This is a genomic window from Aeromonas diversa CDC 2478-85 (genome assembly GCF_000819805.1).
In the GTDB taxonomy this organism is placed as follows: domain Bacteria; phylum Pseudomonadota; class Gammaproteobacteria; order Enterobacterales; family Aeromonadaceae; genus Aeromonas; species Aeromonas diversa.
Window position 1 is genome coordinate 1 of the sequence record NZ_CDCE01000010.1, and the last position, 56,030, is coordinate 56,030.

The 56,030-nt window shown below is 62.8% G+C and carries 50 protein-coding genes and 1 pseudogene (1 of these 51 running past the window's edge); 27 read left to right on the plus strand and 24 right to left on the minus strand.

The genetic code is table 11. From position 1 onward, the window contains the following. Positions 1-25: 25 nt before the first annotated feature. From BN1121_RS01810 to dusB, 4 genes and pseudogenes are all read right to left on the minus strand, one after another. Positions 26-388 (minus strand): annotated as a pseudogene (locus BN1121_RS01810) (GNAT family N-acetyltransferase); the annotation flags it as partial. A gap of 189 nt (positions 389-577) precedes the next feature. Further along, positions 578-1,453 (minus strand): DMT family transporter, encoded by an 876-nt coding sequence (locus BN1121_RS01815; protein ID WP_005352161.1) that lies wholly within the window; start codon positions 1,451-1,453, stop codon positions 578-580. Positions 1,454-1,552: 99 nt separating this feature from the next. After that, on the minus strand, positions 1,553-1,849 hold the full coding sequence (gene fis / locus BN1121_RS01820) for a DNA-binding transcriptional regulator Fis (protein WP_005352164.1): 297 nt from the start codon (positions 1,847-1,849) through the stop codon (positions 1,553-1,555). A gap of 25 nt (positions 1,850-1,874) precedes the next feature. After that, entirely contained in the window at positions 1,875-2,840 is a 966-nt protein-coding gene (dusB, locus tag BN1121_RS01825) for a tRNA dihydrouridine synthase DusB (protein WP_005352166.1), read from the minus strand. 278 nt (positions 2,841-3,118) lie between these two features. On the opposite strand from dusB, the gene BN1121_RS01830 reads away from it, so the two are divergent. From BN1121_RS01830 to BN1121_RS01845, 4 genes are read left to right on the plus strand one after another with little or no spacing between them, the layout of a single operon-like run. Next, positions 3,119-4,570, plus strand: a complete 1,452-nt coding sequence (locus BN1121_RS01830) for a TolC family protein (protein WP_043157437.1) — start codon at positions 3,119-3,121, stop codon at positions 4,568-4,570. Positions 4,571-4,587: 17 nt separating this feature from the next. Next, a complete protein-coding gene (locus BN1121_RS01835; RefSeq protein ID WP_005352172.1) occupies positions 4,588-5,565 on the plus strand; it encodes an HlyD family secretion protein in 978 nt (325 codons plus the stop codon). Then, positions 5,566-6,687, plus strand: a complete 1,122-nt coding sequence (locus tag BN1121_RS01840; RefSeq protein WP_005352175.1) for an ABC transporter permease — start codon at positions 5,566-5,568, stop codon at positions 6,685-6,687. Beyond that, positions 6,681-7,859 carry an ABC transporter permease gene (locus tag BN1121_RS01845; RefSeq protein WP_005352178.1) on the plus strand — a complete coding sequence of 393 codons (1,179 nt, stop codon included), beginning with the start codon at positions 6,681-6,683 and terminating at the stop codon, positions 7,857-7,859. Before BN1121_RS01840 ends, BN1121_RS01845 begins: the two co-directional genes overlap by 7 nt. Before the next feature lie 58 nt (positions 7,860-7,917). Here BN1121_RS01845 and BN1121_RS01850 read toward each other — a convergent pair whose 3' ends face one another. Then, positions 7,918-8,556, minus strand: a complete 639-nt coding sequence (locus tag BN1121_RS01850; RefSeq protein WP_005352180.1) for an SDR family oxidoreductase — start codon at positions 8,554-8,556, stop codon at positions 7,918-7,920. Positions 8,557-8,652: 96 nt separating this feature from the next. Here BN1121_RS01850 and BN1121_RS01855 point away from each other — a divergent pair, with 96 nt between their 5' ends. Then, the gene (locus BN1121_RS01855) at positions 8,653-9,732 is read left to right on the plus strand and encodes a calcium/sodium antiporter (protein WP_005352183.1); all 1,080 of its coding nucleotides are present in this window, start codon (positions 8,653-8,655) and stop codon (positions 9,730-9,732) included. A gap of 55 nt (positions 9,733-9,787) precedes the next feature. On the opposite strand, the gene prmA is transcribed toward BN1121_RS01855, so the two are convergent. The 4 genes from prmA to thpR form a co-directional block, all read right to left on the minus strand. Continuing rightward, on the minus strand, positions 9,788-10,666 hold the full coding sequence (gene prmA, locus BN1121_RS01860) for a 50S ribosomal protein L11 methyltransferase (protein WP_005352194.1): 879 nt from the start codon (positions 10,664-10,666) through the stop codon (positions 9,788-9,790). 120 nt (positions 10,667-10,786) lie between these two features. Beyond that, entirely contained in the window at positions 10,787-11,236 is a 450-nt protein-coding gene (dksA, locus tag BN1121_RS01865; RefSeq protein ID WP_005352197.1) for an RNA polymerase-binding protein DksA, read from the minus strand. A 136-nt stretch (positions 11,237-11,372) separates the two neighbouring features. Beyond that, positions 11,373-12,098, minus strand: a complete 726-nt coding sequence (gene sfsA / locus BN1121_RS01870) for a DNA/RNA nuclease SfsA (protein ID WP_005352199.1) — start codon at positions 12,096-12,098, stop codon at positions 11,373-11,375. Then, a complete protein-coding gene (gene thpR / locus BN1121_RS01875) occupies positions 12,095-12,616 on the minus strand; it encodes an RNA 2',3'-cyclic phosphodiesterase (protein WP_005352203.1) in 522 nt (173 codons plus the stop codon). The genes sfsA and thpR overlap by 4 nt, the downstream gene beginning before the upstream one ends. Positions 12,617-12,699: 83 nt before the next feature. Here thpR and hrpB point away from each other — a divergent pair, with 83 nt between their 5' ends. The 4 genes from hrpB to BN1121_RS01895 all read left to right on the plus strand — a co-directional run bounded on the left by hrpB (position 12,700) and on the right by BN1121_RS01895 (position 19,605). Then, entirely contained in the window at positions 12,700-15,144 is a 2,445-nt protein-coding gene (hrpB, locus tag BN1121_RS01880) for an ATP-dependent helicase HrpB (RefSeq protein WP_005352206.1), read from the plus strand. Positions 15,145-15,192: 48 nt separating this feature from the next. Next, positions 15,193-17,505: a penicillin-binding protein 1B gene (gene mrcB / locus BN1121_RS01885; RefSeq protein ID WP_043157439.1), complete on the plus strand. Its 2,313-nt coding sequence runs from the start codon at positions 15,193-15,195 to the stop codon at positions 17,503-17,505. Then, a complete protein-coding gene (gene gloA2 / locus BN1121_RS01890; RefSeq protein ID WP_005352212.1) occupies positions 17,502-17,918 on the plus strand; it encodes an SMU1112c/YaeR family gloxylase I-like metalloprotein in 417 nt (138 codons plus the stop codon). The genes mrcB and gloA2 overlap by 4 nt, the downstream gene beginning before the upstream one ends. A 91-nt stretch (positions 17,919-18,009) precedes the next feature. Then, positions 18,010-19,605 carry a response regulator gene (locus BN1121_RS01895; RefSeq protein ID WP_005352215.1) on the plus strand — a complete coding sequence of 532 codons (1,596 nt, stop codon included), beginning with the start codon at positions 18,010-18,012 and terminating at the stop codon, positions 19,603-19,605. Here the strand turns inward: BN1121_RS01895 and BN1121_RS01900 are convergent. Next, positions 19,602-20,114, minus strand: coding sequence for a DUF2937 family protein (locus BN1121_RS01900; protein WP_005352217.1), 513 nt, complete (start codon positions 20,112-20,114; stop codon positions 19,602-19,604). The genes BN1121_RS01895 and BN1121_RS01900 overlap by 4 nt on opposite strands. 166 nt (positions 20,115-20,280) lie before the next feature. Between BN1121_RS01900 and BN1121_RS01905 the strand changes: the two genes are divergently transcribed. Both BN1121_RS01905 and BN1121_RS01910 read left to right on the plus strand, forming a co-directional pair. Continuing rightward, positions 20,281-21,003, plus strand: coding sequence for a phosphatase PAP2 family protein (locus BN1121_RS01905; protein ID WP_005352220.1), 723 nt, complete (start codon positions 20,281-20,283; stop codon positions 21,001-21,003). A 245-nt stretch (positions 21,004-21,248) separates the two neighbouring features. Then, positions 21,249-22,157 (plus strand): sulfite exporter TauE/SafE family protein, encoded by a 909-nt coding sequence (locus BN1121_RS01910; RefSeq protein ID WP_005352223.1) that lies wholly within the window; start codon positions 21,249-21,251, stop codon positions 22,155-22,157. A gap of 31 nt (positions 22,158-22,188) precedes the next feature. Here BN1121_RS01910 and BN1121_RS01915 read toward each other — a convergent pair whose 3' ends face one another. From BN1121_RS01915 to BN1121_RS01925, 3 genes are read right to left on the minus strand one after another with little or no spacing between them, the layout of a single operon-like run. Then, positions 22,189-23,568, minus strand: a complete 1,380-nt coding sequence (locus BN1121_RS01915) for a TolC family protein (protein WP_152424668.1) — start codon at positions 23,566-23,568, stop codon at positions 22,189-22,191. Further along, positions 23,565-25,496 (minus strand): MacB family efflux pump subunit, encoded by a 1,932-nt coding sequence (locus BN1121_RS01920; RefSeq protein WP_005352230.1) that lies wholly within the window; start codon positions 25,494-25,496, stop codon positions 23,565-23,567. Before BN1121_RS01920 ends, BN1121_RS01915 begins: the two co-directional genes overlap by 4 nt. Next, the gene (locus BN1121_RS01925; RefSeq protein ID WP_005352233.1) at positions 25,496-26,650 is read right to left on the minus strand and encodes an efflux RND transporter periplasmic adaptor subunit; all 1,155 of its coding nucleotides are present in this window, start codon (positions 26,648-26,650) and stop codon (positions 25,496-25,498) included. Before BN1121_RS01925 ends, BN1121_RS01920 begins: the two co-directional genes overlap by 1 nt. A 179-nt stretch (positions 26,651-26,829) precedes the next feature. Here BN1121_RS01925 and BN1121_RS01930 point away from each other — a divergent pair, with 179 nt between their 5' ends. Beyond that, positions 26,830-27,192 (plus strand): hypothetical protein, encoded by a 363-nt coding sequence (locus BN1121_RS01930; RefSeq protein WP_005352241.1) that lies wholly within the window; start codon positions 26,830-26,832, stop codon positions 27,190-27,192. A 29-nt stretch (positions 27,193-27,221) separates the two neighbouring features. Here BN1121_RS01930 and BN1121_RS01935 read toward each other — a convergent pair whose 3' ends face one another. The 3 genes from BN1121_RS01935 to trhP form a co-directional block, all read right to left on the minus strand. After that, the gene (locus BN1121_RS01935; protein ID WP_005352243.1) at positions 27,222-28,190 is read right to left on the minus strand and encodes a DUF481 domain-containing protein; all 969 of its coding nucleotides are present in this window, start codon (positions 28,188-28,190) and stop codon (positions 27,222-27,224) included. A gap of 177 nt (positions 28,191-28,367) precedes the next feature. Then, positions 28,368-28,616 carry a YfhL family 4Fe-4S dicluster ferredoxin gene (locus BN1121_RS01940; RefSeq protein WP_005303946.1) on the minus strand — a complete coding sequence of 83 codons (249 nt, stop codon included), beginning with the start codon at positions 28,614-28,616 and terminating at the stop codon, positions 28,368-28,370. Position 28,617: 1 nt separating this feature from the next. Beyond that, positions 28,618-29,982, minus strand: a complete 1,365-nt coding sequence (gene trhP, locus BN1121_RS01945) for a prephenate-dependent tRNA uridine(34) hydroxylase TrhP (protein ID WP_005303943.1) — start codon at positions 29,980-29,982, stop codon at positions 28,618-28,620. A 427-nt stretch (positions 29,983-30,409) separates the two neighbouring features. On the opposite strand from trhP, the gene BN1121_RS01950 reads away from it, so the two are divergent. Further along, a complete protein-coding gene (locus BN1121_RS01950) occupies positions 30,410-30,835 on the plus strand; it encodes a GNAT family N-acetyltransferase (protein WP_005352244.1) in 426 nt (141 codons plus the stop codon). A gap of 105 nt (positions 30,836-30,940) precedes the next feature. On the opposite strand, the gene BN1121_RS01955 is transcribed toward BN1121_RS01950, so the two are convergent. After that, on the minus strand, positions 30,941-34,840 hold the full coding sequence (locus tag BN1121_RS01955; protein ID WP_052450248.1) for a zinc-dependent metalloprotease: 3,900 nt from the start codon (positions 34,838-34,840) through the stop codon (positions 30,941-30,943). Positions 34,841-34,873: 33 nt separating this feature from the next. Continuing rightward, on the minus strand, positions 34,874-35,692 hold the full coding sequence (locus BN1121_RS01960) for a hypothetical protein (protein WP_043597074.1): 819 nt from the start codon (positions 35,690-35,692) through the stop codon (positions 34,874-34,876). 521 nt (positions 35,693-36,213) lie between these two features. On the opposite strand from BN1121_RS01960, the gene BN1121_RS01965 reads away from it, so the two are divergent. Both BN1121_RS01965 and BN1121_RS01970 read left to right on the plus strand, forming a co-directional pair. Then, entirely contained in the window at positions 36,214-37,845 is a 1,632-nt protein-coding gene (locus tag BN1121_RS01965) for a methyl-accepting chemotaxis protein (RefSeq protein ID WP_005352246.1), read from the plus strand. Positions 37,846-37,978: 133 nt separating this feature from the next. Continuing rightward, positions 37,979-39,184: an MDR family MFS transporter gene (locus BN1121_RS01970; RefSeq protein WP_005352248.1), complete on the plus strand. Its 1,206-nt coding sequence runs from the start codon at positions 37,979-37,981 to the stop codon at positions 39,182-39,184. Here BN1121_RS01970 and BN1121_RS01975 read toward each other — a convergent pair. Beyond that, the gene (locus BN1121_RS01975) at positions 39,181-39,534 is read right to left on the minus strand and encodes a DsrE/DsrF/TusD sulfur relay family protein (RefSeq protein ID WP_005352250.1); all 354 of its coding nucleotides are present in this window, start codon (positions 39,532-39,534) and stop codon (positions 39,181-39,183) included. The two genes, BN1121_RS01970 and BN1121_RS01975, sit on opposite strands and share 4 nt — an antisense overlap. Positions 39,535-39,607: 73 nt before the next feature. Then, positions 39,608-41,260 (minus strand): methyl-accepting chemotaxis protein, encoded by a 1,653-nt coding sequence (locus BN1121_RS01980; protein WP_043157441.1) that lies wholly within the window; start codon positions 41,258-41,260, stop codon positions 39,608-39,610. Between the two features lie 288 nt (positions 41,261-41,548). Between BN1121_RS01980 and azu the strand changes: the two genes are divergently transcribed. After that, positions 41,549-41,989, plus strand: a complete 441-nt coding sequence (azu, locus tag BN1121_RS01985) for an azurin (RefSeq protein WP_005352253.1) — start codon at positions 41,549-41,551, stop codon at positions 41,987-41,989. Between the two features lie 44 nt (positions 41,990-42,033). On the opposite strand, the gene BN1121_RS01990 is transcribed toward azu, so the two are convergent. Next, positions 42,034-42,558, minus strand: coding sequence for a HutD family protein (locus tag BN1121_RS01990; protein ID WP_152424670.1), 525 nt, complete (start codon positions 42,556-42,558; stop codon positions 42,034-42,036). 174 nt (positions 42,559-42,732) lie between these two features. Here BN1121_RS01990 and BN1121_RS01995 point away from each other — a divergent pair, with 174 nt between their 5' ends. From BN1121_RS01995 to BN1121_RS02025, 7 genes are all read left to right on the plus strand, one after another. Next, positions 42,733-43,704, plus strand: a complete 972-nt coding sequence (locus tag BN1121_RS01995) for a nucleoside hydrolase (protein ID WP_043597077.1) — start codon at positions 42,733-42,735, stop codon at positions 43,702-43,704. Positions 43,705-44,249: 545 nt separating this feature from the next. Continuing rightward, positions 44,250-45,320, plus strand: a complete 1,071-nt coding sequence (cyoA, locus tag BN1121_RS02000; RefSeq protein WP_043157443.1) for a cytochrome o ubiquinol oxidase subunit II — start codon at positions 44,250-44,252, stop codon at positions 45,318-45,320. Then, positions 45,320-47,296, plus strand: a complete 1,977-nt coding sequence (cyoB, locus tag BN1121_RS02005) for a cytochrome o ubiquinol oxidase subunit I (RefSeq protein WP_005352259.1) — start codon at positions 45,320-45,322, stop codon at positions 47,294-47,296. The genes cyoA and cyoB overlap by 1 nt, the downstream gene beginning before the upstream one ends. A 4-nt stretch (positions 47,297-47,300) precedes the next feature. Further along, positions 47,301-47,912 (plus strand): cytochrome o ubiquinol oxidase subunit III, encoded by a 612-nt coding sequence (locus BN1121_RS02010; RefSeq protein ID WP_005352260.1) that lies wholly within the window; start codon positions 47,301-47,303, stop codon positions 47,910-47,912. Beyond that, positions 47,913-48,242: a cytochrome o ubiquinol oxidase subunit IV gene (locus tag BN1121_RS02015; protein ID WP_005352263.1), complete on the plus strand. Its 330-nt coding sequence runs from the start codon at positions 47,913-47,915 to the stop codon at positions 48,240-48,242. It begins immediately after the preceding gene. Positions 48,243-48,250: 8 nt separating this feature from the next. After that, positions 48,251-49,144, plus strand: coding sequence for a heme o synthase (gene cyoE, locus BN1121_RS02020; protein WP_005352265.1), 894 nt, complete (start codon positions 48,251-48,253; stop codon positions 49,142-49,144). A gap of 117 nt (positions 49,145-49,261) precedes the next feature. Next, positions 49,262-50,635, plus strand: coding sequence for an MFS transporter (locus BN1121_RS02025; RefSeq protein WP_005352267.1), 1,374 nt, complete (start codon positions 49,262-49,264; stop codon positions 50,633-50,635). A 68-nt stretch (positions 50,636-50,703) separates the two neighbouring features. Here BN1121_RS02025 and BN1121_RS02030 read toward each other — a convergent pair whose 3' ends face one another. Then, positions 50,704-52,626 (minus strand): NAD(P)-binding protein, encoded by a 1,923-nt coding sequence (locus BN1121_RS02030; RefSeq protein WP_005352269.1) that lies wholly within the window; start codon positions 52,624-52,626, stop codon positions 50,704-50,706. A 258-nt stretch (positions 52,627-52,884) separates the two neighbouring features. Here BN1121_RS02030 and BN1121_RS02035 point away from each other — a divergent pair, with 258 nt between their 5' ends. After that, positions 52,885-53,250, plus strand: coding sequence for a DUF805 domain-containing protein (locus BN1121_RS02035; RefSeq protein WP_043157445.1), 366 nt, complete (start codon positions 52,885-52,887; stop codon positions 53,248-53,250). 92 nt (positions 53,251-53,342) lie between these two features. On the opposite strand, the gene BN1121_RS02040 is transcribed toward BN1121_RS02035, so the two are convergent. After that, the gene (locus BN1121_RS02040) at positions 53,343-53,957 is read right to left on the minus strand and encodes an outer membrane protein (RefSeq protein WP_005352272.1); all 615 of its coding nucleotides are present in this window, start codon (positions 53,955-53,957) and stop codon (positions 53,343-53,345) included. A 417-nt stretch (positions 53,958-54,374) separates the two neighbouring features. Here BN1121_RS02040 and BN1121_RS02045 point away from each other — a divergent pair, with 417 nt between their 5' ends. Next, complete coding sequence (locus BN1121_RS02045) at positions 54,375-54,623, plus strand: DUF898 family protein (RefSeq protein ID WP_005352277.1); 249 nt, start codon at positions 54,375-54,377, stop codon at positions 54,621-54,623. Beyond that, positions 54,620-54,862, plus strand: coding sequence for a hypothetical protein (locus BN1121_RS02050; RefSeq protein WP_005352279.1), 243 nt, complete (start codon positions 54,620-54,622; stop codon positions 54,860-54,862). The genes BN1121_RS02045 and BN1121_RS02050 overlap by 4 nt, the downstream gene beginning before the upstream one ends. A 21-nt stretch (positions 54,863-54,883) precedes the next feature. Here BN1121_RS02050 and BN1121_RS02055 read toward each other — a convergent pair whose 3' ends face one another. Further along, positions 54,884-55,825 (minus strand): LysR family transcriptional regulator, encoded by a 942-nt coding sequence (locus tag BN1121_RS02055; RefSeq protein ID WP_231552984.1) that lies wholly within the window; start codon positions 55,823-55,825, stop codon positions 54,884-54,886. Positions 55,826-55,888: 63 nt separating this feature from the next. Between BN1121_RS02055 and BN1121_RS02060 the strand changes: the two genes are divergently transcribed. Beyond that, positions 55,889-56,030: the beginning of a DMT family transporter gene (locus BN1121_RS02060; RefSeq protein WP_005352282.1), read on the plus strand. It continues 335 nt past the right edge of the window; the window shows 142 of its 477 coding nt (coding positions 1-142); it begins with the start codon at positions 55,889-55,891; its stop codon lies beyond the right edge, outside the window.

The following is a 56,030-nucleotide window of genomic DNA, read 5'->3' on the forward strand; positions in this document are numbered from 1 at the left end:
CTACCGCGAGTTCGGCAGGCCTTGGTTATCCATCCGCGCCGCACGGCGTGTGCACGCCGAGCGGCAGTACCATGCTCACCAGGTTATCCTCCATCGACACCTCGACCTTGAACCCGACCTTGCGCGCCAGGGTGACCATACCCCGATTGCTCGGCATGGTAATGCCCGAGAGCTGGCCAATTCCCTTGTCGCGGGCGTAGCGCACCATCTTTTCCATCATTACCCGGCCCAGCCCCTGCCCCTTGAGATCGGAACGTACCAGCACGGCGAACTCGGCATCTTGTCTATCCGGTGTCGACACGGCGCGCACCACCGCCAGGATCTGCTCCTGATAGGGAGGTTCCTGCCCAACGGCGACGAAGGCCATCTCCCGCTTGTCATTGATCTGTGCCTAGTGGTTTAACCTTTTCATATCGATCAAGAAGACTCAGCCACTGACTGGCGTGGGGACCGCTTCCCGTTGCGCCTCCAGGAACGGAGAAGGAACAGGATCGCTCAGTAGATGGCCGTCGTACCCTCTTCGGCCTCACTTGTAATGAGGCTGAGTATTCAGAGTCATCAGCTATACAGGCTCGCATCAGCGATCCTTCGGCAAGAGCGTGATTCGGCGCAGTGGCAGCTGGTAGAGGGTGAGTGCGCTTAATACCAGAGCAACCCCTGCGAGCTTGAGCGCGCCCAGCGGTTCCTGATAGAGGAGCACGCTCAGTATCAGAGTCCAGACGGGTTCCAGAAGCATCAATAGGGCCGCATGCGCCGTGCTCATCTGGCGCAGGGCCAGGGTGAGCAGCAGATAGCGCAGTGTCGTGGCAAGCAGCACGCTGGCGGAGAACCAGCCCCAGATGCCGGTGCTGATGGTTGTTGGCCATGATTCTGTCAACAGAGAGAGCAGTATGCCGAGCAGACCGGTGATCGCCAATTGGATGCAGGTGAGCCAGGTTGGCGAAATCGACTGGGCGAAGTGGCGGTGTACCGCTAGCTGGGTCCCCAGCATGGTCGCCGCTGCCAGAAACCAGAGCAGGGAGAGGGATACCCCCCACTGAGTGCTCCTGGAGAGCAATATCAAGCCCGCGATGGCAAGCGGCAGTGTGGCCCAGTATCGTCGTCCCGGACGCGCCTGGAAGGCTGCCCAGGCCGCTAGCGGTGCCATCAGGGTGGCGATGCTCATGATGAAGGCTCCGCTGCCGAGGGCATCACTCTGACTGATTGCCGTCACCCAAAGGAGCAGGCTACACCCCATCAGCACACCACAGGTGGCTGCACGCGGCAGCGCTCCTCTGGTTATGTCGCCTTCACGATATCGGGCCACGGGTAGCAAGAGTAGAGAGGCCAACAAAAACCGGCTGCCAATAAAGCCGGCAGGGGGCAGCTCACGTATCGCTTCCTTGGAGAAGAGCCAGCCGGCCGCAGCCAGCAGGGTGGTAAGCAGCATGAGCAGAAACGCAGCGCGAGGCATGGGATATCCGTGGCGATCGGGTGAAGTGGAGAGCATAAAGAAAAGGCGTCCGCTATTGCTAGCGGACGCCTCATTTTTCAATGGATGACTGATGTCACATCAGTTCATGCCGTAGCGCTTGAGCTTCTTGCGCAGGGTACCACGGTTGATGCCCATCATGATGGCAGCACGAGTCTGGTTGCCACGGGTGTACTGCATGATCACGTCCAGCATGGGAGCCTCGACTTCGGAGAGGACCATATCGTACAGTTCCACCACTTCTTGACCATTCAACTGGGCCAGGTAGTTACGCAGGGCCTGTTGCACAGAGTCACGCAGGGGGCGCTGGGTCGGCTCGGCGGCGTGATTGTGAGTGGTCGTTACCAATGCATCAGAAGTCAGGGTTTGTTCGAACATATTCGGTCGGCTCTTATGTTATGCGTTAACCTAATCCATCGAAATACGCTTCAAGTGCCTCAAGTTGTGCCGTGGCACATTCCAGGCCATTGAAACGCCTACGGAATTCTCGGCCCGTCTCATCCCCGTCCAGATACCATCCCACGTGCTTACGAGCGATGCGTGCCCCCAGATAGTCACCGTAGAAACGGTGCAGGTTGGCAACGTGCTCCAGCATCAGGGCCCTGACCTCATCCCGCGGCGGCGGAGGCAGAAGGGTACCTGTGGCCAGGTAGTGACGGATTTCCCGGAAAATCCAGGGTCGTCCTTGTGCAGCTCGGCCGATCATCACGGCATCGGCACCGGTATAGTCGAGGACATACCGGGCCTTCTCCGGACTGTTGATGTCGCCATTGGCGACAACAGGAATCGATACGGCCTGCTTAATCGCCCTGATGGTGTCGTACTCCGCCTCCCCTTTGTAGAGGCAGGCGCGGGTGCGACCATGCACGGCAAGGGCCTTGATACCGCAATCTTCGGCGATTCGGGCGATCTCCACGCCATTGCGGTTATCCGGATCCCATCCTGTGCGGATCTTCAAGGTGACAGGCACCTCTACTGCATCGACCACGGCGCGGCAGATGGCTCTGACCTGGACCGGATCGCGCAGCAGGGCGGAGCCTGCCAGCTTCTTATTCACTTTCTTCGCCGGACAACCCATGTTGATGTCGACGATCTGCGCCCCGTGCTCTACGTTGTAGCGGGCCGCATAGGCCATCATCTCTGGATCGGCACCGGCAATCTGTACCGAACGGATACCACCTTCTGCAGCGTGGTCCATCCGCATGCGGGTCTTCTGAGAGTCCCAGACATCCGGATTGGCCAACAGCATCTCCGATACCGCCATGCCGGCACCCAGACGCAAGCAAAGCTCGCGGAATGGACGGTCAGTGACACCGGCCATGGGCGCGACGATCAGGGGGGTATCAAGCGTGTGGGGACCTATCTGCATTACTACGGTTACCATCGGCTTAGGGCGGCGTATATTACGCATTTTTTAGGCAGGAGAAAAGGTTAGTATTTGAGCGTCAGGCAACTTTTTTTCGGAAAAAAATGCCCTCCAAGGCTTGCAAAATCTGGATAGCTTGCAAATCAGCCAATTGGTGCCGACCCGCTCCAGATGAGGGGTGAGTCAATTGTCTTTTTCTGTCTGACGCACCTTTGCGCTATCATACGGCGCTTGCGCAGAGCAAAAGCTCTAGTCAATTTATTAACATCTACAGGGTGACCATGACAGCACGGATTATCGGGATGGGGGGCGCACTGCTGTGCTGCCTCCTGTCGGTCAGGGTAGGGGCCGCAGAGGTGACGTTTGCCGAGGCATGGAGCCGTCTGCAGCAGCAGGACGAGGGACTCGCCGCCGAACGGGAGGGGGTATCGAGGGCGCAGGCCATGCGCGAGGCCGCCAAGGATCTCTATCTGCCCAAGATTGACGTGGGGGCAAACTACACCCGCCTCGATCAGCCGGTGGAGATGGACCTGATGGATCTCAACCCCATCGCCAGTCATCCCGAGTTGCTCCAGATGCTGCCAGCCCTGCAGAGCATGCTAAATGGCATACTGGCCAGTCAGGGCAAGCCGCCGCTGCCCATGCCTCACCTCTCCCGCAATGATTTCATCACCCCTCTGACCGAGCAGAACGTGGTAACCAGCTCGGTCAAGGCGCTCTGGCCCCTCTTCGTCGGTGGCCGCATCGATGCGGTGCAAGATATTCGAGCGGCCCAGGTCAATGAGGCACGTGAGCTGCTCGCTATCAAGCAGCAGGCCAGCTTCGAGAGCCTCTCCCAGACCTATTTCGGCGTGGTGTTGGCCGGCCAGGTGGTGCAGACCCGCCAAGAGATAGAGCAGGGACTGACTCACCACTATGACCATGCCAAGAAGCTTGAGGCCCAGGGGCAGATCGCCCGGGTCGAGCTGCTCTCTGCCCAGTCAGCCCTGGATCGCGCCCGTATAGAGACCCAGAAGGCGCGCCGCAGCCTCGAGATCACCGAGCTGGCACTGTCGCGGCTCATCAAGCTCGACAGTGCCGAGCCGAGCAACCCCCTCTTCGTCAACCAGCAGACCCCCGAGCTCGCTCCCCTGGTGGAGCAGACGCTGGCGGTTCACCCGGGCCTTAAGATGCTGATGGCCAAGCGGGAGCAGGCCAAGGGGCTGATCCGGGTCGAGCAGGGTAAATATGCCCCCGAGGTGTTCCTCTACGGCAACTACAACCTCTACGAGCAGGATACCCTGGCGGCCAAGATGGCGCCGGACTGGCTGGTCGGGGTGGGGGTCTCCATGCCGCTGGTGAGTCGTGACGGCCGATCCGAGACGGTCGCCGCCGCCAAGAGCGCCGAGCTGCAGGTAAACCTCCTGGAGGCCAAGACCCGCCGCGATCTCGAGCTGCTGGTCGAGAAGACCTGGCGTGAGGCGGGTCAGGCGCTGGAAGAGTATCAATCCCTCTCCTCGACCCAACAGCTGGCCGAGGAGAACGTGAAGCTGCGCGACAAGGCCTTTGGCCAAGGGCTCTCCACCTCGCTGGATGTGGTGGATGCCCGTAACCAGCTGGCCGGGGTCAAGACCCAGCGCGCCGCTGCCGCCTATCAATATGTGGTCTCACTGGCGCGCCTGATGGCCCTGGGCGGTGAGACCGATCAGTTCAGACACTACCAGCAAGAGCAGGGCATAGAGGTGACCCAATGAGCGCGTTGAAACAGAACATGGATTCCAAGCGTCCCCTGATCGTGCTCGGGGTCGTGGTGCTGACCGTCATGTGGCTGGGATGGCGCTTCTGGCTTGCCTATCAACCCGAGCCGGTGCGCCTGCAAGGGCAGATAGAGGCCCAGCAGTATTCTGTCTCTTCCAAGGTGCCGGGGCGCATCGACGAGGTGCTGGTGCACAAGGGGCAGCAGCTCAAGGGCGGGGATCTGGTCTTCACCCTGGCCAGCCCCGAGATCGAAGCCAAGCTGACCCAGGCCAAGGCCGGCGAAGCGGCGGCCGATGCCCTGGCCAAGCAGGCCGAGAAGGGGGCACGGGCCCAACAGATAGCGGCCGCCAAGGATCAATGGCAGAAGGCCAAGGCGGCGGCCGAGCTGCGCGGCAAGACCTATCAGCGGGTGGCCAGCCTCCATCGGGATGGGGTAGTGCCGCTGCAGAAACGGGATGAGGCGTGGACTGCCTGGCAGGCGGCCCGCTACACCGAAGGGATGGCCTGGCAACAGTATCAGCTGGCCCTCGAAGGTGCTCAGGCCGAGACCAAGGTGGCGGCCCGCGAGAAGGCCCGCATGGCCGCCGGCTCGGTCGCCGAGGTGGAGGCCTATCTCGCCGACACCCGCATCACCAGCCCGCACCAGGGGGAGGTGAGCCAGGTGCTGCTGCGCAGTGGCGAGCTGGCACCACAGGGCTTCCCGGTGGTGACCCTGCTCGACATGGACGATGCCTGGGCCGTGCTGCACGTGCGCGAGGATCTGCTGGCGCGTTTCCCCATGGGGCAGGAATTTGACGCGCGCATCCCGGCGCTTGGCGATGAGCCGCGCCGCTTCAAGGTGACCCACGTCGCCGTGATGGGCGACTTTGCTACCTGGCGCGCCACCGATACCCGCCAGGGCTTCGACATGCGTACCTTCGAGGTAGAGGCTCGCCCGGTCAATCCCATCCCGGATCTGCGGGTGGGCATGAGCGTGCTGGTCGAGCAGTAAATGGGGCGTGAACTTCGCCTGCTCTGGCAGGATGGCTGGGGGCGCATGCTGGCGCTCTGGCTCCCCTTGGGCATGTTACTGCTGCTCTGGTGGATCTTCTCGGCGGCCCTGGTACGGGATCTTCCCGTCGGTCTGGTCGATCTCGACAAGAGCGCCATGTCGCGCCAGCTGGCCCGCCAGCTCGATGCCTCTCCGGCCCTGCGTCTGGCCGACGAGTATGCCTCGGTGGCCGAGGGCAGCCGCGCCCTGCGCGGGGGCGAGATTTACGCCCTGGTGGTGATGCCCGCTCATCTGGAGCGGGATGCTCGCCTCGGCACCGGTCCTCGCATTACCGCCTGGAACAACGGTCAGTTCGTCTTGATCGCCAAGGTGGTCGCCAGCGCCCTGGCCCAGGTGGTGGGCACCCTCAACGGACAGGTCGGCGTGCTGCAGGCGCTGGCCGACGGCAGCGCCCTGCCGGGCGCCCTTGGCCAGTCGGTGCCCTTGAACGGTCAGGTGACGGCGCTCTATAACCTCAACTCCAGCTACGCCCAGTTTCTTCTTGGCGCCATCTTCCCGGCCGCCTGGCAGATCCTGCTCACCCTCTACGGGCTCAACGCCCTGGCACGAGAGGATCGCCTGGGGCTGAACTGGGGCGCCGCCGGGCTTTGGCCCGCGCTGGGGCGCAAGTTTGCCCTCCACTGGCTCATCGGTTGGGGCTGGGGCCTGGTATGGTGTGTGGGCCTGTACGGCCTGCTCGGCTATCCATTGCAGGGCTCGCCCTGGTTGCTACTCCTCGCCCTTGGCCTCACCAGCGGCGCCTGTGTCGCCCTCGGGATGGCCTTCTACGCCGGGATCCGCGACGCGGCGCGTGCGGTCTCAATGGCCGGCGCCCTCACGGCCCCCGGTCTTGCCTTCATGGGGATCACCTTCCCGACCGTCTCCATGGAGAGCTTCGCAACCTTCTGGCGCGCCCTGCTTCCCATCTCTCACTACGCCGATATTCAGGTGGCGGTGACAAGCCACGGGGCCGGACTGGCCGAGCTGGCGCCCCAGCTCGGCGTGCTCGCCCTGTTCTGGCTGCTGTTGCCGGTGACCGGCTACAGCTATCTGAAGGCGAGCCGCAAGGAGGCCGCATGCTAGGATTTCGCGATCTGTTGCGCCTCGAGCTGCGCAGCCTGCTGGCCGACCGGGCCATACTGTTGACGCTTTTTGGCGGCATCCTGTTTTACTCCTTTCTCTATCCCCAGCCCTATCTGCAGCAGACCCCGAGGGAGCAGGCCGTGGTGCTGGTGGACGAGGATGGCAGCCAGCTGGCCCGCCGTCTCGCCTTCATGGCCGATGCGACCCCCGAGGTAAGGCTGGTGGATCAGGTGGCGACGCTTACCGAGGCGCAGAGGCTGATCGACAGGGGAAGGGCGAGCGGCCTGTTGCACATCCCTCGCCACTTCTATCGGGACCTGATGCAGGGCCACACGGTGACCCTGAGCTACGCCGGCGATGCCAGCTACTTCCTAGTTTATGGCGCCATAGTGCAGGGGCTCGCCTCGGCAAGCGGTACCCTGGCGGCCCAAATCAAGGTGGCCAGATTGCTGGCCCATGGGGAACCCCTGCCCGGCGCGGCCAAGGGGTGGAGCGCGGTAGCGCTCAACCTGGTGCCCGTCTTCAACCCCACCATGGGATACGTGAACTACGTGGTACCGGCGGTCTTCCTGCTGATCCTGCACCAGATCCTCCTGATGGGGTGCGCCCTGCTCGGGGCAACCCAGAATCAGATCACGGTGCGCGGCGGTGAGGGTTACTGGCAGAGCGCCCCCCTGCTGCCGCTGCTGCTGGCCCGCACTCTGGTGATCGGCATCGGATATCTGGGGCCTGTCACCTACATGATGGGATTCTGCCTGCACCACTATGGGGTGGCGCGGGAGGCCAGTGCGGGGCAGGTGTTGCTCTTCCTGCTTCCCTTCGTGCTGGCGACTCTCTGGCTCGGGGTCTTGCTCGGCGCTCTCTTCGTGCGCCGCGAACTGCCGAGCCAGGTAGTGCTGGTCTCCTCGATGCCGCTCATCTTCGTGGCGGGCTTCATCTGGCCGGTGGAGATGGTTCCCCCCGCGCTTAACTGGCTGGCCCAGTGGGTGCCGAGTACGGCGGCGATCCAGGGGATGCTGAGGCTCAACCAGATGGGGGCGGCGCCGGATCAGGTGAGCCACTACTGGTGGCAACTGTGGCGTCTGGCGCTGCTCTATGGCCTGCTGGCCTGGTGGGCGCTCGGTTGGCGCCAGCGCACCCTGGCCGCCCCGCAAGCCAGCGCGTCGGCGTAGAGGCACTATCTGGCCGGCGGTGAACGAATGAAACGAAGGGGCCTGTGGCCCCTTCTTCTTATCCGCGGATCAGGGCGTCGTCGACGCAGCCGTAGATCCGGCCTATGTGCTGGGGATCCTGGATCAGGGCATGGGCCAGGCGTGCCACGTCGCTACGCCGCACCAGACCGTGCAGCTCTTCCCCTTGCGGGGCGAGACGGGCATGGCCGGTCGGCTCGCCATCCTGCAAGCCGGCCGGCCTCAGTATGGTCCACGCCAGGGCGCTGCTCTGCAGCCAGCTCTCCGCCAGCGACTTGAGGCGCACCTCGTGGCCGAAGGCGGCGCGGGCCCGCTCGGGCAGAAATGGCCAGCTGTCGCCACAGCCGAGGGAGGTGATGAGCAGCAGGCGGCGCAGGCCGCACTGCTCAAGGGTGTCGATCACCAAGCGGTTGCCCTCGAAATCGACCGGCCGCTCGGCGCGAAAGCTACCCAAAGTTGAGATGGTGAGGGCCTCCTCACCGGCTCCGGCACAGGCCAGGGCCACCGCCTCGCCATCCAGGGCATCCCCTTGCGTGACCCGCACCCCCATCGCTTCCAGCTCTACGGCCTGGGCCTGACTGCGTACCAGGGCGTGCACCTCGTGCTCCTGAGCGAGCAGATGGCGGGTGATGGCCAAGCCGAGACCACGGCTGGCGCCGAACAGCAAGAAACGAGACATTTATGAATCCTATCAATAAAATAGGGCGTCTCGATGACGCCCTTTTGTGATTAAATGAGAATTAACATCATTTGATGTTTTTTACAAGGATGACGTATGGCAACGCTGTTGTGGATGGCCCTGGGCTTGGTGTTTTTGGTGTTGGGGGCCGAGGCCCTGGTGAGGGGAGCCTCTCGTCTGGCTACCCTGGTGGGGATCTCTCCCCTGGTGGTGGGGCTCACCGTGGTGGCTTTTGGAACCAGCGCCCCCGAGCTTGCGGTGAGCGTTCAGTCGGCGCTGGACGGTCAGGCCGGCATAGCTGTAGGTAACGTGGTGGGTAGCAATATCTTCAACGTGCTCTTCATCCTGGGGATCTCAGCCCTGATTGTGCCCCTCGCCGTATCCCAGCAGCTGGTCAGACTCGATGTGCCACTGATGATTGGCATTTCGCTACTCGTGTTGGTGCTGGGTTGGGATGGTCGCCTCTCACCCCTCGAAGGCGCCTTGCTGTTCGCCGGTATCGTCTCCTACACAGTGTTCCTGGTGGTGCAGAGCCGTAAGGAGAGCAAGGCGATTGAGCAGGAGTATGAACAGGAGTTTGGTGCCAAAGAGGAGAACACCCCGCTCACCTGGGCGCGCAATTTGCTCTTTATCGTGGCCGGGTTGGCGCTGCTCATCATGGGTTCACGCCTGCTGGTGGAAGGGGCCATCGAGATTGCCCACTACTTCGGGGTGAGCGATCTGGTCATCGGGCTGACCATAGTGGCTGCCGGTACCTCCTTGCCGGAGGTGGTCACCTCTATCGTTGCCGCCCTGCGCGGGGAGCGCGACATCGCCGTTGGCAACGTGGTGGGGAGCAACATCTTCAACATCCTCTGCGTTCTGGGTCTCACCTCTATGGTTGCACCTGGCGGGCTTGAGGTCTCCGAGACCGCCCTGCGTTTCGACATTCCCGTCATGATCGCCGTGGCTCTCGCCTGTCTGCCGATCTTCTTTACCGGCTACACCATCGCCCGTTGGGAAGGGGCTCTCTTCCTGGCCTACTACGTTGCCTACACCGTTTGGTTGATCCTGAGTGCCACCTCCAGCACCCTGCAGGGCTCTTTCTTGGCTGCCATGACCGGCTTCGTGCTGCCGCTTACCGCCATCACCCTGGTGGTACTGGCCGTACGGGCATGGCGTGCGGGAAGGCAATAGGCAGGGGTAAGAGAGACGCAGAGATGCAACAGGGCTCCCGAAGGAGCCCTGTTGTTTAGCCGTGCTTGGTGCCCGAGAGGCGGCACCACTCTTCCTGGACCGCGGTCGGGTCCATGGTGAACCACTGGCCATAGATGGTCTCGAGCTCGGGGGCTTGGCTCTCCAGCACGCCGGAGAGAGCCATCAGGCTGCCCGGCTTGCCAAGGTCGGCGATGAGCGGCGCCAGCTCGCGCAGGGGGCCGGCCAGTATGTTGGCGACCACCACGTCGGCCTTGAGGCCGGCCGGCTGATCCGCCGGCAGGTAGAGCTCGAGGCGCTCGGCCACGCCGTTGCGCTCGGCGTTATCACGGCTGGCCTGGATGGCCTGGGGATCGATGTCGATGCCGATGACGCGCTCGGCGCCGAGTTTCAGGGCGGCGATGCCGAGGATGCCGGAGCCACAGCCAAAATCGACTACCGTCTTGCCGGCCAGATCCTGGCCGTCGAGCCACTTCAGGCACAGGGCCGTGGTGGGGTGGGTGCCGGTGCCAAACGCCAGGCCCGGGTCGAGCATGACGTTGACCGCCTCGGGATTGGGCACTTCGCGCCAGCTCGGGCAGATCCACAGGCGCTCGCCAAACTGCATGGGGTGGAAGTGATCCATCCACTCGCGCACCCAGTCCTTATCCTCGAGCTGCTCTACCTTGTAGCCGACCTCTTCGCCGAAGATCTGTTGGAAGAAGGCGACGATAGGGGCCGGATCGACCTCGGCATCGAACAGGCCCATCACCTCGGTCTCGCCCCACAGGGGGGTCTCTCCCGGCATGGGCTCGTAGACGGGCACGTCCTTGGCATCCATGAAGGTGACCGCCTGGGCGCCACGCCCCAGCAGCATGTTGCTCACCTTGTCGGCGCTCTTGGCGGTGGCGTTGATCCGAATTTGTATCCAGGGCATGGCATCGACTCTTAACAGTAAAAAACCGCGGGATTCTATCACCCGGGGGCGCGGGTGTCGAAAAGCAAAAAGGGAGCCTAAGGGCTCCCTCTGTCAGTCATGCGGGTTGGCAGGGCGGCATCAGCCGGCCATCTGCTTCTCCTTGATCTCGGCCAGCGTCTTGCAGTCGACGCACAGATCGGCGGTCGGACGGGCTTCCAGCCGGCGGATGCCGATCTCGATGCCGCAGTGCTCGCAGTAACCGAACTCGTCCTCTTCGAGCAGCTGCAAGGTCTTCTCGATCTTCTTGATGAGCTTGCGCTCACGGTCACGGGTACGCAGCTCGAGGGCAAATTCCTCTTCCTGCGCTGCGCGGTCGACCGGATCCGGGAAGTTGGCCGCTTCGTCCTTCATGTAATCAACGGTGCGATCCACTTCCTGCATCAGCTGATTACGCCAGGCCGCCAGAATCTTGCGAAAGTGCGTCTTTTGACGCTCGTTCATGTATTCCTCACCCGCTTGTTCCTGGTAAGGCTCTACACCCGCAATGGCCAGGGGGCCCAGAGATTTCCTGTTTTCGCCTGTTGGCATGCCCTGTCTCCTAATACTGCACGCTGCCCGTGCCATCCATAATTCGAGGCCGGTATCTATATCAGATGGGTAACGGTGTGGCAAACGAGCCTTTTCATTATTGTTACTCCATGCAGATTTATTCCGCCCCGTCGGCTCACTCTCCATCGGTTTCGAATGGAATAAAGCCTTGTGGTTCAATACCCTTGACTCCAACATGGGGCCGATAGCATAAAATTTCAACCCCTGCCTCTCTCGCCGCCGTAATGAGCTGACTATAGTGCGGATCGATATGGCTCGCCGGTTTCATCTTCTCGATGCCAGAGTGCAGCACCATAAAGAGCAGCACGGCGCGATGACCGGCCGCCTTCATGACCATCAGCTCGCGCAGATGCTTGGCGCCACGCGCCGTCACCGCATCGGGAAAGTAGCCCATGCCATCCTCCCGCCCGGCATCGAGCAGGGTGACCGACTTGACCTCCACATAGCAGGACGGGCGTGCGTCGTCCTCCAGCAGCAGATCGATGCGGCTCCCCTCTTCCCCGTATTTGACCTCGGGGCGCAGCCGCGCGTAGCCACCGAGCGGCCCGATCTCGCCCGCCTCGATGAGCTCGCGGGCGATCTGGTTGGCCCTGGCCGTGTTGACGCAGATGAAGTGGCCGCGCGGGCTCTGGGCGATTTCCCAGCTGTGGGGCAGCTTGCGCTTGGGGTTGCTCGAGGTGGAGTACCAGACCCGGGTGCCGGGGTCGGCGCAGCCGGTCATGGCTCCTGTGTTGGCGCAGTGCACAGTGAGGGTGGTGCCCGCGTCCAGTTGGACGTCGGTCAGGAAGCGTTTGTAGCGCTGGATCAGCAGGCCGCTTTCGAGCGGCGGGTGAAATTTCATGCAGAGACTCGCGATCGCAGCGGCCAGCAGGCCAGGGGCCGGTAACGGACCCCTTGCTCGCTACTGACCGACTGATAGAGACAGAAGCTGTCGGCGTGCAGGACGAAGGCGGGGGCCGGCAGTTCGGCCGGAGCCTCGCTTGCCTTGCGCGACAGGGTGACGTGGGGGTGATAGTGCTGCTCGCCATTACCCAGGCCGAGGCGTGCTCCCAGGCGTTGCAACTCGCGGGCAAACACTGAGAGTTCGTTGGGCCAGTGCGCCGGGCCAATCCAGGCTGCCTTGGCGCGGGCAAACCAACCGCAGGTGTCGAGGGTAATGGTGAGCGGCGGGCAGTGGAGCCGGGCCGCGCCCGCCATCAGTGCCGCACGCTGCTCTTCACTCGCTTCGCCGAGAAAGGCCAGGGTCAGGTGGAAGTTATCCGGGGGGACCGGCACACCGGGCCAAGGGCGGCCGTCCCGAAAGGCCTGGAGGGGGGCGGCCAGCTCTCGGGCCGGTAGTGCGAAGAAGAGTCGGGGCAAGGTAAAACCTCTCGGTACGGCGTCACGGCAGGGGCAAAGTGTGGCATCATAGGCGCCGTTTTTATCATGACGGAAGCGCTGATTTGTCGACCCTGCCGATCGCCGACCTGCTCCCCGCCATCGAGGCGGCCCTATCGACCCATAACCAGCTGATTTTGCAAGCTCCTCCCGGTGCAGGCAAGTCGACCCTGCTGCCGTTGGAGCTGGTGCGCCGGGAGCGGATAGCGGGGCGCATCATCATGCTCGAGCCGCGCCGGCTGGCGGCGCGCAACATCGCCAGCTACCTGGCCGCCCGGCTCGGCGAGAAGGTGGGGGAGCGCATCGGCCTGCGGGTGCGCGGGGAGAGCCGGGTCAGCCGGCAGACTCGCCTCGAGATAGTGACCGAAGGGGTGCTCACACGCATGTTGCAGCAAGACCCGGAGCTGACCGGCGTCGATCTGCTGATCTTCGACGAGTTCCACGAGCGCAGCCTGCACGCCGACACGGCGCTGGCCTTCGCCCTCGAGAGCCAGCAGGCCCTGCGCGATGATCTGCGCATCCTGGTGATGTCGGCGACCCTGGATGGCCTGCCGCTGGAGCGACTGCTGAGCGAGGCCCTGGTGCTGCGCTCCGAGGGGCGTAGCCACCCGGTCGAGTGCTTCTATCGGCCCTGGAGCCGCCAGCAGCGTCTCGAGCCCCAGCTCGGCGCCGTGGTGTTGGAGGCGCTGGCCAATCACGCCGGCAGTGCACTGGTCTTCCTGCCGGGGCAGGGGGAGATAGAGCGTCTCGCCGAGTGGCTGCGCGAGCGGGTGGCGGGGGACGTGGACATTGCCCCCCTCTATGGCCGGCTCGATATCCGCGCCCAGCAGGCGGCCATCGATCCGGCGCCGGCCGGGCGGCGCAAGTTGGTACTCACCACCAATGTGGCCGAAACCTCCCTCACCATCGAGGGGATCACCCTGGTCATCGACAGCGGCCTGGAGCGGCGTGCCCAGTTCGATCTCAAGAGCGGCGTGACCCGCCTGGAGACCCGCCAGATCGCCCGCGCCTCTGCGGTGCAGCGGGCCGGCCGTGCCGGCCGTCTCGCCCCCGGAGTCTGCTATCGCCTGTGGAGCGCCGAGCAGCAGGACCGGCTCGACGAGCAGAGTCCGCCCGATCTGCTGACTCAGGAGCTGACCGGCCTGATGCTGGAGGCGGCCCAGTGGGGTAGCCGGGTCGAGGCGCTGCCTCTGCTCGATACGCCCCCTGCCGGCGCTCTGGCGGCGGCCGAGGGGTTGCTCAGGTCGCTCGGAGCCCTGCACGGGGAGCAGCAACTCACCCCCCACGGACGCGCCATGGCACGCCTCGGCACCCATCCTCGTCTGGCGCACCTGCTGCTGCGGGCCGTAGAGCTCGAGGTCGAGGGTCTGTCAGGGATTGTCGCCGACGCCTGTTATCTGGTAGCCCTGCTGGAGGAAGATCTGCGAGGATCGGATCGCCTGTCTGTGCTGTTCGGTCGCCGTGCCGGTGGCTTGCGTGCCCAGGCCCAGCGTTGGTTCGAACGGATAGGGGCGCGTCCGACCCAGCCCGCAGGCCAGTGGCTGGGGCTCTTGTGCGCCCTGGCCTGGCCCGATCGCATCGGCCGGCTGCGTAGCGGCAGCCGCTACCAGCTCGCCGGTGGGGTGAGTGCCGATCTGATGGACGATCATCCCTGCACCGGCGCGCGCGCCCTGGTGGCGGTCAACATGGGTCAGAGCGATCGGGGCAGCCGCATCTTCGTGGCCGAGCCGGTCGAGCTGGACGAGCTGGTGCGCCACCTGCCCGAGCTGGTGGGGGAGCGCGACCACTTCGCCTGGGACGAGCAGGCCGACCGGGTGCGGGCCGAACGCCAGCGTACCCTGGGTGAGCTGGTACTCGGCAGTGAGCCGCTCGCTGCCTTGAGTGACGAACAGAAGGGGCGCTGCCTGCTCGACGGGGTGCGCCGCAAGGGGCTGCACTGTCTGCCCTGGGACGAGGCCAGCGAAGGCCTGCTGGCGCGCCTGCGCTGCGCCGCCGACTGGCTGCCCGAGCAAGATTGGCCCGCAGTGAGCGAGGCCGCGCTCACAGCCGGCCTCGAGCAGTGGCTGTTGCCGGCCGTGCTCGGCATGACCCGACTCGAGCAGTTGAAGCGGGTCGATCTGGTGGCCGCGTTGCGCGCCCAGCTGCCCTGGCCACTGCCGAGCTTGCTCGACGAACAGCTGCCGGTCTATTTCACCGCACCGACCGGCACTCGGGTGCGCATCCGCTATGTGCCGGGCCAGGCGCCGGCCATTCCGGTACGCATCCAGGAGATGTTCGGCCAGGCCAGCACCCCGTGCGTGGCCGGTGGCCGGGTGCCGCTGCTGGTGGAGCTGCTCTCGCCAGCCCAGCGGCCGCTGCAGATCACCGCCGATCTGGCCGCGTTCTGGGCCGGGTCATACGAACAAGTGAAGAAAGAGATGAAGGGGCGCTATCCACGTCACTACTGGCCGGATAATCCCCTGGAGGCGATGCCGACCCGCTTCACCAAGAAGCGGATGGAGCAGGGCTGAGCCTCAGGCTAACGACAACGAATCACCCGTTTGGGAAAAGTGGAATACATGGCAACGACACGCAAGAAACGACCGGTGAAGAAGGGCCCCGCGCGCCGCTCCCTGTGGCGCACCCTGTTTTGGCTGGGGGTCAAACTCTCCCTGGTGGTGGCCGCCTTCCTGGTGGTGTTTGGCATCTACCTCGACACCAAGGTGCGCGAGCGCTTCGACGGTGAGAAGTGGCAGCTGCCGGTGATGGTCTACAGCCGCCCGCTGGAGCTTTACCCGGGGCAGCGTCTGTCGCGCGACCAGATGGTACGCGAGCTCAAGATGCTCAATTACAAGCCGGTGCGCCAGCCACGCCAACCCGGTGAGTATGCCGTCGGCGCGACCAGCATCGATCTGGTACGCCGTGCCTTTGATTTCCTCGACGGTGCCGACGGGGCGCGTGGCATGCGTCTGACCTTCAACGGGCCGCGCCTTGCCGCCATCACCTCCCTCGACAAGGGGCGTCCCATGGGTTTTGCCCAGATGGACCCGGTGTTGCTCGACCGGATCAACACGGAGGATCGGGAGGATCGCCTGCTGGTGCGCATCGCCGAGGTGCCTGACAGCCTGCTGGTGACCCTGCTTACCACCGAGGATCGCGACTTCTATCAACACGGTGGCGTGTCGCCGGTGGCGATCATTCGTGCCATGGTGGTGAATCTTCTGGCCGGTCACACGGTGCAGGGGGGCAGTACCCTGACCCAGCAGCTGGCCAAGAACTTCTTCCTGACCCGGGAGCGCAGCCTGTGGCGTAAGCTGCAGGAGGCCTATATGGCGGTGATCATCGATTATCGCTACGGCAAGGACGAGATCCTCGAGGCCTACCTCAACGAGGTCTACCTGGGGCAGAACTTCTCTCAGGGGGTCTATGGCTTCGGGCTCGCCTCATATTTCTACTTCGGCATACCGGTCACCGAGCTCGACATCGATCAGGTCGCCCTGCTGGTGGGGCTGGTGAAGGGCCCCTCCTATTACGATCCCTGGCGTTTCCCTGAGCGGGCCAAGACGCGCCGCGATCTGGTGCTCAAATTGCTGGCCGATCACGGCAGCCTGACCGATGCCGAGTACCAGCTCGCCAGCGCCCAGCCCCTGGGGTTGATCCCCCGCGGCCAGATGTCCTACGGCCGCACCCCGGCCTTCATGACCCTGCTCAAGCGCGAGGTGCAGACCCAGTTTGGCCCCGATCTGCTCAAGCAGTCGGGGGTGAAGATCTTCACCAGCCTGGACCCCATCGCCCAGCACGCCGCCGAGCAGGCGGTCGAGTCGGGCCTGGCAACCATAGAGAAGACCCGCGGCAAGAAGAAGCTAGAGGCGGCCATGGTCATCTCAGACTGGCGCAAGGGGGAGGTGGTGGCCGTGGTGGGGGGGCGCGATCCCCGCTACGCCGGCTTTAACCGGGCGCTCGATGCGAGGCGCCAGATTGGCTCTCTGGTCAAGCCTCCCGTCTACCTCACCGGCCTGGCCAACGGCATGAACCTGATGACGCCGCTCAAAGATCAGCCGATCCGCATCCGTGGTCAGGACGGTCAGGTGTGGACGCCCCAGAACTATGACCGCAAGTTCCTCCAGAGCGTCCCCCTGATGGACGCCCTGGCGGGGTCGCGCAACGTGCCCACCGTGAACCTCGGCATGCAGGTCGGGCTCGACAAGGTGGTCGACACCCTGCACAAGCTGGGGGTGGAGCAGAGTATCCAGCCTTACCCCTCCCTGGTGCTGGGGGCGCTCACCTTGAGCCCGCTCGAGGTGAACCAGATGTACCTGCCCATCGCCAACCGGGGGCTGACTCAGCCCCTGTCGGCCATTCGCGGCATCGTCGATGGTGCGGGCAAGAGCCTCTACAAACCCAGCGTGGCGGCCAAGCAGGCGGTGGACAGTGACGCCAGCTGGTTGACCCTGTTTGCCATGACCCGCACCGTGAGCCAGGGGACGGCGCGCTCCCTGAGCGCCCGTTTCCCTGGGCTGACCATGGCCGGCAAGACGGGGACGACCAACGAGCTGCGTGACTCCTGGTTTGCCGGCATCGACAACAGCGAGCTGGTGAGCGTCTGGGTAGGGCGCGATGACAACACCCCGGCGGGGCTGACGGGGGCGAACGGTGCCTTGCAGCTCTTCTCGGGCTATATGGCGCAGCGCGGGGTGAACAGCCTGCAGCTCAACCTGCCCGAGGGGATCGGCTGGGCCAGCTTCTCCCGCGCCAGTGGCAGCCGGGTCGACAGCAGCTGCCCGGGCAGCGTCTCGGTGCCGGCCAGGTTGGCGACGCTGGGTGAGGCCATGTCGTGCGGCGGCTCACCCCAGAGCGTGCTCGACAACTGGTTCAACGGCTTCTTCCAGTGACGCTGACAGAGGCAGGAGGAGCGCCGCTGCTCGGCGCCATCCACCATGTGGCGATCATCGGTAGCGACTACGCCCGCTCGCGGGCCTTCTATCACGAGCTGCTGGGGTTGCCGATCCTGGCCGAGACCTGGCGCGCCGAGCGTCAATCCTGGAAGTTGGACCTGGCCCTGCCGGGGGGCGGTCAGATCGAGCTCTTCAGTTTCCCCTCGCCGCCGCCGCGCCCCTCCCGACCGGAGGCGTGCGGCTTGCGTCATCTGGCGTTTCGGGTTGCCAGACTCGAGCCGCTTATCGACCATCTCTGTGGCCACGGGGTGGCCGTTGAGCCGGTGCGGCTGGATGAACTGACCGGTCGGCGCTTTACCTTCTTCGCCGATCCCGATGGCCTGCCGCTGGAGCTGTACGAGAGCCCATGAGCAGTGCCATCCACGGGCATTTGACGCCGGGACGGATAATCGGGTGCATTTTTTGCCTGTTATAGTTAGTGGAGTTGCACGGAGGCGAACCATGACAGAGCAGGAAGACGAATCGGATCTGCTGTTTGTCGACGATGAGCCCACCTCGGAGGAGAAGGGGGTCGCACGCCCCCGCCTGCCTTGGGCAGTACTCATCGTCGATGATGAACCCGATATCCACGCCGCGACCCGATTGGCTGTGCGGGATATTCGTTACAAGGAGCGTGGCCTCGAGCTGCTCAGCGCCCACAACGGCGGCGAGGCAATCGCGATACTTAAGGCGCGACCCGACATCGCGCTGGTGCTGCTCGACGTGGTGATGGAGAGCGACGATGCGGGTCTCAAGGTCGCCCGGCGCATCCGCGAGGAGCTGGGCAACCATCTGGTGCGGATCGTACTGCGTACCGGGCAGCCCGGTCAGGCGCCCGAGAAGCAGGTGGTGCTCGATTACGACATCAACGACTACAAGACCAAGACAGAGCTGACGGCCCAGAAGCTCTTTACCAGCGTCATCGCGTCGCTGCGTTCTTACGAGAGTCTCCATGCCCTGGAGTGCAGCCGTCAGGGCCTCTCCAAGATCCTCGACGGTGCCGGCGACCTATACCGGCTGCGCTCTCTCAAGGAGTTTGCCTCCGGGGTGCTGCGTCAGGTCAGCGCCCTGCTGGATGTGGGGGCTGAGGGGATCCTCTGCGCCGAGCGGACTCGTCACGATGGCGAGTTGCAGATCCTCGCGACCACAGGCATCTATGACCCCTTGCTCGAAGGCGCCGAGCTGGCGCGCTTTCCCAATCTGATCAAGGCGCTCGATGCAGCCATCGACGGCAGCAACTATCTGGAGCAGAGCGGCGAGGCCATCTTCTTGCGGGCCCAGAACGGGCGCGAGTTTGTGCTTTGTCTGACCCCGGCCTGGCCGCTGGAGCCTATCGAGCAGGATCTGTTTGGTATCTTCTGCCAGCGGATCTCGGCCGCCTATGACAACCTCTACCTCAACCGTCAGTTGCTTAGCGCCCAGGAGGCGACCGTGGTCGCGTTGGCAGCCCTGGCGGAGTTTCGTGACAGCGATACGGGGGAGCATGTGTTGCGGGTACAGAAGCTCTCCGAGGCGATCGCCATGGAGTTGGCTACGTCGTCTACCTATGGGGATGAACTGACGCCACGTTTTCGCGAGATGATTGGCATGGCCTCCATCCTCCACGACGTGGGCAAGGTGGGGACACCCGATAGCATTTTGCACAAACCGGCCCGGTTCGATCCCGAAGAGCGTCGCATTATGGAGCAGCATGCCTCCATCGGCGCCAACATACTGGCCGATGCCGGCCGCATGGTGGAGGGGATGAGCTATCTCTCGCTCGGCGCCGAAATCGCGCGTTACCATCACGAGCACTTCGACGGCAACGGTTATCCCGAACACCTCAAGGGAGAGCAGATCCCCCTCTCGGCACGGATAGTGGCGGTGGTGGACGTGTTCGATGCCCTATTGAGCAAACGGCCCTACAAGGAGCCCTGGCCGCTGGAGCGGGTGCTCACCTATCTGGAGCAGGGCTCCGGCAGCCAGTTTGATCCTCAGGTGGTAGCGGCCATGTTGAAACTGGTCAGGGAGCAGCGCCTTCCGATCCCGCTTAGCGTCTATCAGGGAGAGAACCCCTAGCGCAGATCCATCCGGCGGCGGGGGGCCGGGCGAAATGGCCAGGCGAGGATGGCAAACAGCAGATCACCCAGCAGAGCCCCGAGCAGTCCCACCAGCAGACCACAGAAGATGGCGGCCTGGTTGAGGGGCACCAGATAGTTGTAGTGGTTGAGGGTATCTTGCACCAGAGTACGGTCGGCTGCGCTGGCGAAGTGAAGCAGTTGCCGATACCAGGGGGCCCCTTGCTGGGCCTGTTCACGTTCAAGCAGGGTGCGCTGGTCGACCAGACTCTGGATGCTGGTTGCATCCCGCTGTACGACGGGATCCGGGTTGGTGCGATAGTGCTGGATCAGTGCCGTCAGGTTGCCGTCAAAGTGCTCGTCGGCATTGCTCTGAAACGGGATCAGGCTGACCTGAGCTTGTTGTAAACGGGCATCCACCCGCTGGAAGTAGAGTTCCAGCACGCCGGGGATCTGCACACCGGCCAGCAGGCCGAGGGTAAACAATATCATGCGAAGATAGCTGTGCATCGAGACAGTCCCTGTTAAGTATCAGCGGGCATACTAGATCGGATGACCCCGTGCGCCAAGTCTGAGCTCCCGGGTGGGACGGTTACATTTGCTAACGTTGTTCTGATCCGCCTCATGGCGACCAGGGGCTATCATATTGCCCCCTCAATCTGGCATGAGGTATTCAATGCACTCTCTTCCTCGTATTCTTATCTGGAACCTGCTGGGGGCCTTCATCGCCATGAGCTGGCTACTGTTGCCGGGCCATGGTATCTGGGCGCGCTGGGATTTCCAGATTTTCCACCTCTTCAACGCCCTGATCGCCGAGCCGGGTGGCTGGCGCCTGCTGACGGCCATCACCAACAACCGTCTGTTCGATCTGGTCTTTCTCCTCTGCATGCTGGGCTTACTCTTTTGGCAGTATCTGCATGCCGCGCTGGCCGGACGGCGGCGCCTGCTGGCCATGGGGCTATTGATGGTGGTGACAGCGTTTATCCTCAATCGCATCGGTCACCTGCTTCCGTTCGAGCGCCCGAGCCCGACTCTGTCGCTGCCCGGTGCCCTGCGCCTGACCGAGCTGGTCGATTTCCCGACCAAGGACGCGTCGAGCGACAGCTTCCCCGGTGATCACGGCCTGATGCTGATGATCTTCGCCGGTTTCATGCTGCGCTTCGCCCCGCGTTGGATTGGGCTGATGGCCTGCCTGATGGTGCCGCTGTTCACCCTGCCGCGCATCATGGCCGGGGCCCACTGGTTTACCGATATCTATATGGGGTCGCTGGCCATCACCATGCTGCTCCTGCCCTGGCTGCTGCTGACCCCCTTGGCGCCAGCCCTTATCCGCAGCGCGGAGAGAGGGTTGGCTCGGCTCGGTTGGTTAACCCCGGTACTGCGGGTTGCCGCAAGATAGACAAGCAAAGGCCGGGATTTTCCCGGCCTTTTGGTTACCATCGGGTTGACCATGAGTCGTCGCGAATGACTATAACCACTTCCGATGGGCAGGGAGCTCGTTGAACCCCCTAATGAATAGTAATAGCAGATTCATTTGCTAACGTAGAACGCTACCCCTACTTTTTGGCGGATTATTTTGTCGTGCCCCACTTCTCCTCGCTTCTGCACTGCCCTACAATCGCGGCCCTTTTGCAGGAGAGCCCTATGCTGATGACCCTCTTGCGCTGTCTCTTCGTGGCCGGCGCTCTCGTCTACATTGTCATCTTGCTGCGTGCCTGGTGGCAGCGCAGAGAGGATGGCAAGCTGGAGTCGACCCCCTTCTGGACCGTCGGTGCCATCGGTTGCTTTGCCAACTTCCTCGATACGCTCGGGGTGGGCAGCTTCGCGGTGAAGACCGCCTTCTACAAGCACTTGAGGCTGATCGATGATCGCCTGTTGCCGGGCACCCTCAACGGGCAGTGCGTGCTACCCACCATCACCCAGGCCCTCATCTTCATCGGTATGGTGCGGGTCGAGCCAACCACCCTGCTACCCATGATGGTGAGTGCGGCTGTCGGTGCTGCGGTGGGGGCTCGCTATGTCTCCTCGTTCGATCGCCAGACGGTGCGCATCGTGATGGCCAGCTCCCTGTTGGTGGTGGCGGGGCTCATCTTCGCCGGTCTGCTCGGCCTCTTCCCTCTGGGTGGAGAAGCCATGGGGCTCAGCGGTGGCAAGCTGGCCATTGCGATTGCAGGCAACTTCCTGTTCGGAGTGCTGATGAACGTAGGGATAGGCCTGTTTGCCCCCTGCATGACCATGCTCTATCTATTGGGGCTACACCCTATCGCGGCCTTCCCCATCATGATGGGCTCTGCGGCGCTGCTGAGCCTCTTCTCGGCCGGCACCTTCATCCGGCGTGGTGCCTTCGATGCCCAGGCGGTGGTGGCGGTGGCGCTGTTGGGGCCAATCGGGGTCTTGCTCGCCTCCTCCCTGGTGAGTGCCATGGATCTGGCCATGCTCAAGTGGCTGGTGGGGGCCGTGGTCATCTACACCGCCTGGAGCATGTATGCCGCCTGGCGCGGTGAGCGGCGGCAGCGGGCGGCGGATCTCTCGCCCCAGCCCAGCCACGGATAGCACAAGGCCGGCGTATGCCGGCCTTGTCGTATTAGCTGTGCCCGCTTGGGCGGGCGTCGCTCCCCATGCCGCCGCCCAGCGACTGGCACAGGCGCGACAGGGAGACCAGCAGGGCGCGGCGCTGCTCCAGCCAGGCGAGCTCGGCGCCGCGTCGCCGTCCCTGCTCGTCGAGCCAGGGTTGCACGCCGGTGGCGCCGGCCCGATAGCGGGTGCGCGCCAGCTGTTCACTCTCACGGGCCAGGTGCAGCTGCTCGGCGAGCAGGACCTCCCGCTCGTGGCCGATGCGGGTGTCGGTAAGGGCATTGTCCACCTCCACCAGGGCGTCGTAGAGCTGTTTTCTAAACGCCATCTCCGCCTGCTGGTAGGCGCCCTCGCTCCTGGCGACCCGCTGGCGGCCCTTCTCCCACTCGAGGAAGGGGAGGGCCAAACTGGCGCCCAGGCTCCCGGCCGGGTTTTGCAGCAGCTCGGCCAGGGCCTGGCTGCCACCATTGACCCCGGCGGTGATGCTCAGAGTGGGGTAGAGGCCGGCGCGCACCTCATCCCCCTCGGCCAGTTGCTTGCGCAGGCGCAGTTCGGCGGCCTTGACGTCCGGGCGGCGCGACAGCAGCTCGGCGGGCAGGCCGGGCGCGGGGGTGGGCAAGGCGTCCGGTAACGAAGTGGGGGTGACCGGCAGCGAACCGTGCGGCACGCCGAGCAGCAGGCGCAGGGTGTTGCGAGCGGCCTCCTGCTGGCGGGTCAGCTCGAGCTGGCTGGCCGTGCGTCCCGCCAGACTCTGTTCGGCCTGGGCCAGGTCGAGGCGGCCCACCGCACCGGCCCGGTAGCGGCTTTCGGTCAGCTGCCGGGTCTGGCGTGCGGCGGCGAGATCCGCAGCGCCGCTGGCGATGGCCTGATGAAGGTAACCCAGCTGCCAGTAAGCCTCCAGCGTTTTGCCAATCAGGGTGAGGCGAGTCGCTTCTCTATCTTCCCAGGTGGCCTCCACCTCCCAGCGGGCGGCGTCCTCTACCGCCGACAGGCGTCCCCACAAATCCAGTTCGTAGCCCAGGCGCTGGCTGCTGTTAGTTTCACGTTTACTGGCCTCGTGGCGGTTGAGGGGGCGCGAGGCGCTCATGCCCAGGGTGCCGGTCACCGAGGGGCGGGACTCCCCTTGCGCAAGATCGAGTCCCAGCTCTGCCTGGCGCAGGCGTAGCCCGGCGATGGCCAGATCCGGATTGGCCGCCAGCACCCGCTCGACCAGGGTATCGAGAGCCGGATCGCCGAAGGCGCGCCACCAGGTGTCGTGCAAGGTGGCGGGGGCCTGCTGGTCCTGCCAGCTCGTCGGCAGGTCGAGAGCGGGTCTGTGGTAGTCGCTGCGCTGGCTACAGCCAAGCAGCAGCAGGCTGCCCATCATGAGCACCAGGAGTCTTGTCATCATTCGCGGGCCAACGCCTCCACCGGATCGAGCCGGGCGGCATTGCGCGCCGGCAGGTAACCAAACAGTATGCCGATGAGACTGGAGCAGCCGAAGGCCATCAGCAGGGAAAAGAGTGAGAAGTGCATCTGCATGCTCTGCACCAGGGCGCCGAAAAGCAGGCCGATGAGTAAGGAGAGGCCGACACCGATGATGCCGCCCACCAGACTCACCATCACAGCCTCGATGAGGAACTGCTGCAAGATATCGCCGCGGCGGGCGCCGACCGCGACCCGAATGCCGATCTCCCGGGTGCGCTCTACCACCGAGACCAGCATGATGTTCATCACCCCGACGCCACCGACGATGAGGGAGATGAGGGCGATGGAGGAGACCAGCAGAGTCAGGGTCGCCGTGGTCTTCTCCACCGACTTGAGGATGGCGTCGTTGCTGAAGGTGAAGAAGTCCTGCTTGCCGTGGCGGCTGGTGAGCAGCTCGGTGATCCCCTGCTCGGCCATGGGCACGGTGATCCCGTCGGCCAGGCGCACCGTGATCTGGCTGAAGTAGTCCTGCACCTGGATACGGCTCATCAGGGTGCTGTAGGGGAGCCAGATCGTCAGGCTCTGGCCGCTACCCCAGCGGTTCTGCTCCTTGGCGACGCCGACGATACGAAGGGGGACCGTGCCGGCGAACACCACCTGACCGATGGGGAGGGCATCGCCAAACAGGCTCTTCATGGAGCCTTCGTCGATCACCGCCACCGCGGTGCGGCTGCGCAGATCCTCATCGTTGAGCAGGCGCCCCTGCACCACTTCTACCCCCTTGACCTCGAAGAAGGACGGGCTCACCCCGTTCAGGCTGCCCGACAGGTTCTTGTTGCGCCAGCGAACCTGAGCGCTGGTGGCAAGCTGAGGGGTGGCCCCTTGCAGGTAGGGTTGGCCGGTCAGCACCCGCAGATCGCGTTCGTTAAGGGTGCGAATCGAGGCCGCCTTCTCATCCCCCCAGCCGGAGCCTGTGAAGATGTCGATGGTATTGGTGCCAAGAGAGCTGATGTCGCCGATCACCTTGTTGCGCGTCCCCTGACCGAGAGCCACCACGCTCACCACGGCGGCGATGCCGATGATGATGCCTAGCATGGTGAGGAAGGTGCGCATGCGGTGCGCCTTCATGGCGTGCCATGCCATCTGAAACGCCTCGCGCAGGCGATCCACCCCGTCCCACCAGCTGCCCGGCTCGACCATGGGTTCCGGGGTGAGGGGCGCCGTGCGCGGCTGGCTGCCGCTGTCGCGGATCACCCGACCGTCTTTGAGCTCGATCACTCGCTCGGCATGGGCGGCGATGGCCGGATCGTGGGTCACCAGTATGATGGTATGGCCGAGTTGATGCAGCTCCTTGAGGATGGTCAGCACCTCGCGCCCGCTCTGGCTGTCGAGGGCTCCGGTCGGTTCATCGGCGAGGATCACCTCGGCGCCATTCATCAGGGCCCGGGCGATGCTGACCCGTTGCTGCTGGCCTCCCGAGAGCTGCCCCGGTCTGTGGTGGGCGCGCTCCGCCAGCCCCAGGCGCTCGAGCAGGGCGTGCGCTCGCTCCCGGCGCTCGCTGCGGCGGCTGCCGGCGTAGATGGCCGGGATCTCCACGTTGGCGGCGGCGTCCAGGTGAGGCAGCAGGTGGTAGCGCTGGAAGATGAAGCCGAAGTGGTGGCAGCGCAGGTGTGACAGGTCGAGGGCATCGAGATGGCTGGTCGCCTCGCCGCGGAAGCGGTACTGTCCTTCGCTCGGGCGATCCAGGCAACCGAGCAGGTTCATCAGGGTCGACTTGCCGGAGCCGGAGGCGCCGACGATGGCGACCATCTCGCCGGCCATGATGTCGAGATCCAGAGGGTGTAGCACGGTCACCTCCTGCTCGCCGCTCACAAAGCGCCGGCTCACCCCCTCGAGGCGAATGAGGGGCATCACAACATGATCTCCACGTCATGAGGCTCGGCCGGCATGCCACTGCCGAGGATCACAGATTCGCCCTCGCGCAGGCCGTCGACGATCTCGACGTTGACCTCGTCGCGCAGGCCGGTCTGTACGGTGCGCGGCTGTGTCTGCCCGTCGCTCAGTACCGTCACCTCGAAGCGATCCTTGCCCTTGGTGGTGCCGAGGGCGGTCAGGGGAATGGCCAGAATTCCCTCACGGCGACCCAGCACTATGCTCACCTGGGCTGTCATGGCAACCCGCAGCAGATGCCCGGGGTTGGGCACGTCAAACAGGGCGTAGTAGTAGACGGCGCTGTTGCTGGCGTTGGCGTTGGCGGTGTCATTGATGTTGGTCGGCGCCAGTTGCACGGTGCGCAGGGTCGCGTCATAACGGGTGTCCGGGTCGCCTATCAGGGTGAAGTAGACCGGCATGCCGGCATGGATACGGATGACGTCGGCCTCAGAGATCTGCGCCTTGATGGTCATGGTGTCGAGGTCGGCGAGCTTGAGCAGGGTCGGCACCACCTGGGCGGAGACCAGGGTCTGGCCCAGCTTGGTGACCAGGGAGAGCACTGTGCCATCCATCGGTGCCAGAATGCGGTTGTAGCCGAGCTCGGTGCGGGCGGTGGCCACCTCTATCTCGGCGCTGGTGATGGCGGTGCGGGCGTTGGCCACGTCTGCCGCGCTAGTGGCCTGCTTGGCCTCGGCCTGTTCCAGCTCGGCGCGGGAGGTGGCCTCGTCGCGGATCATGGCGCGTTGCCGGTTCAGCGCCAGGGTGTCCTGGCGTTGTAGCGCCTGCTTCATACGCAGGTCTGCCTTGGCACGGGCGAGATCCGCCTCGGCCTTCTTGAGCTTGTTCTGGGCCACGGTCGGGTCGATCTCGGCCAGCAGATCCCCCTTCTTTACCTGCTGCCCCTCATCGACCAGCAGGCGTACCACCTGGCCGTTGACCTGGGCGCCCACGTCAACCTGCTCGCGGGCTTGTAACACGCCGCTCGCCTGCACCGATTGCTCGATGTCCTGCCGTTGTACCGTTGCGGTGAGATGGCTGGGGGGCGGGGTGTGGGGCCAGAGCCAGCCGATCAGCAGGGCGGTGACGAGGGAGAAAGCGAGCAGCAGACGCCAGTGAGAGAGCAGCTTCTTCATGGGCAAGGTTCGTGTCGGTTGGGGAGGCCATCTTGCAGTGCCGCACTAAAGCTCCCAAGTGGAAAACTGTAACAAGGGTTAATGAGTGCTGACTCGACAGGGGGTTTTTTCACCCGATGGCGTACAGTGCGATCGCGGTGCGCTAAGATGAGGCGGACAATATTGTGCGAGGTGAGCCCATGAAAGGTTCCGTATTGCTGCTCTCGTTGGTGCTGGCCGCTCCGGCCTGGGCCGGCATTCAGATCGATGCCGGTGGCATCAAGATCGACTCCAATGGTATCCGCATCAACGTCGATGACGATAACGAGATGCAGAAATGGAAGGAGAGGCACAGAGGTGACTGCTCCTTTATCGATATCGGCAGCGTCAGGGTGGCCAGCGACGGGTGTACCGACAGGGACAAGGAGCATTGGAACCGCAGCATCCACAGTGGTAACAACCCTGGCAAGGGCCACGACAAGTCTTACAAGGGTAACGATGGCGGTGGCGTAAAAATTGAGCTCTATGACGAGGGCAGCAAGGGTAAAGGCAAGAACAAGTGAGCAGAGGGCGCCAGTGGCGCCCTCTCTCGTTAGAAGCTGGCCCCCAGGCTCAGGGTCTGGCGCCACTCCTTGTCGGGGATGGCGCTGCGTATCCCCTCGAACTCCAGATAGCCATCGTCCCAGGTGAGCTCACTCGACCAGGAGAGGCGCAGGTTATCATTCAGGTAGTAGCGCATTCCCACGCTGCCATCTATGGTGCGCCGATAGATCAGGAAGGTGGAGGGTTGCGACAAGTAGTGAATGTAGCGGCCCTCGCTAAACAGCTCCACCTTGCTCGTCTCAAGCCGCTGTTGGTAATCCCAACCTAGGGTCAGGGTGGGGTAGGCTGCGTGTTGGGAGCCAAACAGCAGCTCGGCATCGGGATCCGAATCCCAGTAAGCCTCGCGCAGGCCACCGAGCAGCAGAAACTCCAGTCGCTTGCGTTTCTCTTTCCAGGCGCGATAACCGGCGCCGCTGTTGTAGTCCACTCGCAGGTAGTTGTTCTCGAGCATGTCGAACTGGTAGTCCACAGTGGTGCGCCAGTACCAGCGATCGGCCAGGAAGTAGTCGACCCTGGGTTGCAGCCGGTAGCTGTGATCCGTGGTGGCACCGTTCGAGGTATCGTAGTCGTACTCCCCTTCCAGGCCATTACGCCAGCCGGGGTTCTCCATCTCCAGCTTGCCCTTGACGCTCAGGTTGTTGGTGCGGCTGGTGTTCTGTTTGATCTTGAGGCTCACATCGCTGCTGCCCGAGAGATGCCATTTCTCCTCATTGGGCCTGAGCAGGGTCAGATCGATCCCCTTCTTGCTGAGGGCCGGCGCCGCCTCTTGCTTGGCACGCCAGCGCTTGACCGCAGTGCGCGGGATCTCGACTTCGCCGCCGAAGGGGAAGGTCAGGGTCAGGCTCTCCTCACCGGGCGTGACTTCCCCGGTCAGGCGATCGCCGTTCTTGAGCCAGATGGTGTCGGCGGCGAGAGGCAGGGCGAAGATGAGTAGCAGCAGAGAGAGGATCGGATTCATAGGGTCGGCATCGAAAGGGGTCCTGCATCGAGCATGCCATAAAGAGAAGGGGGCGCGTAGGCCCCCTTCTTAAACCGCCCGGCAGGCGGACGAGCGTTTTCAGCAACAGCGCCCCGTCTTCACATGGGCGGGATCCCGGAGGATGCAGGCCATGTGGCGCAGATGCTGATGCCGGTGTTACTGCCGGTGCATCCGCACGAACTTCTCCATCAGCTGCTCTTCGGTCTCCACGTGGGCGGGATCCCAGATGATGCAGTCGATAGGGCAGACACTGATGCAGGTCGGCTTCTCGTAGTGACCGACGCACTCGGTGCAGCGACTGGGATCGATCTCGTAGATCTCCTCGCCGAGGCTGATGGCCTGGTTCGGACACTCGGGATCGCACATGTCACAGTTGATGCACTTGTCGGTGATGAGCAGGGACATCTCAGGCGGCCGAGTGGGGCTGACGGGTGTCCTCGCGCTCGCCGAGGTTGCGCAGCAGGATGCCGTAGTTAACGTCCACTTCCTTCGGGACCGGCACGTAGACCACGTGGCCGTTGCCCGGCGCTGTGTCGATGAGCTCGCCCTTGCGGTTCTGCATCTGCTCCAGATTGAAGCTGAGGTTGCCCTGCGGGGTCATCAGCTCCAGGCTGTTGCCCACCAGGAACTTGTTCTTCACCTCGACTTCCACCATGTCGCCGTTGCGACCGGTGATCTCGCCGACGAACTGCTGGGTGTCGGAGACCGAGTAGCCGTAGTCGTAGTTCTGGTATTCGCTGTGGTTGTGACGGCGCAGGAAGCCCTCGGTATAGCCGCGGTGGGCCAGGTTCTCGAGGGTGCCCATCAGGCTGCGGTCAAACGGCCGGCCGGCTACCGCATCATCGATCGCCTTGCGATAGACCTGGGCGGTGCGCGCGCAGTAGTAGAAGGACTTGGTACGGCCTTCGATCTTCAGCGAATGGACGCCCATCCTGGTCAGCCGCTCCACGTGCTCGACGGCGCGCAGATCCTTGGAGTTCATGATGTAGGTGCCGTGCTCGTCCTCGAACGCGCTCATGTACTCGCCCGGGCGGTTGGACTCTTCCAGCAGCACCAGCGCATCGGTCGGTTTGCCGGCGCCCAGGGTCGGGTCCACTTTCTGCACGGCAATCGGCTCCTGGCGGTGGACGATCTGGCCCACCTCGTCCTCTTTACCCTCGTGCACCTTGTACTCCCAGCGGCAGGAGTTGGTGCAGGTGCCCTGGTTGGGGTCGCGCTTGTTGATGTAGCCGGAGAGCAGGCAGCGGCCGGAGTAGGCCATGCACAGCGCCCCGTGAACGAACACTTCCAGCTCCATCTCCGGCACCTGCATGCGGATCTCTTCGATCTCGTCCAGCGACAGCTCGCGAGAGAGGATGGCACGGGTCAGGCCCATCTGATGCCAGAACTTCACCGTGGCCCAGTTGACCGCGTTGGCCTGCACCGAGAGGTGAATGGGCATGTCGGGGAAGGCTTCACGCATCATCATGATGAGACCGGGGTCGGACATGATCAGCGCATCCGGGTTCATCTCCACCACGGGGCGCATGTCGCGGATGAAGGTCTTGAGCTTGGAGTTGTGGGGCTGGATGTTGGCCACCACGTAGAACTGCTTGCCGAGGGCATGAGCCTCGTTGATGCCGAGCTGCAGGTTCTCGTGATCGAATTCGTTGTTGCGCACCCGCAGGCTGTAGCGGGGCTGGCCGGCATAGACGGCATCGGCGCCATAGGCGTAGGCGTAACGCATGTTCTTGAGGGAACCTGCGGGGGAGAGCAATTCTGGCTTGAACATGGGGATCTCTCTGGTCTGATTGCAAATCAGCAGCGAATACTATGTATTGCTGTTAAATCAAGTGGTTACTGCGTATCTGACGGCACGCCGTGCCCGTCTCGCAGGGGCGCAGAGTGTACCAGAAAAGCGTGAGCCGGATCTAAGTAATAATGGACTCTACCAGGGGGCTTGTCGTACCAGGATAAGGTGGCGAGCAAGGGCATTGTATCGTGCGAGGGTGCGAGATAGGGTGAGGGAGTGTGGGGCCAGATAGCTTAAGCCGAAACCGGATGCAGTTGCGGTTCGTTCTCTTTCTGTCCTCGATGAGCACCGCATTTTAGGGGCTCTCATGCCAGACACGGCTCAACATAGCATTCACCCGGCTGGGCGTATTGTCCGGTTTGAACCATGCTCTCTGCCTGCGGCTCAACGAGAAGAGGGATCACCGATGCGTATTCGAGAGGCCGAGCAGGCCGATGAGGTGGCGTTGGCGCGCCTCTTTCTGCGTGAACGGCGCAATACCTTTCACTGGGTGGCGGGGCATCACTTTCGCCTCGAGGAGTGGGCCGAGCAGAGTGCCGGTGAGCGGGTCTGGCTCGCCGAGCGCGGAGAGCGGATCGTCGGTCTGGTCAGTCTGTGGCCGGCGGATCGCTTTATTCACCACCTCTACGTCGAGGAGGAGAGTCGTGGTCAGGGGGTGGGGCGTGCCCTGCTCGAGCGAGCGCTGGCAACGGGCTCGGGTCCTGCCTCTCTCAAGGTGAGCGAAAGCAACTGGGCAGCCATCGGCTTTTATCATCGTCTCGGTTGGCAGGATGACTGGGAGCGGGGTGAGTGTCCGTTAACCGGGCCCTGGCGGCGGCTGGTGTTGCCCTGAGAGGGGGCCTGATGCCATCGAACAAGTAGCACACGGTGGCGGTAGACAGATAAACAAGAGGGGCGCAACTGCGCCCCTCATCTCTTCTGATAGCCTGTGAAGCCGTCAGTTTCTTATATTGATGTTGATGCTGAGGCTGTTGTTCGTGGTCGCAGGAATCGAGTCAAGCGGCTCAGTCAGTCCATTGTACAGGCTCTGGTTATTGCTCTGGGCCAGTACGAAGGCGACCAGGGCCCGCTCGCCGCGCCAGAAACTGCGCTCGTCAGCACTCAGGGCACTGTCATTGGCGTTGCTGCGGATCTGCGTGCTCCACTGGGAAATCCAGCCGATGATCTCTTCCCAGTACGCCGGCTTGATGGCCTTGCTCACCCCGTCAAAGGCAGCCCATGCCTGTTGCAGTTGGCTGTCGGAGTAGAACTTACCACTACCCAGGCTATAACCACCGTTCGAGGCGTTGAGTGCTTGCAGGGCGACACCATAAGGCTTGCCGCTCAGCCATGCCGTGGCCAGGTGATCGAGCATCGCCTTATCCAGGTTGATAGCCGCCTTGGCCATGGCCAGACGCTGTTCGGCACTGAACAGATTGCGAATGTTCTGAGTGGTGACCACGTCCCCGTAGGCGGCCGCCAGGCGCTGCTGATAGGCAGGCGTGTTGACGGTGTCAAACAGTGCCTTGATGCCCTGATTGGTCGCCCCATCGAACAGCAGGTTGGTGCTCTCCCAAGCCAGCACATTGCTGCTGTCAAAGCTGAACTTCCTGCCCTTGTAGTCCAGGCTACGCTCTGCCGGCTGCTCGGTAGAGGCGAGCGGCAGGGAGACATACTCGACCAGACGGCGGGAGTTCTCTTTTTGCAGGCTGTCGCCGGTATGGCCCCAGTTGATGATCTGGCCCAGCATTGCCTTGGTCAGGCGTGCATTGGAGGTGGATTCCAGTTTGAAGTAGTTGGCCAGCACCGCCAGCGAGGGATTCAACCCTTCCAGAGTGCGTTTGCTATCCCAGCGATACGGGCTGAAGGGAGAGACCTGATTGCCGTCCTTGTTCACGAAGACCGGCTGTTCGGGCTGCGCTTCTCCCAGCACCATGGCTCGGACCTGTTTCTTGAGGCGTTCTTCAACGCCGGGCAGATCGACCAGGGCCAACGCGTCACCGTTCTCGGTCCAGCGGCGGGTGTCACGGCTCACCAGATACTTCATGGCGATCAGCTTGTCAGGCCAGGCACCCAGCACATCCCGCTCGTTAGAGTAGGGGTGGTTGGGATCGTTGGGGCTGACAGAATCGAGCGGGACCCCATCACGGGTTTCAGAAAGAACCTGATAACCCTTGTCATGCTTGGCCAGAGCCTCGCTGAAGCCTGGTTCGAAGCAGCTGCCGGGGAAGGATTGACCGGCCGGCATGTCGAACTTCACCTCGCCATAGAGCTTGGTGAGGGGAATCTGGCTGATGCTGCCACTGCTCTCCTTGACCTCACACACCTTGTCCGGGCGGGCGATCACGTCCAGCATGAAGTCGGCTGAATCCATGGCGGCGCGGCCATAGGCGCAGAACCAGGCATCGCTCGGCGCCGCAGCGCTCGGGTTGCAATAGCGGGGGTTGGTCACGATGGAGCTCAGGAATTCACCCGGCTGTTCGTCGCCCGAACCATAGGCGTTGCGGAAGATGGTATCGATACGCTCGAAGTCTTCGATGAAGTCACGGGCTTCGGAGAACTCGTTCAGGCGGCCGACGGTGTACCCCAGGATGCTGCTATCCCAAAACTCCTGCTTGTCGAGGCGAGTGTTGCGGCGCTCATAGCTGTCGATGTAGTTCTGACGACGGAAGTCCATGATCTCGCTGAGGTTGGTCCCTTCATCGAAGCGCTTGCAGTTGCTGTTGAGAGAGACGTTGCCATCGGTACAGAAGTCATAGGGTTTGCGCGCCAGGCTGCCCTTCTTGAGCTGATCCTGGAAGGAGCTGTCGAGACTCTGCCAGGAGCTCAGGCTTTCACCCTTGTCGAGCAGGCTCTTGACCGCATTGAGCTGGCCGTAGCGAACCGATGCACTGTTGTTGAGATAGGCGAGATCCAGCTCGTGCAGCGGCAGCAGCACGGTCGGACGCGAGCCGGCTGGCTTGCCATTGGCATCCTTGGGGGCATCGCCGTAGGGCACTTCGAGCTGACGGGCATAGGCAAAGCGCAGGGCGGCGCGATCGTAGGGCCCGAAGATGGGCAGCTCGTCAAACTCGGAGGCCGCATAGTCCATGATGGAGCTGTAGGCCGGCACATGCTGCAGCCCCAGGCTCTTGGCCTCTTGCGGACTGTAGAAGTTCTTCTTGTCGCGTGAACCGGCGAAGTTATGGCGCAGGCCCAGGTTGTGACCGAGCTCGTGGACCAGGGTGGAGCGGTACATGTGGGCGGCGATGGCGTCGCTGATGCGCGTACGCTGCTCTTCGTCGAGGGCCTTCCACTTCTTCAGACGGGTCTTGGCCTCGTCCTCATAGAGGCTGGCATCCTGATAGTCGATGCCGGAGACCAGACCCTTGCTGGTGGCGGAAACCCAGATGGCCTCTTCACCGAAGGCATTGTTCTCGGACCAGCGCTTGAGACGTTCGGCATTGGCCTTGGCCAGGGTTTGCAGATCGCTATCCTGGTTGACCGGGGTGATGCCGAGAGTGGCCTTCTCCTTGCGCATGGGCTGCTGGGCGAAGCTCTTCTCCACCTGGGCCACCTGCTGCTCTGAGAGATCGAACCCGGCGCTCATGGCATTAGCCTGGTCGCTCAGCTTGGCCAGGTCGACCCCCGCCATGATGCCATCGGCCTTGAACTCCTGGCGATTGAAGCGGCGCGCCAGATCGTTCCAGACCCTGGGCACAGAGGTCTTGATCACGCCGGAGTACTGGTTCACGTGCGCCTTGACGATCTCGCCTGTGAGGGGGTTGGCGACCGAGGGACCGTAGCCGAGCAGGCCGTTGGCCAGGGGGCGGTCGATCAGGTTGATCATGCTGACGCGCAGATCGCCGACCTGGCGGCCAGCGGGGGCCGTCGGGTTGACGATCTTGAGCGGAGGCACACCGGTGCCGGCCAGAGACTGGTTGATATGGTGCACCGCGTCCATGGTCACATCGAGGAAGAGCTTGTTCTCCGGCTTGAAGAAGGTGTCGCTCAGGTAGTAGTCGATGGTGGCCTTGTCCGGGTTGAAGCGGTTGAGGTAGGCGCGCTTGCTGCCATCGGTGGCAGAGCCCTGCTGATCGAGCTTGTCAAAATCAGAGGTGAAGAAGCCAAACTCGCTCTCGTCATCCGGTGCATAGCGGATCGGCTTGTAGCCGGCAGAGGCGATCTTGTCGAGCTTGACCAGGGAGTAGTAGAAGCTGGTGGTAAAGGAGAGATCGCTCAGGCTCTGGTTGTAGTGATCGTCCAGGTTGCTGCGGTTGACGGTAAAGGTGCGCTCGAGCTCGACGTTGATGACGCCCTTCTCGGCATCCATCTCCCAACGCACCACGCGGGGGTCGGCGGTTTCGCTGATGCTGTCGTTGTTGTACCAGAGATCGATGGTGTTGATCTCGTGTCCCTTGAGATCCTTGAAGACGGGATGGAAGAACTGCTTCTTGTCCCAGGTGACGTTCTTGTCGGTGTTTTCTTCTTCCTTACGGGTGCACTCACCGTAGGAGTCTTCGGCGCAGCGATAGTCCCGATAGTCGCCCGGAATGGTGAGCACGGGGGCGACGTCGTTCCAGCGCGGGGGCTGACCGGGCGCCGTGGTGTCACGGTCCACTTCGACCACACGCAGTCCCTCTTCGACGAACTGCAGACGGACGACCTTCTCATCGCCCTGGAAGAAGGGGTCCATGTTGACCGCGTAGCGGGGCGCATCGGCGGTGGAGGGCACGTAGAGCCACAGCTCGCCGGTATCGAAGGCGCGCCATGCCTGCTGTTCGGCCGCCTTGGGGACCTCTTTGTAGGGTTCGTCGCCTGCGCCGCAGCCGAGCAGCAGCATGCTCACCGATGCTGCTATCAGTGTTTGCCTGAACATAAGGGTTTCCTTTCCTTTAGTTTTTTATGGTGGTCAGAAGCTGTAAGAGATCAGGGCCGACCAAGTCGCGTTGCGTTTGTCAAACAGCTCGATGGAGCCGGTGCCGCCACGTTCCAGGTCGTAGACGATGCCCGCATTGGAGTACATCAATCCGATGGACCAGTTGTCGGTCAGGTCGTAATAGACGCTCTCGGCGTGGATGTAGTCATCCTTCTGGCGAGCGCCCTGATAGGTGCGATGGGAGTTAAAGACCAAGCTGGCGTTGAAACTCCAGCGCTCCCAGCCGGTGTAATCGAGGCTCAGCAGGTTCTCCAGGGTCCACTCCTTGAGGGAGCGTCCGCCACGGGTCTGATACTCGTGGAAGTTCTTCATCAGCCTGGGTTGCCAGGTGAATTCGAGCCCGTCCAGCAGATTGGTCAAGTCGATAGAGAGGGGGGTGGCGACCCGCAGTGAGGTGTGCAGATCGTCCTTGCGGCTTTGCTCGGACATGGGCAGGCGCAGGCTTCCATCCAGACCCAGCGTGATGCTCTCGGTCAGGGTGAACAGATCGCTGTTGCCGTACTTGAGCCAGCCATCCTTCCAATATTGCCCCTTGGGGTTATCGAAGGAGTGGGTGCCGGCCAGGTTGATACTGGCCTTGCTGCCGTTTTCGAAGCGATAGTCGAGTATGCCGTTGAGGCCGGCGGTACGCATCTCGTTGTAGCTGCCGGGTTCGTAGAAGTTGCTGGTGTAGTCGAACTCCAGCGAGCCGCCCCAGTGGGAGTCGGTTTCACACTCGTTGGCCACCGCCGTGGCGGGCAGAGCCTGTAGCAGCAGGGCCGCAAGGCCTGCCGTCATGATCCTGATTGTCATTATTGTTGCTTCCATTGCGCCTGAACTTGCCTGCATCTCGGATGCAGGGAAAGAGGTTCTATCATTGCTCTGTGTGGCCGTCAAACGGATGTTTTTCGAGCGTTAAGGTTATTTTCACTCTTTACTTGTTGCGTTTGTACCGTGATTTTTTTTATTGGCAGTTGTTTATTTTGTTTTTTATCTCGTTGATGAAATAAGGTTATTTTTATTGTGTTTAGTGTTAATACTTGAAATGAAGTTTTGTGCTGAAATTTTGTTGTTCATTGATTTTATATGCTGTTTCATTGTGGGGCTCATTAGGGGCTTTTTTGCTGTGTGGCAGCCATCAGGGTACCGATATCTGGTCGATCTCCCTGGATCTCGGCGCGAGGGGAGTATGTCTACCCGATAGACCCGGATGTTGACAGGTTTTGTCGTGACCCTGCCGCAGTGCTATTATCTTGCGCTTAATTTCGCCTAGACGCCCATCATAAGGACGTGATCGTCAACGCATCCCTTCCCAGGCAAGTTGAGGATTACTCATGTCATTCAAAGATTTGGCTATCGGCAAGAAGATTGCCGTGGTCTTTTCCGTCGTCGCCGCCATCAATATGGCATTCGGTATCTATCTGCTCTCCGAGCTCGGCGGTATTCGCAGCCGGGTACTGAACTTCACCGACTCGACCCTGCCGAGCGTGCTCTCGGTGGACAAGCTCATCTACGAGATCTCCTACCTGCGCCGCGCCGAGTTCGCCATCCTGACCATTCCTGATCCTCAGGAGTTGCAGCGTCGCCTGACGCGCCGGGGTGAGACCATTGCCCGTATCGATCGTATGTTTGCCGATTACGAGCGCACCCTAGGTGACGGCCACGAGCGGCAGGTGTTCGACCGCGCCAAACAGGTGTGGCTGCGCTATCAAGAAGCCCTGCGCCCCTTCGAAAGCGAAGCAATGCGCGGCAACATGCAGGCCGCCCAGCCCGCCCTGATGAACACCCTCTCCCTGTTCGGCGAGCTCGAGAAGGCGATGGAAGGGCTGGTTGAGGTGAACCTCGGCTTTGTCAGCAACAACCGCAGCGATCTGCTGGCAACCCTCTCCCTGGTCAGCACCTCAACCCTGGCGAGCCTGGGGGCCATGCTCTTCTTCATGGTGGTGATGACCTGGTTCTTGAGCCGTCAGATCTGCCAGCCCCTCAGTGCCGTGGTTCAGCTCTCCAACGACATAGCGCGCGGCGATCTGACGACGCGCATCGATCGCCGTGCCATCGGCAACGACGAACTGGGCCGCCTGGCCGACGCCTCGCTCGCCATGCAGGATAACCTGCGCCGGCTCATCGAAGAGGTGGTGGCCGCCGTCACCCAGCTCGGCACTTCCATCGAGGAAGTGAGCGCCGTCTCCGAGCAGACCTCGGGGGGCGTGCGTGCCCAACAAGCCGAGATCACCCAGGTCGCGGCCGCCATGACCCAGATGAAGGCGACCGTGGCCAACGTGGCCGCCAACACCGAGATCGCCTCCGGCGAGACCAGCGCCACCAGCGAGCTGGTACGCCAGGGGGATCACGACGTGCAAGGGGTGATCGTCGCCAACAACCGCCTGGCCGAGCAGATTGGGGAGGCGGGCAGCCTGGTGGTCCAGCTCGAGCAGGAGTCCGGTCGCATCAACATGGTGGTCGATGTGATCCGCGACATCGCCGAGCAGACCAACCTGCTGGCCCTCAACGCCGCCATCGAGGCGGCCCGCGCCGGTGAGTCCGGTCGTGGCTTCGCCGTGGTGGCGGACGAGGTACGCACCCTGGCCGGTCGTACCCAATCTTCCACCGGCGAGATAGCCCGGATCATCGAGTCCTTGCAGCAGCGGGCCAACGCGGTGCGTCAGGTGACCGATCTCAGTCGTGAGATGATCGAAGAGTGTGTGACTCAGAGTGAGCGTACCGGCGCCGGCATCCGCCGCATCGCCGAGGCGGCGACCAAGATTGCCGACATGGGGATCCAGATCGCCAGCGCCTGCGGAGAGCAGGACGCGGTCTCCGACGAGCTGAGCCGCAATGTGGAGCGGATCAACGACTCGGCCAGCGAGGTGGCCCAGGGGGCCCAGCATACGGCGAGCGCCTGTGTCGAGCTGAGCCAACTGGCCGCGGGCCTGCAGCAGACGGTCAGTCGTTTCCGCCTGGTCTGATCACCGAACAATATAAAGAGCCGCCCATGGGGCGGCTTTTTTTATCCCAAGGGTTGTGCTGTTGGGAGTCATTTTGGTACCAATGAAGGCTTTCCCTACGAACATTCGCCCGATAGCGCGACAAGGAGTCTGTATGCGCCTGCCCCCCTTTCCCCCGCTGGTCTGGATCGTGATCTTGGGCACCTTCATGGTGCGCACCAGTTTCTTCATGGTCTGGCCCTTCCTCTCCATCCTGCTCTACCGGGAGTATGGTCTCTCGGCGTCCGGCATCGGGATGCTGCTGGGTGGCGCGGCCGTGCTCTCCTGCCTTATCGGCTTCTACGTTGGCTGGCTCTCCGACCGGCTCGGCCGGCGCACCATACTGCTGCTCGGCTGCGCCCTGTCATGTGGCGCCTACCTGTTGCTCGGATTTGGGCACTCCCTCTGGCTCATCGCCCTCGGGGTGTTTGGTTCGGGCCTCTCGTACGCCTTCATCGACACCCCGGGCAAGGCGCTGATGGGGGATCTGCTACCCGAGAAGGCGCAGCGCGAGCTGGCCCAGCACCTGCGCTACTTCCTGCTCAACGTGGGGGCGGGGGTCGGCCCCCTCATCGGCGTCATGGTGGGGCTGGGTGCGCGCCAGGAGACCTTCGTGGTGACGGCCGCCAGCTATGGCCTGCTCGGCATCGCCTTCTTGCTTGGCTTTCGCCGCGACTGCGCCGGTCGGCCGGATACCGGCCTCACCCTGGGGGCCATGCTCAGGGTGGTGGGGCGGGATCGCGCCTTCATGCTGTTCATCCTCGCCAACCTGCTGATGAATCTGGTCTACGCCCAGGTGGAGTCGCCGCTGATCCAGTACCTGACCCGCGCCGGAGCCCCCGAGGTGGAGACTCTGGTGGCCCTGCTGGTGGCCACCAATGCGCTCACCATCATCACCTTGCAGTTCCCGCTGCTGCACCTGACCCGGCGCTGGCGGGTGAGCCTGCGGCTGCAGTTCTCCATCTTGCTGATGGCATCGGCCCAGATGATGTTCGCCCTGTCGAGCCCGGCCCTGCTGTGGCCCTGGCTGGTGGCGATGTTCTTGCTGAGCGTGGGGGAGGCGGTGCTGTTCCCGCTCTTCAACGTGCTGATCGACGAAATGGCGCCGGCCCACCTCAAGGGGAGCTACTTCGGGGCCAGTGCCCTGGCCGGGCTCGGTTGGGCGTTCTCGCCTATGGTGGGAGGCTGGTTCTTGCAAGTGTGGGGCGGCCCGGCCCTGTTCGCCGTGATGACCGCGATCTGCATACTGGTGTTTGCCCTCTACGGGATGGGTAGCCGGGAGGCGCGTCCGTCGGCCGGGCCTGCCGGCTGCGAAGATTAGAAGGTGAGCACCTTGTCGGCGGCCAGGGTCCAGTCGGCCAGTTCACTCAGGGTGCCTATCTGCACTCCCTCGATGAGAGGCATGCGGCTCAGGCCACGGCCTTCGGCGCAGGTCTTGCAAAGGCGCACCGGCACCTGCTGGGCGAGCAGGATCTCCAGCATCTGGCGCAGGTTGTAGCCCTCGACCGGCGCCTGATCGGGCAGGGCGGCGGTGACCGCATCCGACATCAGGAACAGCTTGAGGGTGACGCCCTCACGCTCGGCCAGGGTGAGAGAGAGGCGCAAGGCGTTGAACAGGGATTCGCGGCCGTAAGGGGCGCCGCTGGCAATGACGACGATCGATTGAGTCATGACTGGGTTCCGGGGGCTGGAAAGTGCCAAGGTTAGCATGTCCAGGGAGTGCATAAGCACTCCCCGATCACATTCAGGCCAGGGTGAAGCGGCTGATGCGTTGCTGCAGATGCTGCGCCAGCTGGGCCAGCTCATGGCTTGCCTGGGCAGTGTGCTGCGCCCCTTGCGCGTTTTCGCTGGAGACGGTGTTGATGCTCTCGATATTGCGGCTCAGATCGGCGGTGACCAGATGTTGCTCCTCGGTGGCGCTGGCGATCTGGGTGTTCATCTGGTGGATGGTGCCGACCGAGCCGCGGATCTGGCTCAGTTGCTGGTCGGCCTCCCGGGCCAGGGTGACGGTCTCGAGCATGCCGGCACGGCTCTGGGTCATGGCACAGGTGGCGGCGGCGGCGCTCTCTTGCAGTCGCTCGATCATCTGATTGATCTCGGCGGTCGATGCCTGGGTGCGGCTGGCCAGGGTGCGAACCTCATCGGCCACCACGGCAAAGCCGCGGCCCTGTTCGCCGGCCCGGGCAGCCTCAATGGCGGCGTTGAGGGCCAACAGGTTGGTCTGGTCGGCGATGTTGCGGATCACATCCAGCACCTGGCTGATGTTATCGCTCTCCGCCTCCAGTCGGCTGACCACCTCGCCGGCTTGCTCTATCTCAGTGGCCACCCGGGTGATGCGGCTAATGGCGCCGGCGACCACCTCTCCTCCCTGTCGTGACGCATCCAGGGCCTGGTGTGCCACCTCGGCCGCACTGGTGGTGTTGCGAGCCACCTCCTGCACCGCGGAGTGCATCTGCTCCATGGCGGTGGCCACCTGGGTGATCTCCTGCTGTTGTTGACGCATTCCCTGGGAGGCTTGCTCCGAGATGGCGCTCACCTCTTCAACGGCGCCGCCGAGCTGGGTGACCGAGCTCGAGATCTCGCTGACCAGGTCGCCGAGGCCGCTCTTCATGCGGGCGATGGCACGGGCCAGTTGGCCAAGTTCATCGTGACCCAGGCGATCCTGGGCCAGCCAGTCGTCGAGCTCGCTGTGCCCCAGCCGGCCATCGGCCACCTGGGTTGCCTGCCGGGTCAGCATCTGGACCGGATTGCGGATCTGCCTCGTGAGCAGGGTGGCGAGCAGAATGACCAGCCCGGCGCCAAGAAGGGTAGCCACGGCGAGGCTGCTCAGGGCCTGGCTGTGGCTCTCCACGATCGACTGACGCCCCTCCCGGGCGTACTGGTGGTTGCGTGCCACCAACTGATCAAGAGCATCGCGCAGATCGCTGAAGAGGGGATAGCCTTCCTCCAGCAGCACAGTCGCCACCCGTTCACGATCTTCCTTGTCGATCAGCCCCCACACCCTGTGATGAAAGGCAAGATAAGCCTGCCAGCTATCCTGTACCCGCCGAAACAGGCGCCGCTCCTCATCGTCAAACAGAACCGATGTATAGCGATCTTGCAGCCCCTGCATGACCCCTGCCTGCTTGTCGATGATCTGCTGGTAGCTCTGGCGACGCGCCGGGTTATCCAGGGCGAGGAGATAGCCTATCTCGTAGCGACGCAACTCGGTGGCGGTGGCGTTCATGGCGGCGGCGAGATCCAGGCTGGGAAGAACCGCATCGCTCAGATCGAGCGCCCAGTGGTTCATGTTCCGGAAGTGTACAAAAGACAAACAGCTGATGAGGAAAAGCAGCAGCCCAAGGGAAGAAAGAGCCGCGGTAAGTTTCTGACCAATAGTCCAATGACGTAGTGACATGATGTCCTTCTCGGGATGATGACGAATGCGACCCGTTGCACGGGAAGTCGAGGGGGGCAGAAGAGCGATGATGCAGCCGGGCTCGCTTCTGTGGGGGGCTTTGGCCGTGTGGGGAGGCAGATTCTGGTGAGTGGCTGACGGCCTGTCAATGGGCTGGAGGGGGGCGCGAGGGGGCAGATCGGGATGATGGCGACCGGCTCACAAAAAATGCCACTGGTTGTCAATAGAATGTGGCTGAAATGAGTCTGAAGGTTATGATGATGGCACCTGTTGCGAAAGGAGAGTCTGATGAAATCCGTTATTCCGTTTGTGCTGCTGGGGGCCATGGCGGCTCCCGCTTTTGCCGATGAGTGCTCCCTGACCGTCGAGGCGGACGATGCCATGAAGTTCAACACGGCGGCCATGACGGTGCCGGCCACCTGCCAAGAGGTGACCGTGACCCTCAAGCACGTGGGCAAGCTGCCGGTGACCGCCATGGGTCACAACTGGGTGCTGGCGGCGACCGCCGACATGCAGGCTGTCGCCACCGAGGGCATGAGTGCCGGTGCCGCAAACAACTACATCAAGCAGGATGATCCCCGCGTCATCGCCCACACCAAGCTGGTGGGCGGCGGTGAGAGCACCTCTGTCACCTTCCCGACCAAGGATCTGGCCGGCAAGGATCTCACCTTCTTCTGCTCCTTCCCCGGCCACTGGGCCATCATGAAGGGCAGCTTCAAGGTGGGTTAATCCCGCCAGGCACAAAGGGCAGCTCAGGCTGCCCTTTTTTTTTCCTATTCGTTGGGTTGCAGGGTGAAAAAGGCGAGGGTGGCCCGCTTCTGACAGGTGAGCGCCAGGGCCGACTCGCCGCTGATGCTCAGGGTGTCGCCGCTTTGCAGCCCATGCCCGCCCGCCTCCAGGGCACCGTTGAGCAGGACCACCAGATAGGTATAGGCCGGCTCCAGGGTCAGGGTCAGGGAGAAGGGGAGGGTGAGTACCCGGGCGTTGGCCTTGATGCGTGCCGGTTTGTAGATGAGCCCGAGATCGGTCACCTCTTTTTTCAGCAGGGTGCAGTGGGTTGGCTCGCCGCCGTCGAAGTGGGCGATCTCGTAGGTAGCGTAAGGGTGGCCGTTGAGCACGAAACCGGCGCCCTTGATCGGCAGCAGGATGCGCGAGAAGCCCGGGAAGGGGGAGAAGGGGCCATCCTCACGGATCGGCGCCATGCTGAGGCGATAGTCAAAGTCGAGGGCCGCCAGGCTGGCGCCACTGGGGGCGACGAGGATCTCGGCGGTGGCGCCACGGCCGTTCTTCCACGGCATGGAGCGGTAGCGGGTCTGGGGAGTCAGGGTAAACACGGCAGGTCCTGGCACTGGGATGGGAGGCCAGAGATACCACGGGGCGGGCGCGATGGAAAGCCGGGGATGTGAGCCGGGTCCGGATTTGCACCGTTGCCGCCGCTACACTGGCGGTTTCGTCCCGGTTGGAGCCGTACCATGACCCACAAGATCATTCTGGATACCGATCCCGGCATCGACGATGCCATGGCCATTCTGTTTGCCGAGGCCCATCCGGGCGTCGAGCTGCTCGCCATCACCACCGTCTTTGGCAATGCCACCATCGAGGATGGCACCCGCAACGCCCTCTGGCTCAAGGAAAAATACGCCATGAAGGCGGACGTGGCCAAAGGGGCAGACCGCCCGCTGCTGCGTCCGCCGGTGGGGCCGACCACTATCGTCCACGGGGAACACGGCTTCGGTGATGTCGAGGCTGGCGCTGTGCAGGGGGGCCCCGACCCGCGCCCTGCCTGGCAATACATGATAGATGCCGTCAAGGCGGCGCCGGGCGAGATCACCCTGGTGGCCATAGGGCCGCTCACCAACCTGGCGCTGGCCCTCGAGCATGCGCCCGAGATAACCGGCCTGGTCAGGCAGGTGGTGGTGATGGGGGGGGCGTTCGGCGTCAACGGCCATCGGGGCAACGTGACTCCCTACGCCGAGGCCAACATCCACGACGATCCGGAGGCCGCCGACCGGGTCTTCACCGCCGACTGGCCCCTGGTCATCATCGGCCTCGACGTGACCCAGCAGAGCGTCTTCAGCGGTGCCTACCTCGATGCTCTGCGCGATGACGCGGGCGAGCCGGGTCGCTTCATCTGGGACGTGAGCCGCTTCTACCTGCGCTTTTATTCGTCGCGCATCGGCATGGACGGCTGCCACGTGCACGATCCGTCCGCCATCGCCTACGTCATCGAGCCCGGCCTCTTCACCCTGCGTGAGGGGCCGGTGCGGGTGGTCACCCAAGGACCGGCCATCGGCCACACGCTGCAGAAGTTTGATGGCCGGCGTCACCCGCACGACGAGTGGGCCGATTACCGGGCGCAGCGAGTCGGGGTGGCGGTCGATGACGCGGCCCTGCTGGCCCTCTATCGCGATACCCTGATCGCGTGGGGGCGTCGCTTGCCCTGATCCTGCTCAGGCAGCCCCTGTCGGGCTGCCTTCTCTCCTCCGCCTCACCGCCATGATGAATAAGAATCTCAGGTAGCGTTTGAGGCTTTTTATTTTTCATCTATCCCTCCTGATATTTCCGCATAAAGATGGTGTGTTAATAAGATGTTTCATGTGGTCGTCATGAGCGGATAGCTCCGCTTATTTTTCAGTCGGTTGAGATTATTTGTTGTGATTAATTTGTGGCTCTATTGGGTCTCAATTTGGTGGGTTTTTTAGAGGGGGTTTCTGAACGAGTGATGAAGGTCATTGAGTGGCATCAATGTTTGTAGGGTTTGCCAGGCATTTTTTTATCATTTTTGGTTTAAAAACAGCCTTTGTGCGGGTTTGTTGTACGAAAAAATTAATCTCTCTGCGGTGGCAGATTGAGCGCGATGGCGGGCGTTCGGAATAAATAGTGAGGGGTTGTTGCGATTAATTCTTCACGTTGTTAACGCAATGGGGTGTTGCAATAAAATAATGCATTTTGTTGATACCTATCCCCCTTTCGTATTAGAGGACGCAGTATGAGACCTTCTCGACTGATAAAAGGCGGTACCTCGCTGTCGGGAGTCGCATTGGGCTTGCTGTTGAGCGGTTGCGACACGGCCTTGATGAATCCCAAAGGGCAGATCGGTTTGGAGCAGAAGTCTCTGATCCTGACTGCCCTGATGCTGATGCTCATCGTGGTGATCCCCGTCATCATCATGGCCATTGCCTTTGCCCGTAAGTATCGGGCCGCCAACACCGGCGCCACCTATGCCCCCAACTGGGCTCACTCCAATAAAATCGAAGCGGTCGTCTGGACCGTTCCGGTCATTATCATCGTTATCCTGGCGACCATTACCTGGAAAACCTCCCACGAGCTGGATCCCTACAAGCCGCTCGAGTCTGAGGTGCAACCGATCAAGGTGGATGTGATCTCCCTGGACTGGAAATGGCTGTTCGTCTATCCGGATCTGGGCATCGCCACCGTCAATGAGCTGGCCTTCCCGGCCAACACCCCGGTTAACTTCCGCGTCACCTCCGGCACCGTGATGAACTCCTTCTTCATCCCGCAGCTGGGCGGCCAGATTTACGCCATGGCCGGCATGCAGACCAAGCTGCACCTCATCGCCAACGAACCGGGCGAGTACAAGGGCATCTCCGGCAGCTACAGCGGTGCCGGCTTCTCCGGCATGAAGTTCAAGGCCATCGCCACCCCGGATCAGGCCGCCTTTGACGCCTGGGTCGCCAAGGTCAAGGGCTCGCCCAAGCTGCTCACCACCATGGCCCAGTATGACGAGCTCGCCAAGCCCACCGAGTACCATCCGGTGGAGTACTACTCCAGCGCCGATCCCCAGCTGTTCGTCAACCTGATCAACAAGTTCATGGGTGACATGAAGCACGGCGAGCACGCTGCCATGCAACACGGCGAAGACCACGCCGCGATGCAGCATGACGCGTCCATGAGCCACGAAGGCATGGCGCATGACGCCTCCATGAGCCATGAGGGCATGGAGCACGGCGATGCCATGCACCATGAGGCCCAGGGCGAGCAGATGGACCACGCCGGTCACATGCCGGCCGACAAGACTGTGAAAGCGGGTACTAACTGATGTTTGGAAAATTAACGCTCGACGCCATTCCGTACCATGAGCCCATCATCATGGTCACGATCGCCTGCATCCTGCTGGGCGGTCTGGCCATTGCCGGGCTCATCACCTACTACGGCAAGTGGCAATATCTGTGGAAAGAGTGGCTCACCTCGGTAGACCACAAGCGCCTCGGTATCATGTACCTCATCCTCGGCATGATCATGCTGATCCGTGGCTTCGCCGATGCGGTCATGATGCGCACCCAGCAGGTCATGGCCTCTGCCGGCAGCGACGGTATCCTGCCGCCGCACCACTACGACCAGATCTTCACCGCCCACGGCGTCATCATGATCTTCTTCGTGGCCATGCCACTGGTGATCGGTCTGATGAACATAGTGGTGCCGCTACAGATTGGCGCCCGTGACGTGGCCTTCCCCTTCTTGAATAACGTGAGCTTCTGGTTCACCGCCGCCGCCGTGGTGCTGATCAACGTCTCCCTCGGGGTTGGTGAATTCGCCCAGACCGGCTGGCTGGCTTACCCGCCGCTCTCCGGCAAGGAGTTCAGCCCGGGGGTCGGGGTCGATTACTGGATCTGGAGTCTGCAGATCTCGGGGTTGGGTACCCTGCTGACCGGCGTGAACTTCTTCGCCACCATCATCAAGATGCGCGCCCCGGGCATGACTATGATGCGTCTGCCGGTCTTCACCTGGACCGCCCTGTGCGCCAACGTGCTGATCATCGCCTCCTTCCCGATCCTGACCGTCACCATCGCCCTGCTGACCGCAGACCGTTACCTGGGTACCCATTTCTTTACCAATGACATGGGTGGCAACATGATGATGTACATCAACCTGATCTGGGCCTGGGGTCACCCCGAGGTGTACATACTGGTGCTGCCGGTGTTCGGTATCTTCTCCGAAGTGGTGGCCACCTTCTGCAAGAAGAAGCTGTTCGGCTACACCTCCCTGGTGTGGGCGACCGTCGCCATTACCGTGCTCTCCTTCGTCGTCTGGCTGCACCACTTCTTCACCATGGGTTCCGGCGCCAACGTGAATGCCTTCTTCGGCATCACCACCATGATCATCTCCATCCCGACCGGGGTGAAGATCTTCAACTGGCTGTTCACCATGTACCGCGGTCGCATCGAGTTCACCTCGCCCATGCTGTGGACCGTCGGCTTCATCATCACCTTCACCATAGGTGGCATGACCGGGGTACTGCTCTCGGTGCCGGCCGCCAACTTCGTGCTGCACAACAGCCTGTTTTTGATTGCCCACTTCCACAACGTCATCATCGGCGGCGTGGTGTTCGGCTGCTTCGCCGGTATCACCTACTGGTTCCCGAAGGCGTTCGGCTTCAAGCTGGATGACACCTGGGGCAAGCGCGCCTTCTGGTTCTGGATCGTCGGCTTCTTCGTGGCCTTCATGCCGCTCTATGTGCTGGGCTTCATGGGCATGACCCGTCGCGTCAGCCAGCAGATCGACCCGGAATTCCACCCCTGGCTGGTGGTGGCCGCCGTCGGCGCCGCCCTGATCGCCATCGGTGTGCTGTGCCAGGTGATCCAGCTGATCGTCAGTATTCGTGACCGTGAGCAAAACCGCGATCTGACTGGCGACCCCTGGGGTGGCCGTACCCTGGAGTGGGCCACCTCTTCCCCGCCTCCCTTCTACAACTTCGCCATCGAGCCGAAGGTGAAGGGCCTGGACGCTTTCTGGGACGCCAAGGAAGACGGCAGCGCCTTCAGACAGCCGGCCAAGTACGCGCCGATCCACATGCCCAAGAACACCGGCGCCGGCGTCATCATTGCCGCCTTCAGCGTGGTGCTCGGCTTCGCCCTGATCTGGCACATCTGGTGGATGGCGGCGCTGGGCTTTGTCGGCATGATCGCGACCTGGATCATCCACAGCTTCAACGACGACGTGGACTACTACGTCCAGGTTGACGAGATCGAGCGCATCGAAGCGCAGCATTTTGCCAACATCAACAAGGTGGCTTAACTCCATGGCGACTGACGTTTTACATCACACTCACGGTGCCCATGAGGATGGGCACCATGATGCCGGCGCCAACAAGGTGTTCGGTTTCTGGATCTACCTGATGAGTGACTGCATCCTGTTTGCATGCCTGTTTGCAACCTATGCAGTCCTGGTCAACGGTACCGCCGGCGGTCCGAGCGGCAAGGACATCTTCGAGCTGCCGTTCGTGCTCGGCGAGACCATGCTGCTGTTGCTGAGCTCCATCACCTTCGGCTTCGCCATGCTGGCGATGAACAAGGACAAGGTGGCGACGGTCAATACCTGGCTGTTCATCACCTTCCTGTTCGGTGCCGGCTTTATCGCGATGGAGATCTACGAATTCCATCACCTGATCGCCGAGGGCTTCGGCCCGGATCGCAGTGCCTTCCTGTCGGCCTTCTTCACCCTGGTGGGTACCCACGGTATCCACGTGACCAGCGGTCTTATCTGGATCATCGTGATGATGGTGCTGGTAGCCAAGAAGGGGCTGACCGAGCGCAACCGTTCCCGCCTGATGTGCCTGAGCCTGTTCTGGCACTTCCTCGACGTGGTGTGGATCTGCGTCTTCACCGTGGTCTACCTGATGGGGGCAATGTAAATGAGTCATTCTGTTGACAATCATGGCGCCAGCCACGGCTCAGCCAAGTCCTATATGATCGGCTTCGTGCTGTCGCTGATCCTGACCGGCATCCCGTTCTGGATGGTGATGGACGGGGGCTTCTCCCACCAGACCACCCTGCTGACCGTGGTCGGCATGGCGGTCGTGCAGATCTTCGTGCACCTGGTCTACTTCCTGCACATGAACACCTCCTCACAGGAGCGCTGGAACCTGACCGCCCTGGTGTTCACGGTGATCATCATCGCCATCGTGGTCGTGGGTTCCCTGTGGATCATGTACAACCTCAACGTCAACATGATGGTTCACTGAGGTTGGCTGTGATGATGAAGCAATACCTGCAAGTGACGAAGCCGGGCATCATCTTCGGTAACCTCATCTCGGTTATCGGTGGCTTCTTGCTCGCCTCCAAGGGGAGCCTGGATGTGCCCCTCTTCATCCTGACCATGGCGGGTGTCTCCCTGGTGGTCGCCTCCGGTTGTGTGTTCAACAACTACATCGACCGGGACATAGACCGCATCATGGAGCGCACCAAGAATCGCGCGTTGGTGAGAGGGCTGATCGCCCCTGGCGTATCGCTCTGGTACGCCACCGCGCTCGGCATTGCGGGCATTGTACTGCTCTACTTTGCGGCCAATCCGTTGGCCGCCTTGCTGGCGGTGCTGGGCTTCATTGTCTATGTCGGGGTCTATAGCCTCTACATGAAGCGCCACTCGGTCTACGGCACCCTGGTCGGCAGCCTCTCCGGCGCCGCGCCGCCGGTCATCGGCTACTGCGCCGTGAGCGGCCAGTTCGACTCAGGCGCCATGATCCTGTTGGCGATCTTCAGCCTGTGGCAGATGCCCCACTCCTATGCCATCGCCATCTTCCGCTTCAAGGACTACCAGGCGGCCAACATCCCGGTGCTGCCGGTGGTGAAGGGGATTGTCGTGGCCAAGCACCACATCACCCTCTACATCCTGGCCTTTATGGTGCCGACTCTGATGCTGTTCCTCGGCGGCTACGCCGGTTACAAGTACCTCATCGTTGCCGCCGCCGTGAGCGTCTGGTGGTTGGGGATGGCCCTGTCGGGCTACAAGCAGGCGGTGGACGACTCCCTCTGGGCGCGCAAGCTGTTCCTGTTTTCCATTGTCACCATCACTTGTCTCAGCGTGATGATGTCGGTGGACTTCCAGCCCGAGGCGGCACCTGTGCTGGTGAGCATGTTGCCCTGATTGCATATCGCGTAGAATCCAGAGCCGGGAACCTCCCGGCTCTGTTGTCTCTGGGGTCATCTCCCCCGGTCCGTTTTCCAACGCGCCCAGCGCGTGCATCCAAGCAAAGAGGCCGTTATGAACGATTTCACCATGACCCGCGGCGAGCGGCGCGCCACCTGGGCGCTCGGTGCCGTCTTCTCCCTGCGCATGCTCGGCATGTTTATGGTGCTGCCGGTGCTGACCACCTATGGCATGAGCCTGGCCGGTGCCACCGAGGTGCTGATTGGTCTGGCCATCGGCGTCTATGGCATGACCCAGGCGCTGCTGCAGATCCCCTTCGGCCTGCTCTCCGATCGCATCGGCAGAAAGCCGCTGATCGTCGGCGGTCTGCTGCTGTTTGCTCTCGGCAGCGTGTTGGCGGCCAACGCCCACTCCATCTGGGGCGTCATCGCCGGCCGCGCCCTGCAGGGCAGCGGCGCCATCTCGGCCGCCGTGATGGCGCTCTTGTCGGATCTCACCCGCGAGCAGAACCGCACCAAGGCGATGGCCTTCATCGGGGTGAGCTTTGGCATCACCTTCGCCGTGGCCATGGTGACCGGCCCCCTCATCACCCGGGCGGTGGGGCTCAGTGGCCTGTTCTGGCTCATCGCCCTGTTGGCGCTGGCCGCCATCGCCATGGTGCTGTGGGTGGTGCCGACCCCGGCGGCGCACCTGCTCAACCGCGAGTCGGCCATGGTGCGCGGCGGTTTTCGCACCGTGCTGACCAATGCGCGTCTGCTCAAGCTCAACGCCGGCATCCTCTGCGTGCACACCCTGTTGATGGCAAGCTTCGTGGCCTTGCCGCCGCTGCTGGTGCAGGCGGGGCTGGCGCGCGAGCACCAGTGGCAGGCTTACCTGGCCACCATGGCCATCGCCTTTGTCAGCGTGGTGCCCTTTATCATCTATGCCGAGAAGCGCCGTCAGATGAAACGGGTGTTCCAGGTCTGCGTGCTGGTGATGCTGTTGGCCGAGCTGGTGCTGTGGCAAGCGGGCAGCCAGCTGTGGGGGCTGCTCGCCGGCCTGCAGCTCTTCTTCATCGGCTTCAACGTGATGGAGGCGCTGCTGCCGTCGCTTATCAGCAAGGAGTCGCCCCCCGGCTACAAGGGCACCGCCATGGGGGTCTATTCGACCAGCCAGTTCATCGGAGTGGCGCTCGGTGGCAGCCTGGGCGGCGCCCTCTACGGCCACGGCGGGGCGACCCTGGTGTTCGCCGGCTGCGCCGCCCTGGCGTTGGCCTGGTTTGCCCTGAGCCTGACCATGAGTGAGCCCCCCTATGTGAGCAGCCTGCGCATCGTGCTGCCCGACGGAGTGAGCGCCGACGCGGCGCTCGAGCGGCGCATCCGTGCCTGCGAAGGAGTGAGCGATGTGCTGCTGGCGTGCGAGGAGCACTCTGTGTACGTGAAAATCGACACCAAGCGCATCAGTCGCAGCGAGCTGGAGCAGCTCGTCACCTTCTCGCCGCATCAATAAAAACGGCCTCCATCCGGAGGCCCGTTCTGTTTCTGGGGGCTCGGCGCTCGTAAGCGGCACTGAGCGACTCAGGTGCGCCCTTCTTGCATGGCGGCCAACTCCTCGACCGCCCGCCACGCCTCGTCGATGGCGGCGTGCGCATAGGGGCTCCAGCCTGCGTCTGAGTTGGCGATGGCGACTTGACCAACCGGCTGGCGTCCCAACTCAATCCAGCGCTCCGATTGTTCCTCGTCGTCAAACAGGGAGTTGCCCGCATAGGCGTAGCCATGAGACCAGCGGTTGACCGTGATGGCGAGAATGTCCTGCTCATGGTTGAAGCCGGCGCCCCCCAGCATGGCCTGAAGCTGTTCCCTGATCATCTGCTCGTGCTGCTCGAACGGCATGCCGAGCAGGTGGGCGCGACCGATGCGGGCCTGCTCACGGGCCGAGAGACCACTCCCCGCCTGGGTCGGCACATAGACCATGTGCAGGCAGACGGGTTGATCCGGGCGCTTGGCATGCTCATAACCGCCGAGATCGACCGGATAGTCGAGCTTGACCCGGCTATAGGGGGCCGCCGGGGCATAGATCTCGTGCACCCCCAGTTTGACGAAGGCGTGCCAGTTGCGGATCACTACCTTGCTGTAGACCAAGGGCGCCTTGACGTTCTGGCGCAGCGCCTCCTTCTGGGGCGCCGGCATCTCGGGCAGCAGATGGGGGATCATCATGTTGTAGCCCGCCATGATCGCCTGCCGGGCGCGAACCCGGTGCAGCTTCCCTTCCCTGATGTAGGTGACATCCACTCCTTGGCGGCCAGCGGGAGTCCGCACGTTTTTCGCCTGCAGGGCCGTGCTGCCCAGGCGCAGTCGCACGCCATGCTGGGGTCGGTCGAGCTGGTCGTAGTCAAACCTGGCCAGCACCACGTCCTCCATGGTGTGGCCCGGGGCCACGCCGGGGATGAGGCGGCGCACCATCAGGCGAGCCAGGCTGGCGTTGCCGTCCGGGAAGTGGAAGATGTAAGGGTCGTCCAGCTCGGCCTGGGCCTCGGGGTCGAGGGGGAGCAGATCCATGCCACCAAAGCCCGGCAGGGCGCACAGGCGCGCATCGGTACAGGAGGTGGCATCGATGCCGACCGCCTGAAAGTCGTCGGTGCGCTGCTGAAAATAGGCGATCGCCCGCTCACTCAGCCCCACCTTGTCGCGCAGGAAGGTGCTGTAGCTATGGCTGTCCAGCCACGCCTCCTTCTGCTCCCGGGTCATGCCAGAGAGGTAGTCGCGCCGCTCCTCGTGCAGGGTCAGCAGGGCCGCCTTGTCGGCCTCATCCAGGGGAAAGTCGCCGATAAAGTCCGCCAGCGGTCGACCGTTGAGGCGATCGCGCGGTATCTCGTCGGCCACGCTGCGGCACGGATCGCCGCTCACCACCCGGTTGACGCCGAAGTGCTTCTCGTCGAAGAAGACCCCGCGGCTGAGGCCGAGATCCGGGTAGAAGGTCTGCCTGAACCCCTTGGCCAGTGCCTCGATATCGACGTTGAGATGCTTGAGTAACCCGAGCGCCACCGGACTGTAGACGGAGCGGGGTGATTGCAGGGACTCGCTCCCCCCATAGCCGATGCGCAGACCATCGGGGGTAGTGAACTCGTTGCGTTTGGCGTGGCCGCCGAAGTCGTCGTGGTTGTCGAGCAGCAGGATCCTCTGCTCTGCCCCGAGCCGTTGCCGATAGAAGCAGGCGGCCGCCAGACCGCTGATCCCGGCGCCGACGATCACCAGATCGTATTCCTCTTCGAGGGGGAGGTGGGCGAAGTCGTACTGCTTGCCTTCACGGGCGATGCCGTGGGCCGCCTCGAAGGACCCCGGGTGATTGCCGCGCAGGCCGGTGAGGGCCGGGGGATAGATCAGCGTCTTGTCGGCCAGGGTATTGCCGCCGGTAGCGGCGTTTAGCAGCTGAAGAGGGGCGACGCCAGATGCGATGGTGATGGCGATGCCGTTGAGAAAGTCTCGGCGTGTGATGCTCATGAACACTCCTGTGGGAAGGGGCCAGGCCCCGGCGAACAGGGCGCAGAATCTACCCGCAGCGCCGTTATGAGTCCACTGTTCCGATGAACGACTTGTTGGTGAACTGCTATTGAGTTGCGGCGTGTTTGTTGTGCACCTGAGTGAGAATGAGGTTGGTTGTGTCCCTCGCCCTGGACTCGATTGTTTCTATGTGATAGGTTCCGCCCGCCTCTTTTGGCAATTTAACTTATTGATACATATAAAAATCGGGATAAATATATGAAATGGTATCTTGCTGTTCTTAAGCAGTACGCCGTCTTTCGCGGTCGGGCACGCCGCAAAGAGTTCTGGATGTTCACCCTCATCAACCTGCTCGTCATGGCGGCGCTCTTTGCGGTGATGGCCATGGTGGGGAGCCCAGAGATGGCGGCCATGATGGGGTTCATCTATCCGCTGGCGGTCTGCTTGCCTGCCCTGGCCGTGAACGTGCGCCGCTTGCACGACGTGGATCGCAGCGGCTGGTGGATCCTTATCTCTCTGGTTCCTCTGGTCGGCCCCTTCATCCTGCTCTACTTCCAGGTCTGTGCCGGAACCCCGGGCCCCAACCGTTTCGGTGAAGACCCCAAGGCGGCCCTCCCGGGCTGATCCCATAGGGGATAGAAAAAGCCCGCCGATTGGCGGGCTTTTGCGTTTGGCCGAGGGACCCTTCGCGTTAGCAAGAGGGTTGGCCTCTTACATCAGAAGCTGTAGCTCAGGCCGACAGTGAAGAGGTTGATATCAATCTCAGTCTTGGCCTTGGCTTGGCCATAGGTGGAGTTCAGGGTGTACTCCAGCTCTGGACGCAGGTAGTCCCAGCTGGCGCGCAGCGCGAAGCGATCGCTGACCTGATACTGGGCGCCCAGACCGACGATACCGCTGATGTTGCTCTCTCGCTCACTGATATTGCCATAGTAGGGGATGTTGATGGAGAGATCGGCCGCATAATAGGCCAGGCCCCACTTGGCGAAGAGGTTGAAGCGGTCACCAATCGGCAGGCTGACCTTGGGCGCCAGGCTGAGATAATCCATGTGCTCGAGGGTGAAATATTTGCCATCGATAGCGTCGACCCCGCCGAGGGTGGCTTCCAGTGCGAAATAGGGATTGAACTGGTAACCGCCGTACAGGCCGCCGGTCAGGCGGCTCTTGTCCATGTCGAGTTTGTCGGTGTCAACGTTAAGCACGCCGCCCTGGCCTAGGGTCAGTTTTGCATCGTCCATCTGTACGTTGGCGGAGCCGACGGAGACACCGATATAGGGAGATGCCTGGACGCCTGAAGCCAACAGCAGGGTGGCGACAACACTGAATCTGCGCATGTTGTTATGTCCTTCAATTTAAGGGGGATTTTTATTGTTTGTGGAACAACCTGTGTGGCGACCGTCGTTGTGACGATCGGCACGAATATCGGGCACGATCGTATGCCGTGCCCGGCGGTGGCGATATCAGAAAACGCCCGGGCATTTTTAGCCACTGGACGAGGTACACGCGGGGAAGGACCCGGCCTGTCGGCCTTGAGGCGCCGCGCGGTGAGCCAACCCAAATGGGGGGAGAGGGAGTATTGTCCCTATGCAAAATAAGGGTGCTCTGATTAAGTCCCTGCTTTTCAATCGGTTAAACAGACATAACAGTATGGTGCCCATGACGGACAGGGCCGTAAAGGAGATGCAGTCGCATCCCGTTCTCTTTCACGGTAGCGGTGCGGAGTTTTTTAAGATCTGGGCCGTGAATCTCTGGTGACCCTCGGCATCTACTCGGCCTGGGCCAAGGTACGTACCCAGCGCTACTTCTATGGCAGCACCGAGCTCGACGGGGATCGCTTCGAGTACCTGGCCGAGCCCCTGCGCATCCTCAAGGGGCGGATCATCGCCCTGCTCTATGTGGTGGTGACCGGGATCCTCTATCACGTCTCCGCCGCGGGCGCCCTCGCGGTCTGGGCGCTGACGGCAGCCCTGGCCCCCCTGCTTCTGCGGTCATGGTCATGATGGGGGAGCTGGAGTCGCTGGGCGCGACCTTCATCGGGGTGATAGCCATCATGCTCGCCTACGGGGCCGGGCTCGGCTGGATGATGCGCGGCTCGGCGCTCTACACCATCCGGGGATTGAGATACGGAGAGCACGCCTTCGACGTCGATCTCTCCATGCAGACCTACCTGCGCGTCATGGGGGTCAGCACCTTGATTTGGCTGGTGGTCATGGGGGCTACTCTACTCCCTTCCCGATGAAAAAAACGTGAACCGTTTCGGCTATCGGGATGCCCCGCCTTGCCCCAGGCGCTCCTCCAGAAACGCCAGCCAGGCCCCCACCTTGGCGGGCAGGTGGCGCCGGCGCGGATAGACGCACCAGATGCCGTGCTCGGGCAGGGCATGGGTCGGCAAGAGGGGCACCAGGCGGCCCGCGGCGAGATCGTCCCCCACGATAAAGTCCGGCATGTTGCCGATGCCCAGGCCCGCCAGCAGGGCGGTGTGGATGGCGTCGCTGTTGTTGACCTCGAAGTTGCCGCGAGGGGTGACCGCCGCCTCCCCCTCGGGCCCCAGCAGCCGCCACTGGGTGCCGCCGCGAAACAGGGAGTAGAAGAGGCAGTTGTGGGCCTCGAGGTCCCTCGGGGTGCGGGGCGTGCCGGCCCGCGCCAGGTAGGCGGGGGCGGCGCACAGGGTGCTGTGACAAGGGGCGAGGCGGCGGGCGATCAGGCTCGAATCCTCCAGCGCCCCGATGCGCACCGCCACGTCGAACCCCTCGGCCACGAGATCCTGCTGGGCATCGCTCATCTCAAGCTGCAGCTGCACCTCGGGATGGCGGGCGAGAAAGTCGGGGATGAGGGGGGCGATGTGGCGCCGGCCATAGACCATGGGCACCGTCACCCGCAGCAGGCCGCGGGGGGCCACTTGCAGGGCACCGATGGCATCCTCCCCGTCGCTCGCCAGGCGCACCGCGTGGCGCACCGTCTCGAAGTAGCGATCCCCCGCCTCGGTGAGGGTGAGGGAGCGGGTGGTGCGATAGAGGAGCTGGCAGCCGAGGGTCTGCTCGAGCTGGCTCACCTTCTTGCTCAGGGCCGACTTGCTGCTGCCGAGCTGGCGGGCGGCGCCGGAGAAGCTGCCCGCCTCCACCACGGCGACGAAGGCGGGGAGCAGGGCGAAGGCATCCTGGTTCATGCTGTTCTCGTAATGGAAACAATGTTGTTCCAGCATGGCAGATTATCGCCATATCTAAAACAATTTACCCTGCTCCTGTGTTCAACCAAGGAGCATCCCATGATCCCCACCCTCATCGAGCGGCGCCCCGGGCGCCTCGACCTCGGCCAGGCCGTCGGCGCCCTGGCCGCCTTCACCGCCGGCCTGCTGCTGGCGCTGATGATCGCCCAGAACGGCGCCCTGGCCCGCGCCACCGACCCCT

Coding starts and splice junctions, on each gene's coding strand:
- BN1121_RS01815 (WP_005352161.1), bottom strand. CDS start 1,453: ATGCCTCGCGCTGCGTTTCTGCTCATGCTGCTTACCACCCTGCTGGCT.
- fis (WP_005352164.1), bottom strand. CDS start 1,849: ATGTTCGAACAAACCCTGACTTCTGATGCATTGGTAACGACCACTCAC.
- dusB (WP_005352166.1), bottom strand. CDS start 2,840: ATGCAGATAGGTCCCCACACGCTTGATACCCCCCTGATCGTCGCGCCC.
- BN1121_RS01830 (WP_043157437.1), top strand. CDS start 3,119: ATGACAGCACGGATTATCGGGATGGGGGGCGCACTGCTGTGCTGCCTC.
- BN1121_RS01835 (WP_005352172.1), top strand. CDS start 4,588: ATGGATTCCAAGCGTCCCCTGATCGTGCTCGGGGTCGTGGTGCTGACC.
- BN1121_RS01840 (WP_005352175.1), top strand. CDS start 5,566: ATGGGGCGTGAACTTCGCCTGCTCTGGCAGGATGGCTGGGGGCGCATG.
- BN1121_RS01845 (WP_005352178.1), top strand. CDS start 6,681: ATGCTAGGATTTCGCGATCTGTTGCGCCTCGAGCTGCGCAGCCTGCTG.
- BN1121_RS01850 (WP_005352180.1), bottom strand. CDS start 8,556: ATGTCTCGTTTCTTGCTGTTCGGCGCCAGCCGTGGTCTCGGCTTGGCC.
- BN1121_RS01855 (WP_005352183.1), top strand. CDS start 8,653: ATGGCAACGCTGTTGTGGATGGCCCTGGGCTTGGTGTTTTTGGTGTTG.
- prmA (WP_005352194.1), bottom strand. CDS start 10,666: ATGCCCTGGATACAAATTCGGATCAACGCCACCGCCAAGAGCGCCGAC.
- dksA (WP_005352197.1), bottom strand. CDS start 11,236: ATGCCAACAGGCGAAAACAGGAAATCTCTGGGCCCCCTGGCCATTGCG.
- sfsA (WP_005352199.1), bottom strand. CDS start 12,098: ATGAAATTTCACCCGCCGCTCGAAAGCGGCCTGCTGATCCAGCGCTAC.
- mrcB (WP_043157439.1), top strand. CDS start 15,193: ATGGCAACGACACGCAAGAAACGACCGGTGAAGAAGGGCCCCGCGCGC.
- BN1121_RS01895 (WP_005352215.1), top strand. CDS start 18,010: ATGACAGAGCAGGAAGACGAATCGGATCTGCTGTTTGTCGACGATGAG.
- BN1121_RS01900 (WP_005352217.1), bottom strand. CDS start 20,114: ATGCACAGCTATCTTCGCATGATATTGTTTACCCTCGGCCTGCTGGCC.
- BN1121_RS01905 (WP_005352220.1), top strand. CDS start 20,281: ATGCACTCTCTTCCTCGTATTCTTATCTGGAACCTGCTGGGGGCCTTC.
- BN1121_RS01910 (WP_005352223.1), top strand. CDS start 21,249: ATGCTGATGACCCTCTTGCGCTGTCTCTTCGTGGCCGGCGCTCTCGTC.
- BN1121_RS01915 (WP_152424668.1), bottom strand. CDS start 23,568: ATGATGACAAGACTCCTGGTGCTCATGATGGGCAGCCTGCTGCTGCTT.
- BN1121_RS01920 (WP_005352230.1), bottom strand. CDS start 25,496: ATGCCCCTCATTCGCCTCGAGGGGGTGAGCCGGCGCTTTGTGAGCGGC.
- BN1121_RS01925 (WP_005352233.1), bottom strand. CDS start 26,650: ATGAAGAAGCTGCTCTCTCACTGGCGTCTGCTGCTCGCTTTCTCCCTC.
- BN1121_RS01930 (WP_005352241.1), top strand. CDS start 26,830: ATGAAAGGTTCCGTATTGCTGCTCTCGTTGGTGCTGGCCGCTCCGGCC.
- BN1121_RS01935 (WP_005352243.1), bottom strand. CDS start 28,190: ATGAATCCGATCCTCTCTCTGCTGCTACTCATCTTCGCCCTGCCTCTC.
- BN1121_RS01940 (WP_005303946.1), bottom strand. CDS start 28,616: ATGTCCCTGCTCATCACCGACAAGTGCATCAACTGTGACATGTGCGAT.
- trhP (WP_005303943.1), bottom strand. CDS start 29,982: ATGTTCAAGCCAGAATTGCTCTCCCCCGCAGGTTCCCTCAAGAACATG.
- BN1121_RS01950 (WP_005352244.1), top strand. CDS start 30,410: ATGCGTATTCGAGAGGCCGAGCAGGCCGATGAGGTGGCGTTGGCGCGC.
- BN1121_RS01955 (WP_052450248.1), bottom strand. CDS start 34,840: ATGTTCAGGCAAACACTGATAGCAGCATCGGTGAGCATGCTGCTGCTC.
- BN1121_RS01960 (WP_043597074.1), bottom strand. CDS start 35,692: ATGACAATCAGGATCATGACGGCAGGCCTTGCGGCCCTGCTGCTACAG.
- BN1121_RS01965 (WP_005352246.1), top strand. CDS start 36,214: ATGTCATTCAAAGATTTGGCTATCGGCAAGAAGATTGCCGTGGTCTTT.
- BN1121_RS01970 (WP_005352248.1), top strand. CDS start 37,979: ATGCGCCTGCCCCCCTTTCCCCCGCTGGTCTGGATCGTGATCTTGGGC.
- BN1121_RS01975 (WP_005352250.1), bottom strand. CDS start 39,534: ATGACTCAATCGATCGTCGTCATTGCCAGCGGCGCCCCTTACGGCCGC.
- BN1121_RS01980 (WP_043157441.1), bottom strand. CDS start 41,260: ATGTCACTACGTCATTGGACTATTGGTCAGAAACTTACCGCGGCTCTT.
- azu (WP_005352253.1), top strand. CDS start 41,549: ATGAAATCCGTTATTCCGTTTGTGCTGCTGGGGGCCATGGCGGCTCCC.
- BN1121_RS01990 (WP_152424670.1), bottom strand. CDS start 42,558: ATGCCGTGGAAGAACGGCCGTGGCGCCACCGCCGAGATCCTCGTCGCC.
- BN1121_RS01995 (WP_043597077.1), top strand. CDS start 42,733: ATGACCCACAAGATCATTCTGGATACCGATCCCGGCATCGACGATGCC.
- cyoA (WP_043157443.1), top strand. CDS start 44,250: ATGAGACCTTCTCGACTGATAAAAGGCGGTACCTCGCTGTCGGGAGTC.
- cyoB (WP_005352259.1), top strand. CDS start 45,320: ATGTTTGGAAAATTAACGCTCGACGCCATTCCGTACCATGAGCCCATC.
- BN1121_RS02010 (WP_005352260.1), top strand. CDS start 47,301: ATGGCGACTGACGTTTTACATCACACTCACGGTGCCCATGAGGATGGG.
- BN1121_RS02015 (WP_005352263.1), top strand. CDS start 47,913: ATGAGTCATTCTGTTGACAATCATGGCGCCAGCCACGGCTCAGCCAAG.
- BN1121_RS02025 (WP_005352267.1), top strand. CDS start 49,262: ATGAACGATTTCACCATGACCCGCGGCGAGCGGCGCGCCACCTGGGCG.
- BN1121_RS02030 (WP_005352269.1), bottom strand. CDS start 52,626: ATGAGCATCACACGCCGAGACTTTCTCAACGGCATCGCCATCACCATC.
- BN1121_RS02035 (WP_043157445.1), top strand. CDS start 52,885: ATGAAATGGTATCTTGCTGTTCTTAAGCAGTACGCCGTCTTTCGCGGT.
- BN1121_RS02040 (WP_005352272.1), bottom strand. CDS start 53,957: ATGCGCAGATTCAGTGTTGTCGCCACCCTGCTGTTGGCTTCAGGCGTC.
- BN1121_RS02050 (WP_005352279.1), top strand. CDS start 54,620: ATGATGGGGGAGCTGGAGTCGCTGGGCGCGACCTTCATCGGGGTGATA.
- BN1121_RS02055 (WP_231552984.1), bottom strand. CDS start 55,825: ATGCTGGAACAACATTGTTTCCATTACGAGAACAGCATGAACCAGGAT.